Source organism: Aeoliella straminimaris (assembly GCF_024054565.1).
GTDB classification, from domain to species: Bacteria; Planctomycetota; Planctomycetia; order Pirellulales; family Lacipirellulaceae; genus Aeoliella; species Aeoliella straminimaris.
On sequence record NZ_JAMXLR010000016.1, the window covers coordinates 1 to 42,225 of the forward strand.

Here is a 42,225-nt window from a genome sequence, read left to right on the forward strand (position 1 = left end):
ACTACAGATAGGCATAGCGGCAAATTGTACGTGAATCTCGGCAACCTAGCCGCCATCGACGCTACACGCCCGTGCGGCACGCACTAGGTGTTCAGTGTTGCAGGCGGTAAGAGTTCGTTACGTTAGAAACGTTCGGCTACTGCGCGATTCGTAGTGCCTGGTCCCGTGTCTTTGTCGCCGTGCATCGTCATTTGTCGAGCAGGCCAGTTTCAATTGAATCATTCGCTATGCAACTACTATCGATCAACGTGGGCTGGCCACAACTCGTGCAGTACCAAGGTCGAACCATCACCACGGCTATCTTCAAGCTGCCCGTCGAGGGCCAGGTGGAGGTAACCGAGATGGGGTTGGCTGGCGACGAGCAGGCCGACAAGTCGGTGCACGGCGGCGTGGATAAGGCCGTGTATGCGTACGACACCCAGGACTACCAGTGGTGGCAACAGGAACTCGACGGTCGCGAATTGGCGCCAGGTGAGTTTGGCGAGAATCTAACCGTCCAGGGCCTGCCCAGCGATCAGGTTTGCATTGGCGATCGTTACCGGATTGGCACGGTGCTGCTCGAAGTGACCCAGCCACGCCAGCCGTGCGCCAAGCTGGGCGTTCGCATGCAGATGCCGAGCATCGTCAAGCAGTTTCATCAAGCCGGTCGGCCAGGATTCTACCTCCGCGTGCTGGAGTCGGGCACGCTAACGGCGGGGGATTCCATCGAACGGGTCGAGCGGCCGGAGCACACGCTCTCCATCCCCGAGATCTACCGACTACGCTTCCATTCCTCCGCCAGCACCGCAGAGGTCACTCGCGCCGCCAACTTGACCCGCTTGTCCGAATCGTGGCGCGATGACTTTTGCAACCTTCTCGAGTCGCGGTAGAATAGATTCCGTTAAGGCGGTGACTAACATGCTTACAGTTGACGAAGCACTCCAGCTGGTGGGGCAGCACGCGGCACAACTTGCTCCGATCCGCATCCGCTTGCGCGACGCGCTGGGGCTGGTGCTCGCCGACGAAGTCACCAGCGACGTCGACTCGCCGCCCTACAACAAGGCGATGATGGATGGCTTTGCCGTCGTCGCCAGCGATCGCTCGCCCACGCGGACCATCATCGAGAGCATCATGGCCGGCGATGTCCCGCGTCGCCCTATCCGCCCGGGAACCACCGCCAGGGTGATGACCGGTGCCCCGCTGCCCGACGGCGCAACGGCCGTGGTGCCGGTGGAGCAGACCGAACTGGTGGACGACCGGACGGTGCGTCTGGAGTGGATCGATCCACCACCAGGCAAGCACATCATGCCGCAGGGCTTGTCGATGTCGTCCGGTCAGTGCATCGCGGCGGCTGGCAGGCGGATCGATTCGATCACCATGGCCGTACTGGCGGAAGCCGGCGCAGCGGTGCTGAGCGTCGTGCCGAGGCCCACCGTGTCGGTGCTGACCACGGGCAACGAACTGGTATCGGTCGACGAACGCCCGGCTGCCGGCCAGATTCGCAATTCCAACGGTCCGCTGCTCACCAGCGCCCTGTGCGAAGGCGACTACGCACCCAGCGTGCTGCCCTCGGGACGCGACGAACTGGACGAACTAGTCGAACTGGCCCAGCAAGGTTTGGAGGCCGACGTGCTGCTGGTTACCGGTGGCGTATCGGCCGGCGTGAAAGATCTGGTGCCCGCAGCCCTGGCCCAAGCGGGGGTGCAGCAAGTCTTCCACAAAGTGGCCTTGAAACCGGGCAAGCCGCTCTGGTTTGGCATCGTGCCGCGCGAACATGGACCGCCCCGGCTGGTGTTCGGGTTGCCTGGCAATCCGGTGAGCGGGTTCGTTTGTTTCCACCTGTTCGTGATTCCGGCACTGGCGGTACTGGCTGGTCGGGCCGATTCGGTGGTGCTGCGGCTCTCGAAGGGTACCTCTATGGGCGAGTTCGCCTACGGCGGCGGCCGCGAGATGTTTCGCCCTGCCTACGTCGATGCCCAGCAGCGGGTGGAGATATTTCCCTGGCATGGATCGGCCGATCTGGCGGGCATGGTGCGGGCCAATTGCCTGGTGCGATTGTCCGAAACTGGCGTCGAGTTGGCCGCTGGCGATCGCCTGGAGTATGTCCGGCTGCCGGGGATTAACCCTGGAAAATAAGACCTAAATGCCAGGAAGCACGGCACCTCGGCACCGTAGCGGCGCCCGCAAAATAGTTGACAAACAGGGCCTCCGTTAGTGATTATAGAGGGAACCCAGCTCCGCGGATCTCGCTGCGCATCGGACGCAGCCCCTTGTCGCAACCGATTGCGTCACGAAGAGGGAATCTGCAGCGGGCCAACGGAACAGAATCGCCAACCAGATTGGTTATCGTTTCAGCATTGTCAACCTCGCCCCGCGGGCCCACAGGCGAACGGCAATGCGGCGGCCGACGGAACCGTTCGTCGGCGTAAGCGACATCATACGTATTCGGCACCATTGGGGCGAAGTAAGAGAAAAAGGCACCTTTCATGACTCCTTCCGCGATCGTCTCCTCCCGCCCCAAGCTTGGGTGGGCTCGCTTCTACTTCGCACCGCTGCTGTTGGCCTGCTTGCTGCCGGCCGTCAATGTATTGGCCGATGTCGACCTGACGGGCGATTTCTATCCCTACGACAGCATCTTTACGGCTACCGACTTTAGCGAATCGGTCGATGCGGCCTTGTTCGGTACGGTGCTCGGCAACGAGGGCATCCAGGAATGGTTGCTGTTTCAGTACTTCGGCTTTGAGACTCCACCCGGGCCAGACTCCCAATTCCAGCACACTTTTGAAGAAGGCGACAACAACAAGGTCAACATCGAGATCGGCAGGTACGGTGTCGGCTCCATGGCGATGAACGGCGGCAGCATGCTGCGGTACGGCCATTTGATCATCGGCGGTTCGGTCGACGACATCGACGTCGACGATCCGGACGACTTCGGTCCCAGCACGGGCGTCGGCACTGTCACCATCTCGGGCTTTGGCACCGTGTTCAACAGCAACCCGGCCGAGGACCTGATTCCCGCCGCGCTGCGCGGCTTGGTCGATCCAACGCCACGTCCCGAAAGCGATGAAGGATACGACGTTTACGTCGGTCTGAGCGGCAGTGGCACACTCTATGTGTACGACGGTGGGCGGATGGAGATTGAAGACGGACTGTATGTCGGCCAGGGCCCCGAGAGCAATGGGTACGTGCTGGTAAGTGGCGTGGGATCGGTAATCGATCAGGCCGGTCTTTCTCCCACGGGTAGCAGCGGTGACGACCCGGATCCGAACCCCATGATCGTCGGTGCGCTAGGTAGCGGTGCGGTGCGAGTGGAGGATGGCGGATTGCTTCGCGCCGGCTCGGGCATCGGTATTGGATCGTTGGGCATTGCCCGACTCGGCGACCAGGACAGCGATGAAGACAGCCCCTTCGAGGACGAACCGCGCGTGGCTGCGGCTAGTGTGGAGATCGATGGAACCGGATCGCGGATCATAGCATCCGGTGGCGCGACGGTCGCCATTTTCTACGAGAACATGAGAGACTACGACAACAGCGTAACGTCGAATTCCTATTTGTCGATCTCGAATAGTGGCTCTATGGATGTCAATCGCATTGTCGATTCCGACGGAGATGCGGACGACGAAGCCGATTTCATTGTCGGGCATTCGGGCGTTGTCACGCTCGATTATGGAACCATCAACGTCTCCGATCGCATCCTGAACGATGGCATTCTGGGGGGCACCGGGCAGATCAACGGGGGCGCCTTCCGCAATCGCCGCGTGGGTACGGTTCGCGTAAGAGAGGACGAACTGCTGCGAATCTCCGCCTTGGGCGATGAACTGCAAAACGATGAGAACGGCTCCTACTTCATGGCCAACGATGGCGAGATCGACGTCCTCGGTGGCGAGATCGTCTTCGAGCGAATTGCAGTAGGCGTGAACGATCCGTTCTTCAATCGTATCGACGTGGGGACCGACCAGTTGCCGCCCAGGCCGGCCGTGATTCACGGTCAAGACGCCGTGATGCGATTCCGCTCCGGATTGGTCAATGCAGCTCAGTTGGCCTTCACCGCTGGCGACAACGTGCTGGAGGGCGACGTAATCAACGAGCTGACCGGCAACATTGTGCTGTCGGGCGGTGCCAACGCGGTGTTTGAAGACAATCTGGATAATCTTGGCGATATCGAACTTGGTCCCGATGGCACTAACGTATCGATGACCGTGTTGGGCGACTTCACGGGTTTCACCGGATCGACTTTGAGCCTGGGCCTGGGCTCGGGACCCAACGGTATTGCACTCAGCACGGTGACCGTGGCGGGCGATATCACACTGGGCGGCGAGTTGAACGTCGACCTCAGCAGCACGGGCGTGGCCCCGTTGGTACCGATGCCGGGCGACGAATTCGAAATCATGTCCGGTACCGGCCTGCTGAATGGTGTGTTCTCGGTGCTCTCGTTGCCGACGCTCATCGATCCGACCTGGAGCTGGGGCCTCGACTACAGCAATTCGGACGTCACCCTCGTGGTGCTCGATATCATGACGCTCGGGGGCGACTTCAACGGCGATGGCATCGTCGATGAAGCCGACCTGGCAGTCTGGCAGCAGAACTTCGGCATTCTCATGGGCGCCACGGGTGCTCAAGGCGATGCCGATGGCGATGGCGATGTTGACGCCGACGATTACTTCATCTGGTACAGCCAGGTCGGTGGTGCACCTTCGGCGCCGATCGCTTCGATCACGACAGGCCAGTTTGTGGGCCAGGTGCCCGAGCCCAGCACCGTGTGCCTGATGCTCGCCGCCGTAGCTGGCGGTTGGTGCTTGCGTCGCCGCCGCAAGTAGTCAACGTTCGCCTCTGGCGTTACGTCGGTGTTACGTTCTCTGCGCTGGTGGTCCAGGAGCATCTCGTGGCCAGATGCCAGTGGCCAGTCTGCGCCATCAAGTTGCCACGATTGGTTGTTTTCGGTCGCCAGCACTGCTTGCGCCAGGCGCGGAATTTGACGATTGTGGCGATTTCTCTTGGTATTCCTGTTGCAAGGCTTGCGCAGTAGTCGATAAGGCGCACAATCGCGGAAAGTAGCGACACACAGGTCACGCCGCGCTACGTAGCCAAACATTGTCGACGCCGGCCCCGGGAAGGGTGCTTAAGGTCGGCGTGACACGCGTTCAGGAGGAACACCCAATGCGTCTTTTCGGCCATTCCATTCGCATCGAGCAGATTGCTCGCGGTTGTCGCTTAGCCCTGGTGGGCGGCGCTATTTGCCTGGTTCCGACCAGCCTGTCGTACGCCGCGGACGACATCGCCTCGTCGGTTGTGAAGGGCAACTCGCGGGAAAGTTCGGTGGTGATTGCCAAGAGTAAGCTCGAACCGACCGAAATGGTGGAGGAGCAAGCCGACGGGCTGCAGCCCATCTCCACCGTATCGGACAACGAACCACAATTGGCGGATCCCGAGCAGCAGTTTGGCCCGCCGACCAAGAACGCCGCACTGGGCGCCGCCGACAAGGTGCCCGTAAAGATTGCCTCGAACACCACCGAGGTGGACGACGCACCCCCAACTGCTGGTCCGCAGCCGCCGCAGCCGGCCGTGTTCCACGGAATCCAGCCGGGGGTTTCGACCAAGAAGCAGTTGATTGATTCCTGGGGAACCCCCGACGAAGTCGGCCCCACGGAGACCGGCCAGTTGATGACCTTCCACATGGACAGCTTCCGGGGCGTAGAGGTGTTGGTGGAAGATGGCCTGGTGACGCTGATGAAGATCAGCCTCCACGCGTCGGCCTCGCCCGAACAACTTGCCGAGAAGGTGGCCGCCGATCCGGCCGAAGCGGTAAAAGTGATCAGCGACGAGACGGGCCACGTGGCCGCCTATGCCTATCCAGAACGCGGCATCGTGATGGTGGTCGACGAGTCGGACGATATCACTCCTCAACAGGCCGAGCGTGTGTCGGAAATGCTGCTGCAGCCGCTCGACGCCGAAACATTCTGCCTGCGTGCCGAACAGCGGACCTTGGGCGACCTGACGCTTCGCATCGCCGATCTGAAGCAGGCCGTGACACTCGCCCCGCGGGAATCGCATGCCCACTGGATGTTGTCGCGGGCATTGTCCGACGCCGGGCTGGCCGAAGAGGCCGAGGCCGAGGCCCAGCGGGCGGTGGATCTCGAACCGGAAAACATGGCTTATCGTCAACAATGGGGTAAGACGCTCGCAGCCGTTGGCGACTTTGACAACGCCGTGATTATCACTCGCGAAGTGTTGGATGCCGAGAACGTGGCCACACTGCCTCGTGCGGCCGCACTGCACGAAATGGGCCTGCTGGCCTCGCTGGGCGATGCCGAAATTGCCGGCAAGGCGATTGGCTTCCACAACATGGCCATCGCCGAAGCGGACAAACTGGCAACCAGCGACGTCGCCAGCGAACGCCGCGAGGCCAAGCGTCTGTTGGTCAACGCCCACCTGGCCATTGCCGTTGATATTTCGCATCGCGACTACGAAGACAACATGGACAACGTGGCCCAATGGGTTACCCGTGCTTCGGCGCTCGCCGAAGAGTTGATCGAGAACGACGGCGGCGATCTGGGGTTGCGAATTACCGTGGCGGAACGTTCGCTGGCGGCACTGGCCAACTTCAAGCCGTCCAATAATCCCGAGCCGCTGGTTCAGGAAATCGAGGACTCGCTGCGTGAGATCAAGTCGCAGACGGACGATCCCCTGTGGATCAGCCAATTGGAGTGGACGGCCGGTATCGCCTATCAGCACGCCCTGGAAATCGAGCATCATCGCCGCCATCCCAAGCAGGCGCTCGAGTACTCTGAAAAGGCCATCGAATTGATGGCCGACAAAGCGGAAGCACGCCGCGAACTGGCCGAGACGGAGCAGATGGTCGGCAAGCTGTACTTCCACATTGGTGCGGTGCACGCCGTGCATCAGTCGGAGCACAAAGAGGCTGTGAAATGGTACGACCGTGCCTTCCCGCTGATGGCCAGCGAGAAGGCGAAGTCGGAACTGGTGGTGCCCCGGCACGAAGGCGAGGCCCTGGTGAGCATGGCCGTTTCCTACTGGGACCAGAACGACCAGAAGCGGGCTATCAAGCTTACCGAGATGGGCGCCGATCTCATCGAGCAAGCCGTCAGCGGTGGCGTGATCACCAAGGACAACCTGGCGGTGCCTTACGGCAACCTGGCTGCCATGCACAAGCAGTTGGGCAACGCCACCGAAGCTCAGCGGTACGCCAAGCTGGTCGAATCGGTGAAGGGCAAATCCGGCACCGAAGCCAAGGCACCGGCCACTTCGAAGTCGCCAGGCATGGCCCGCAGTCGTAGCCAACAGAACTCGGCCACGGCCTCGCGCCGCAACAACACGGCACCCAGTCGTCAGCCGAGTCGTTCGCGGGTGATGAAGCGTTAGAGCACTCGTGCGGTGGGCGAGCGTCACTGCGGTGGCAATTCGCCACCATCGCGGGTTGCCATGGCTTGCCACACGGCCAGATCGACGTCGTCGCTGACGAACATCACCGAGCCATCGGCCATCAACACGTTCACCCCACCGGAGTGGTTACTGCGGGCAGCTCGCCAACCGTAAGGGCGGAAGCGGGTTTGAGGTGTGCTGTTGAAACCTGCCTCGACACCCATGCAATCGGGCACGGCCGAGTTAGGCAGCAAATAGTGGTTGTACATCGCACAGCGGTATTCGCCGTTCACCCAGGCGAACCCACGCGGGTCGGTGACATTCCACTGCTGCGTCGACGCACAGCGCGACTCGGTGAGATCTTTGCGAGTAATAAACTTGTACTCTAGCTGGGTGTCGTGGTCGGTGGCGCCGTTTCCAGCGGGTTGACCAAGCGTGCTCTCCGATGCCAATGCCGTGTTCGAAAGCCCGTCTTGAATTCGCGCCGGGCGGACGCGCGAGTTCTCGAACGCCAGTCCATCGGTATCGTGGGGAGCTCCGCCACCGATTCCCGATCCCGTGCAAAGCGCGTAATTGGTTGGCGCGAAGTCGGTGTTCTCGGTTTGGCCAATATCGCTAGGGCAAAGGAACTCCGGCACTCGAATGCGGACCGCATCCACGTTCTCGTCACTCACCACCAACTGAGGGGTGTAGAGCGGAACCGTCAAGTCGATTGCATCGTAGGCCGCCGTGTTTTCCATGTAGGGAGAAACATGAGCGAGCCCGCTCCAGCGATAGAAAGTCCACGGAGCGGCCGGCACCGCAGGATACTCCTGGGCCGTGGTGCCGGGTGGGAAGTACCCGAGAGCGCTTACGTGATTCTGGGAGGCGATTCCCAGTTGTCGCAGGTTGTTCTTGCACTGCGTGTTTCTCGCCGATCCCCGCGCGGCCTGAATGGCTGGCAGCAACAGCGCAACCAGGATGCCGATGATGGCTATCACCACCAGCAATTCGACCAGCGTAAAGCCGGTCGCATCCAGTTCACGTTTGGAGCGAACATACCTCATGCAGTTGCTTCTGTTGCGGTGGTGATTAACAGCAGCCCCGTTGGCGATACCAGCAAGCGGTGCCCAGCAGGGCCAGTCCGGCAACCCAGATGGCCGCAGGCTCAGGCACGTTGGCAACCAGCGAGGCGTTATCCGGCAGCAAGCCCGTGGATCCCAAGGTGTTACGCCAAATCGTGTAGTCGGCGATGTCGACCAGGCCATTGCCGTTGCCATCTGCACCACTGGTCGGAATAACCTCGCTACCGAAGTCGTCTTTCCACTTCAGGTAGTCGGCGTTGTCGACGGTGCCGTCGCCGTTGAAGTCGCCCGGCAGCAGATCGGGCACCACGATCACGGCACTCGCCGCCTGGATTCCGTCGACAAACGTCGCGGGCGGACTCGCCATGAAATCGAAGCTGAGCACCTGGCCCGAGGTCGCACCGCCAAACCCGAGCGTGGCCAACAAGATTGCATCGCCAGCGCGATTGAACGTCATGTTCGACGGCGAACTTATCGACTCCATGGCTGCTGGGGGAGCGGTGCCGAACACGCTGGGGTTGGTGCCATCGGGATCGTATTTCACGATGGTGCCGCCATCGGCGTTGGATACATAAATCGCGCCGCTATCGTCCACCAGGATACCTGCCGGACCGATGGCTCCATTCGGGCCGGTGGTGATGAAAGGAGCGATCGAGTCGTTCTCCACATCGACCTTGAAGATGGTTCCCAGATCGTAATCCGCAATTAGTAGATCGCCTGCCGTGTCGAAGGCCATGCCAGTCAGCCGGCCGAACTCGACGGTGGCGGATTCCAGCAGTGTATCGGTGGGGGCTCCGGTATCGGGATCGAAGATGCGCACGCCCGGCTTGCCACCTTCGCCAGATACGTCGTCCCCATCGATCACGTAAAGCATCGAGTCAGGCCCGATGGTGAGTGCAGGGAATCCAAACTGAGGTTGTTCCGTCTGGGTGGTGGCAAATACTCCGGCCGGCAGCGGTGCCGAGGGGTGTGGCAGCGGTGCACTCGTGGCGGCGTCGAACTGCAGTACCAGGCCCGAACTGTCGGCTACGAACAGTCGACCGTCGGAAGTGGTGGCCATGCTCGAAGGGAACAGGGGAACCGCAAAGTCACCCAGGGGAATGGAGACGGCCGGAACATCACCAACCGGCAGCGGGGTGCCCGTCCATTCGTCGTAGCGTTTAATGCCACTGGGTTGAAAGGTGACGGGGTCGACAGAACTGACCAGAATATCTCCCCGCACCTCCAGTGCAGCAGACAACAGGAACAGAAAACCAAACGTCCAGCAGGCAATTCGAATCATGATGCAGAAACTTCTCGACGGAGGGAATGGTGCAATGCAGGTGAGTTGGTCAAATCGCGCACTCGCGATGGCTGGTGGCCGGAAAGGAAGACGCCTGTTTCGCCTGCGGCCACCGGAGGTAGGGCCTCCTATGATAACGGAATTAGGACCTCTAACGCCACTATCGATCCTATGTCGACTGAACCCCGCGGGGTGGCGATCAGACCGGCAGTCGCAAATGTTCCTGCTCCAGGCCCTGGGCAACGAACTCCACGGCGCGGGGGGCCATGGCGTGAAAATAGTCCCAACTGTGTCCCCCTGCTGAAGTTACGATATCGCACTCGTGCGGAATGCCAAGTGACATCAGCTTCATTTGCAGCCGATCGGCCCCTTCGTGCCAATGGTCGATCGGGTCGGTGCAAAAAAACTGGTGACGGGGCCAGTTCAGGGGATGCACGTGCAGTGTGGCCGTATCTTGCCGGGCGTCCTCGGGGTCGCGGTACAACCGCCGCAGGGCAGCGGCGATTTCGGGTTGCGCAGGTGGTTGCTCAAGCCACAGGTGGAAGTCGATGGCGGGTGAAATGGCGGCCGCCACCGGAAATTTAGCGGGATGCTTGTAAGCGAGACGCAACGCCGCCTGGCCCCCCATGCTGATGCCCAGCAGGCCGATGCGAGGAGGCTCGATGCCCCACCGCGTCCGGATCTCGTGCACGACGTCGTGCACGACGAAGTGCTCGGCCGTGCGGTCCGCATCGAATACGTCCGAGGAGCGGTCGCTCCACCAGCTCTCGCCGGTGTGCGGAGCGACGACCCGCAAGCCTCTTGCGGCTAGTTCGGCTGTGAACACGGGGTCGTCGGCCAGATCTTCGCAACCGGCTGCGTGCAAGTAGATTGCGGCCAAACCGTGGGGATGGGGCCGCTCCGGCTCGAAGACGCTGACCCGATGTCCGGTGATTTCCACCGAGGACCACGCGCCAGCGGCGGAAGTTTTTTGTACCATGCTTATCTCTCCGATCGCCCTTAAGCTTTCTGTCTCACAATGTCTCAGCGTATTCTGCACGTCATTCAGTCGCTCGAGCGATACACGCCAGCGGACGAACTGCTCACCTTGTTGCCGACGCTCGCGGCGCTCGAATGCCAGCAGTCGGTGTTGGTGCTCGGACGCGGTGGTGCGCTGGCCGGAGCGTTTGCCGAGGCGGGAGTAGAACTTAGATGCCTCGAGCAGCGGTGGACGTTCGATCCCAGCATCATCGGCCAGCTGGTTATGCATGTGCGTCGCACCAGTCCCGAAGTGGTCCACACATGGGACCGACTTTCGCGGCGGTACGTCTCAGCGGCGGCGGCCAGTTCGCGGGGCTGGCGATTCGTGGCTAACTGGAGCTCGATGGAGCCTGCCCGGTTGCGTATCGGCATGCCGATGTTCTTCCCACGCACGCCCGATCGCTGGTTGGTGGAAAGCGAGTCGGTCCGCGAATCGCTTTCCAGACAACTGACTGATAGCGCGATCGCCGTGGTTCCTCCGGCGGCAGCGCCGGCCACATCGGATGCGACTCGCCGGGGCGAGTTGCTTGCCGAGTTCGGGTTGCCGGACGATGCACTGCTGATTGGTACGGCAGGGCAGTTGGTCGTGCCGCTGGGCATCAAGGAATTGATTTGGGCGGTCGACATGGTGCGGGTGCTGCATCCTAATATTCGGTTGCTCATCGCTGGAGACGGACCTCAGCGAGACCATCTACAGCACTTTGCCGCCACGGCCGCGGTACCCGAGAATATCTGCTTTCTCGGCGACACCGATCGGTGGTGCGACATCGTGCCGCACCTGGATGTTTACTGGCAAGGCACCGAAGTGCAAGCCATCTCGCCCACGGCGCTGCTCACCGCCATGTCGGCGGGCGTGCCGGTGGTGGCCAGCGACACGCCGCAACATCGTGAGTGGATCGAAGACAACCAGAACGGCTTTCTGGTGGGCTACGATGCTCGGGCCGATCGTACGCGGATCACCGACCAGTTGCTGGTCGACGCCGAGCTGCGGCAAACCATCGGCGAGGCAGCACGGCAACACTTCCACGAGCACTACATGCCGGCGGCCCGTGCGGAACAATTGGCCGACATCTATCGCCAAGCGAAGCTTTAGAGCGTCAAGGCTCCTGCGCCGCAGTAGTCGGGATTGCCGAACGTCTTGAGCTCGTGCCCGAAGCCGGCCGCCAGCGACATCAGCAGGCGGTTGTGGGCAACGCCGCCGAGCTTCAGCGAGCGGCCCATCTCCAGGTCGAGTCCTCCGCCCAGCATCACGAACGGCGTGTTCTCGTGCGTATGGCTGCTACCTTTGCCCAGTTCGTTGGTCCACACAATGGTAGTGTTGTCGAGCATGGTGCCTTCGCCGCCCGGTTCGGGGGTCTCGTCCAATCGTTGGGCCAGGTGGGCGATCTGCTCGCAGTACCAGCGATTGATTTTGGTCAGCTTGTCCATCGCTTCGGTGTTGCTGTCGGGCTCGTGCGACAGGCTGTGGTGCGGCTCATCGATGCCCATCCACGTCATTCGCGCCTGGCCCACCGAGTTCGTGATCTGGAAGGTGGCCACCCGCGAGAAGTCGTTCAGGAAACTGTGCACCATCAGTTCGATCTGCATGCGGGTCAGCTCGGGCATGTTTTCGTTCTTCCGCTCGATGTCGGGCGGCAGCTCCGGCTCGGCGTGATCGGGCGCCCGTTGGTCTTCGGCTTGTAGCGACCGCTCGAACTCGCGGACAAACGTTTCTTGTTGTTCCAGCAGTCCGCGATCTTCGGCACTCACCAGGTTGCGAACCTTGGCCAAATCTTCTTCCAGGTCGTCCAGAATGCTGGTCATGTTCTCGCGATCCTTCATTTCGCCGTACAGCTTGGCGAACATCTGATAGGGATCGTCGATCGGGGCAATCGGCTTGTTGGGGCCGCCGTACACCAGGCGGGTCCAGGTGTCGGCCCGCTCGGGCACCATCACGCCGAATTCCAGCGAGCCAAACCGCGTGCGGGTGGCCTCCTGGGACTGCAGATAGTTTTTGATCTCCTGATCGATCGACAAACCGCTGGCCCAACCGGCCGGCGTATCGCCACCCCCCTGGACGTTGCCGGGAAACAGCTCGATACCGGTCAACAGGCAGCCCATTCCGCGCATGTGCAGATCGCCGTCGCCGCGAACCGAGTTGTTCACGCCATGTAGCAACAACATGCGGTCCTTTAGCGGTTCGAGTGGCGTAAGGCTCTCTTTCAGCGTGAACTCGCTTCCCTCTTCGTCCGACCAGAACGTGGGGGGCACAACACCGTTGGGCGTGAACACAATCACCAGGCGCTGTTTACGAGCGCTGGAGTTGGAGAAAGCGAGGCTGGGGCGATTCATCAAGAACGGCGCCACCGCGGCGCTGAGGCCCATGGCACGAAGGAAATCGCGGCGCGTGTTGTGTCGACCCATATTGGCGTCCTTGGTAGGGATAAGGGGGAATATTGGCTTACTTGCTGGATTGCGAAGCGAGGTCGTCGTCGCGACCCACGCGGCTGGAAACCACGGCTACTTCGACGGCCAGTTGCCGAATGGAGTATTTACTCTCGACGAACGATTCATGCAACCGTTTGGCCACGGCAGGTCCGTATGCTTCGAGCGATTGTTGCACCAGGTAGCGGAACATCTGCTCGGTGAAGGCCTGGCTCACTTCGTCGCTGTCGGCCAGAAACTCGGCCAGCTCCCGCGCGCCGCTGAGGCTCACGGCCGGACCTTGCTGGGGCTGGTACTCGCCGCGATCGTCGATTGGCTTGTCCTGCTCGGTGTCGCGCAATCGCCCCACTGCGTCGAACCGCTCGAGCGTAAAGCCCAGCGGATTGATCAAGTGGTGGCACGTCATGCAGGCCGGCGGCTGCGTTTGCAGGGTGACCCGCTCACGCGTGGTCAGGTCGGGATGCAGGTCGGGCGACAGCGGGGCAATGGCCTCCGGTGGCGGCTTGAGTGCATGGCCCATCACGCCCCGAACCAGGAACACCCCCCGGTGAATGGGCGAGGTAACGTCCGAGTGGGCGAACTTGCTCATCACGTACGGATGGGTAATCACGCCAGCCCGCTCTCCATCGTCGAGCCGGGCCTTCGCAAAGTCGGCGGGGGGCTCGCCACCCAGGCCATAGAACTGGGCCAGCCGTTGATTGAGGAACACTTCGTCGGTCAAGAACAGTCGCCGATAGTCGGAGTCGTCGGACCACACCACTTCGTCGAGCAGCAGGTCGAGCGACGTTCGCAAGTCGGCCACCGTGTGGGCGTCGAACTGCGGATACCGCTCGGAGTTTTTATGCAAGTCGACCACCGAGTCGACCTGCAGCCAGGTGAACAAGAATTGTCGCAGCTTGCGCCGCGCGCGCGGATCGGCCAGCATTCGACTGGCCTGATCGCGGAGAGCATCGTCGCTCGACAAGCGGTCCTCGGCCGCGGCGGAACGCAGCTCCTCGTCGGGAAGCGAATCCCACAGCGACAGGGCCAGCCGCGCGGCCGTGTTTTGAGGTTCGTCGCCACCCGAGGCTTCGCGAAATAGAAAGCGTGGCGAGGTGAGTGTCATCAACAGCGCCCGACGGGTGGCCATTTCTTCGTCGTCCAGTTGCTCGAAGTGTTGGTCGACGTAGCGCTGCCGAAGCTCCTCATTCAGCGGACGACGGAAAGCCCGCTCGGCGAACTTGTGACAGAACTGCTGCAACTTTTCGTGGCGTTGTTCGTCCTTGTCGTTGGTGCCCGCCAGTCGGTTCAGGCGATCGCAAACGTAGGTGGCAGTTTCGATGGCTGCGGCCGTGGTGGCATCGAACCACGATTGCGACACGGCCGTACCGCGTTCCCAGCCGTAGCTGCGATCGTCGGGCGGAAAGTGCGTGGTGCAGGCGTAGGCCGGCGGAGCTTCGAATGGCGCCAGGCAGCGGGTGGGGATAACCTGCACGGCCCCCATCGGGGGAGCCCACATGAGTTGGATGGAGGCTTCGGAGACCTTTTTGTATTTCTCGTGCAGCTTCTCATCGCTCACACCTTGCGTACCGCGCGAGAATTCGAGCTTTAGCGGATAGGCACGCCCGCCAAGTAGATACACCTTCGCGCGGTACTCGTCGTCGTCGCCACTCTTCACCCATCGGTCGATGACGGCGGTTTCGTTGTCGTTTACCCACAACCGGCAGGCATGTTCGGTGCGGACGATGAACTCGTGCCAACCCGTTTCGGTGGGAAGCACAACGCCTTTCCAACGCATCGAATAGCGAAACGGATCTTCGATTTCCGGCACGGGGACTTCGGTGCCAAATTGGAAATCGATCGTGGCGTCGGTACGTGTTAAGGCGGCCTTGTCTCGTCCCTTGGGATTGCGGTCTCCGTAGTATTCGGCACTCAGCCCGCGCTCGTCGCCGATACTTGCTTGCCACAAAAAGCTGCCTACCAGGTCGGCGGTTACCTGGCGATACTGGTTCACCGTGAGCCGCGCCAGTTCGATGGCCGGTGGTTCCAACCGCGCGCGAGCAATCGCCGAGTAGAACGAGTCGTGAACGTAGCGGGCGATGTTCTGCGCCTCATCGCGAGTGAGCGACTCGGGGTTGTCTGCGGGCATCGTGAGCCGGATTTGCTCGGCCAGTTGATCGACAGACAAATCGCCTGCCAGCGGAGAGGGGTAATCTTCGGTACCCGCGCCTTGCTGGCCGTGGCAGCGAACACACTGTTGGGCGTACAGTTGCTCACCGGCCTCGTTGGCCAGGCACGGTGCTCCGGTGACGAGAAGGCCGACCGCTGTAGCCCAGAATAGATGCTTGAGTCGCGATTGCATGGTGGGAACCTTCGGAAGTGGTGTCGCCGAAAGTTGAGGTGAGGAAGGACCCGTTATTGTGCCGTATTTGGCCGACGGAAGCAAACTTTGGCAGTTCGAGGGTCGAACAGAACTTCCGGGTAGAGAAGGTTTATTCGCCATTCTCGGGCCATTCGCCCCGGTTTGGCGGCATTGCGCGGCTCGAAACTTCGCCTGTCAGTAAGGATAATGGACCCGATTGCCCACAAGGACTCGCGGTTGAACCTACCTGTCAACAATGTCGACTTGCCCACCACGCGGCTGGCTGTTAATGCGCCGTGGCTGGTAAAGCTGCGCTGGGTAGCGGTGGTGGGGCAACTAGCCACTATTCTGTTTGTGCAGTTTGGGCTCGATGTCCCGTTGCCGCTGGTGCCGCTGGTCGCAGCGCTTGCCGTGACGGCTGCCACTAACGCCGCGCTCGACCGGTGGGTGCGGCAGGCGGTACGTCAGCGAGTGGTTACGCCTCGCAAGGCATCGGGCGTGATCGCCGCGGTGATGTTGCTCGACCTGGTGGCGCTGACGGTCATGCTGTACGTGACGGGCGGGCCGACCAATCCGTTTGTGGTGTTCTATGTCGTGAACTTGGCGCTGGCTGGCGTATTGCTCGAGCCGCACCTGGCCTGGGTCCTGATGCTGGTGGCCTGCGCCGGCATGACACTGTTGTTCTGGCATCGTTGGCCGGTGGAGGTGTTGAGCGATCCGGCGCGGCTGACCAGCATGGCGTCGCAGCAGCAGCTGCCCTTGGCGGCGATGGGCGAGTTGGTCGCCCTGGTGGCCGGCACCGGCGTGATCGTGGCGTTCATCACCCGCGTGACGAGCGAACTTCGCGCCAGCCAGCGCGCCCAGCAACGGGCCGAGGAGCGCCGCGCCCGTAGCGAGAAGCTCGAAGCGTTAGGCACGCTGGCCGCTGGCGCCGCGCACGAGCTGGCCACTCCGCTGTCGACCATTGCCGTGGTGGTGAACGAAGTGCAGCGAGAGCTGGCCGCGCACGATTTGCCGGAACACATTGCGGCCGACCTGGAACTGGTGCGGCGCGAGTTGGCGCGCTGCCGAACCATCCTCGACCGCATGTCGTTCGACGCCGGGCAGTCGATCGGCGAGGCGCTCGAGCGCATCACCACGGGCGATCTAGTGGAACTGGTGATCGAAGACATGTCGGCGGCCGATCGCGTGCATGTTGAGGCCGATGAGGCCGCATCCCAACGGTTGGTGCAGGTGCCACCGGTGGCCGTGGCTCAAGCGATTCGCGGGTTGGTGCAGAATGGTCTGGATGCGTCGACCGACGTGGTGGTCATTAACGTTACCGGCCAACCGGCCAAGATGCAGCTTGCCATCGTCGACCGCGGCACGGGGATGCCACCCGAGGTGCTGGCCCGAGCGGGCGATCCGTTCTTCACCACCAAGCAGCCAGGGCAGGGGATGGGACTCGGTCTATTCTTAGCGCGGAGCGTTGTCGAGCGACTAGGTGGCTCGCTGGACATTCAGTCAGCCGCAGGCGAGGGAACCACCGCGGTGGTCGAATTGCCCACAAGCGATTAGAGTAAAGGTAAGAGACAACCGCCGATGAAAGGCCTGATTGCCTAAGCCTTCCTGCTTCCCGTACAGGCACCTTTCGGCCGGCGAATCGCAGGCGGAGAACTGTAGACTATGCCCACGCTATTTCTGGTTGACGACGACGAGATGCTCCGCGAACGGATGGGGCGGGCTCTGACGTCGCGCGACTACGACGTCGTCGAGGCGGGCACCTACGAAGAGGCCGTGGAGCATCTGGATACGCTGCGGCCCGATCGGGCGGTGCTCGATCTGAAGATGCCGGGTGGGTCGGGCCTGTTACTGCTGAAGCTGCTCCGCGAGCGCTCGCCCGAGACCAAGGTCGTGATGCTCACCGGTTACGGTAGTATTGCCAACGCCGTCGACGCGATGCGCGAGGGAGCGGTGGGGTACATCGCCAAGCCGGCCGACGCCGATCAGGTGCTGGCTGCCTTCGACGCCCAACCGGCGCTGTACGCCGAGACCACCTCACAGGACTTCCAGCCACCTTCGCTGGCCGAAGCGGAGTGGAATCACATCCAGCAGGTGCTGGCCGATTGCGATGGCAACCTCAGCCAGGCCTCTAACCTGCTGGGCATTCCCCGCCGCACGCTGCAGCGAAAGCTCAAAAAGTTGGCTCCCTAGCTGCCTGAGCTTTCAGTCAACCTCTTTGGTTTCGATGTTCACCGACAGGATGCCGACCGTGGTCTCACGATTCCGGGGGGTCATAAAGATGCGTACGCGGCGCGTCTTCAGCTGTTTGGCCGGGTGGACCGTGTTGTACAGATCGGGCAACGAGCTGTACTCGTCGGTGTTATAAATTTTGACCTTCTGCCACCGGCTTCCACGGGGCACGGCCAGGTACCAACTGCCAGGCAGTTGCACGCCGCCGCCATCGTCGTAGAAGTAGACGCCCAGGCTGTTGAGCGTTTGCTTCTTGCCCAGGTCGATCTCCACCCACTGCGTTTCGCCCAATTGCTGCCAACTGGTCCAGCGGCGGATGGACGTGTCGGACGACGACTTGGGGGTATGCTTCATCCGCACGGCGTCGACCGCATCCATGTCCCAGGTGTGAGAGGCCGATGCGCCAGCGAACTTCAGATTCTCCGGCGCCGACTCGTCGACCTTGGCCAGGCCCTCGGTGGTCGGAATCCAGGTGATCATTGAGCCACGATCGCGGTTCGACCAGGCGAAGTAGGGAATGAGCGTGAGTTGCGTGTCCTGTGCGCCGTCGATTCGCTTCTCACGAACTGGCAGCACGATGTCGGTCAGTCCGGCGAGCGGACCACGATTGATCGTTTCGACGCGGGCCTCCTGCAACTCCTCGGGCGTGGGCGTACGCTCGAAGTACAGCCGTTGTACGGCGCCGCCGTTGTCGATCTGCTCGGCCGAGTACAGCAACGGCCCTCGCGAAACAGCGATGCGGTCGTGGTTGGCTTCCACTTGCGGAGTGCAGAGGTTCGCATGCACCGGCATTGGCAGCTTCAGCAGCACCTTGTCGCCCGGTTGCCAGGTCCGTTTGATCACAGCAAATCCGCGAACCATATCAACCCGAACGGGCTTGCCGTTCACTTGGATCTGCCAGGCGCCCGACGGCGCGAGGTAGTGGTACAGTTCGCCGGGCACGAACTTCTCGCCCGCCCAAGTGGGGATGCGTAGCGCCAGTTCAAATTCGGCCGGTTCGTCGGGCGAGACCTTGATGGCGATCTCTCCATCGTACGGATAGCGTGTCTGTTGGGTGAGTTGGATCTTTCGATCGCCCAGCGACAGATCGCCCTGGTTGCTGCCGTATAGCAGGCAATAGACGCGATGGTGGTTCGTGGCGTACATGTAGCCGGCCACTTGAGGGATGAGCCGCGCCAGGTTCGAAGGGCAGCAAGCCGTGCCGAACCACCCCGAGCGAGGCGCGTGGCCGGCTTCGGCTTCCAATGGGTTGGGGTAGAAGAAGCTGGTGCCATCGATGCCGATACCTGCCAGGCAATTGTTGTAGAGGGCTACCTCGGCCACATCCACGTACTGGGCGTCGCCATGCTTGAGGAACATCCGCAGGTTGAACAACACGTTGCCCACCGCTGCGCAAGTTTCCAGGTAGGTCTCCATGTTCGGCAGTTGGTACTCGGGGCCAAAACCCTCGATGTGCGGAACCGCACCCAGCCCACCTGACAGGTGCATTTTAGTGTCGATAATGCTGTGCCAAATGCTGTCGAGCGCCGGGCCGTAGTCGTCGGTGCCCATCAGGCTGTCGACTTCGGCCATCGCGGCGTACAGATAGCACGCCCGCACGGCGTGACCGACGGCCTCGGTTTGCTGGTCCACCGGCAGATGTTGCTGGGCATACTGCGGCGAATTCACCCCTTGGCCGTCCGGAACAAACGAACGGCCGCGGATGTCTAAAAACCGCTTGGCCATCTCCAAGTACTGTTTCTTGCCGGTGTACAGGTACAGTTTCACCAAGCCGAGTTCGATCTCTTCGTGCCCAGGGGCCTGATTCACCGGCTTTCCGGCGTTGTAGTTGGGGTCTCCCTCGAAGAACACACGTTCCACGTGCTGGGCGTTCTTTTCGGCCACGTCCAGCAGCTTGGTTTTTCCCGTGGCTTGGGCGTAGGCCACGGCCGCCTCGTACAGGTGACCCATGTTGTACAGTTCGTGGCTGTGGATCACGTAGCTGTACGGACGGGGGCCCATTTCGCCCTCGTTAATCGAGTGGGTGATGTGGGCGACGTACAAGTAGCCGTCGTCCTGCTGAGCCCGGGCGATGATGTCGATGATGCGGTCCATGATCGCCTCGACGCCCGGATTCGGCTCCGCCTGAATCATCAGCGCCGCGCCTTCCATCACCTTGTACAGGTCCGAGGTTCGGAAGCGGTGCGGAGGTGGGGTAGGGCCCTGACTGCCGTGCTCCAGGTAGTTTGCGCAGAGCCGCAGGCTTTCCAGGGCGCCCTCGGTGTTGCTGAACGCATGGGGCAACGTTCGCTCCACCAATTGGCGAGTTCGCGGCGCCCAGATCTGGTCCATCATGTCGACCTGATGAAACGGCACCATACGGATCGCCTGATTGGCCGCCGCAGGGTCCGCTTCGCCCCGCGCAGAGACGCAAGAAATGATCGGGGTGAGCAGGGCCACCCAATACACAGCCATTCGATTGGAATTCAAAACCGCCATAGAACTTCAGTCTAGAGAGGAGCAGTCGCTAAAAGCATCAGCCTAGTATTTGCTATCCCGTGGGTGGGCCAAAATTCGACGAAAAAACGGAGGACTCGGAGCGATTCGGCTCAAGTGGAGGCGAACCGCGCGGGGCACCGAAGCTGACCTGACGGTTTGCACCATTTCCAGGAACCCCCCCCATGTGGGTGTGACGATTTACCGCTTCGTCACAATCCGATGTAGGTAGTTATGTTAGTGGGCTACTACCGAGCTTTTTCGCACAGCCCCCGCTTGGCCAAATGCGCCGTTTCGGGTTAACTGTGTGCAGTTTTTCATGTTGCGCCACGCGGCGGCAGTGGGATGAGACACGCCTGCGGCCCGCTGACGGGGTTAGTCCGGGAATTTCTCTGCGCTGGAAGCAGGTCTGTGGATCGATTCTATTTTCCTAGTTGGGTCAATCGCTTTGTCGTGTTGCTGGGCTTAGGCGCCGGTGCCGCGGTGACGTATGGCGTGGTGGCCTACACCTACGGCACACTCCCTTCGACTCTGAACATCGGCTACTCGCCCGAGCAGCCGGTGCCATTCAGTCATCAACTCCATGCCGGCGAGTTGAAGATGGACTGTCGCTACTGTCACACTACTGTGGACAAGTCCAGCTTCGCGGCCGTTCCCCCCACGGCAACCTGCATCAATTGCCACAGTGGTGCGAATGCCAACGGTACCACCGAGTACACGGCCATCCATGCCACGAGCCTGAAGCTGCTGCCGATACGCGAAAGCTACCGCACCGGTAAGCCCGTCGAATGGCAGAAGATCCATGATCTGGCCGACTACGTCTACTTCAATCACGCGGCCCACGTGAATCGAGGTGTCAGCTGCGTGGAGTGCCACGGCCGCGTCGACCGCATGCCGCAGGTGTGGCAGGACAAGTCGCTGGCGATGAGCTTCTGCCTCGACTGCCATCGCAATCCTGTCCCGCGTCTGCGGCCACAGAGCGAAATCACCAATCTGGCGTGGACCGGCCAGCCGAATCCCGACGACCCGGAGAGCATGAAGAAACATGCCCTCGAGATGGAAAAGGAATACGGCAAGATTCACGCCAGCACGAACTGCTCTACCTGCCACCGTTAATCGCAAGGGTTTTTGGGCCGGGTGGCGAGTTGTTGCTCGCGGCCGAGTCTAGAAAACAGACCTTACTGACTATGACCGAAACGAAGATTCCCAAATACTGGCGCAGCTTGGAGCAGCTCGAGAATTCCGAGGAGTTCCAGGAGTTCATGCACCGTGAGTTCCCTGTGGCTGCCTCTGAGTTTCCCGCCGGCGTATCGCGTCGTCGTTGGCTGCAATTGATGGGCGCGTCGTTTGCCCTGGCCAGCGTGGCTGGCTGCCGGTGGAAGACCGAGAAGATCGCCCCCTTGGTGGAACGTCCCGAAGAGTACATCCCGGGCAACACGCAGAAGTACGCCACCACCATCGAACTGGCCGGCGCCCCGCGGCACTTGCTGGTCACTTGCTACGATGGCCGTCCGATCAAGGTCGAAGGCAACCCCGACCATCCCGGTAGCCTCGGCGCCACGGATAGTTTCTCGCAGGCCACGACGCTATCGCTGTACGATCCCGATCGTTCGAGCACCGTCCGCCAGCGGCTGGCTTCTGACGTGTCGGCCAAGAATTGGGAAGACTTCGAAACGTACTTCGAGGGGCAGCTCACCAAGCTCCGCTCGGGGCAGGGCGCCGGCTTGGCCGTGTTGGTGGAGCCCAGCAGCTCGCTGACGATGGCGGCCACCGTCAAGAAGCTGGCCGACGCCATGCCGCAGGCCAAGCTGTACGAGTACGCTCCGCTGGATCGCACCACCGAACGGGCGGGCGCCGAGCAAGCCTTTGGCTCCAAGGTGCGGACGCACTACAAGCTGGCCGATGCCAAGGTGATCGCTTCGTTCGAGTCGGACCTGCTGTGCGGCCACCCCAACGCGACCCGCTACGCCCGCGATTGGGCCGCCACCCGCGAATTGGGCGACGACCCCGCGCATCCCACCATGGGCCGCACGTATGCCGTGGAGAGCCAGTTCAGCGTGATTGGCGCCGCGGCCGATCACCGCGCGGCGATCAAGAGCAGCGACATCGGTGCGGCGCTGGCCGAGGTTCGCGACATGGTTCGCCAGCGACTCGACGGCACCCCGCCCGAAGAACTCCCCGAGTTCGCCGAGCGGCAGAAGTTCGTCGAAAAGATCGAGCAGGCCGAACACCCCCGCCAGGCGCTCGAGGACGAGAAGGCTCCGCCGGTCACTGCCAAGCAGGTGCTGTGGGCACTGGCCGACGATCTGGCCGCCCATCAGGGCGAAAGCGTCGTGGCGGTTGGTCCCCGCCAGCCCGCTGAGGTTCACGCCCTGGCGTACGAGCTCAACTCGATGCTGGGTAACCTCGGCAAGACAGTCGTGTTCACCGACGAGCCGGAAGAGGAAGTCGAGAAGGGCACCATCAGCGACCTGTCCGCCGCACTCGACGCCGGCGAGGTCGAGACGCTGGTCATCATCGGTGGCAACCCCGTGTACGACGCGCCGGCCGACCTGGGGCTTGGTAAGAAGATCGATGGCCTGGTCGAAACCATTCGCCTGGGTTACTACGAGGACGAGACCTCCGAGCTTTGCCAGTGGCACGTGCCGATGTGTCACCCCTTTGAAACGTGGGGCGACTCGGTCAGCTACGAAGGCATGCCGAGTGTCTCGCAGCCGCTGATCGAGCCGATTTACGAATCGCTCTCGCCGCTGCAGATGATTGGCAAGCTGGCCGGCATCGCCACGGGGCAGCCGCAAGTGCTGGTTCGCGAAGCAATGTCGACGGTTGCCGCCTCGGGGCTGAGCGACGACGCCTGGGACAAGCTGCTGCACGACGGATTTGTCGATTCCAGCGTGCTGACGGTGGCCAATCCCTCGGTTGTCGAGGGGCTCGACGTCAAGCCGCCGCAAAAGACCGATGCCAAGCTGATGGAGGTCGTGTTCACGTCCTCGGCCAGCGTGTACGACGGTCGTTTTGCCAACAACGGCTGGCTGCAGGAGACGCCCGACTTCATCACCAAGGTCACCTGGGACAACGTAGCGATCGTCAGTCCGCACACCGCCCAGAAGTTGCGGGTGAAGCAGGGCGATGTGCTCGCCATCAGCATCGGCGAGGAAACCATCGAACTGCCGGTGTACATGCTGCCGGGGCAGGCCAACGGCTCGATCGGCGTTCAACTGGGTTACGGCCGGACGGCCGCCGGTGCCGTAGGCGGTCAGAAGGTCGAAGGCCTGTCGATTCCGCGATTCCGCCGCTGGTGGAGCCCGATGGGCGAGCCCGAGTCGATCGTGGTCGGCACCAATGTTTACCCGGCCCGCACCACCGACGCCATGCACGTGGCGCAGTTGGAGAAGGAACCGCAGCCCGCCGGCAAGACTTACAAACTGGCCACCACGCAGGATCACTTCGCCATCGACAAGGTGGGGCTGGAGATCATCAATGGCCGCATCGGCGACCTGGTTCGCGAGACATCGGTCGAGGGCTACTCGGAAATGCCCGACTTTGCCGCGCATGTCGTGCATGAGGTAAAGACCGACCCGCTGTTCCCCGACCGTACCTGGGGACGTCCGGCCAATGAGGGCGAGATCATCGAGCCCATCAATCCGGTCAAGTCGCCACACGCCTGGGGCATGTCGGTCGACTTGAACAAGTGCATTGGCTGCAATGCCTGTTTGCTCGCCTGTCAGAGCGAAAACAACGTGCCGGTTGTGGGCAAGGAACAGGTGGCCATCGGTCGCGAGATGCACTGGATTCGCATCGACCGGTACTTCCGTGGCATGCCGGATGACTTCAACAGCGAAGACCCCGAAAGCCCACAGGTTGCCACGCAAATGGTGACCTGTCAGCAGTGCGAAAGCGCCCCGTGCGAGGAAGTGTGCCCGGTGGCGGCCACCACGCACACGGACGAAGGCCTCAACGACATGGTCTACAACCGCTGTGTCGGTACGCGTTACTGTGCGAACAACTGCCCTTACAAAGTGCGACGGTTCAACTACTTCCACATGACCGGCTACATGGAGAAGCCGGAGAACCAGTTGATCCAGCTGGTCAACAACCCGGAAGTTACCGTTCGCAGCCGTGGTGTGATGGAAAAGTGCACCTTCTGCACCCAGCGCATCGCCAAGGCACGCACCGATGTTCGCATGACCGGCAAGCCCATTGCCGACGGCGACATCCAGACCGCCTGCCAGCAGGCCTGTGCCACGCGAGCGATCGAGTTTGGCGATCTGCGGGATGAAGAGAGCCGGGTGAGCCTCAATCACAAGGACCCGCGTGCCTATGGCATGCTGGCGGAGTTGGACGTGCGGCCACGCAATAAGTACCTGGCCAAGGTCTCCAATCCGCACCCGATGCTGGCCGGACCGGTCGTATTGCCGGAAGTGCACGGGCACCACGGCGAGGGCGGAGAGCATGCCGAGGGCGGAGAGCACCACGAGGGCGAAGAACACAATGGCAGCGAACACGGCAGCGACAGCAGCGAGCACGCCGCCCGTCGCGATCCGAGGATACTGCCGATTATTGGGTAAGCAGGCAAACGAACAGGTCGGGAGATTGTTTCCCTGGCTGGCTCGCCATGCTTCCCACGTTGCAACACAAAACCGCACGAATAGTTAACCACCACTAATCAACAGTCAAATACAGTCATGGCATCGGGTGATTTAGTAGTGAACGGTGGACCGGTACCGGTTGCCGACCAGCGCGATCCACGGTGGGTGAATCCTCCGTTGGTCGAGAAGAGTCAGACCTACGAGTCGATTTCCGACTCGATCTGCTCGATCAACGAACAGGAAGTTCAGAAGACCCCGGCCGGATGGCTGATGGCGTTTGCCGTCAGTTCGGCCCTGGCCGGTTTTCTGGCCGCGCTGATTGGATACCTCATCTTCACCGGTGTCGGTGTGTGGGGTAACACGAGCCCCATCTTCTGGGCCTTCCCGATCGTGAACTTCGTGTTCTGGGTCGGTATTGGTCACGCCGGTACGCTGATTTCCGCCATTCTGTTCATCTTCCGCCAGGACTGGCGAACCAGCATCAACCGCTTCGCCGAGGCGATGACCATTTTCGCGGTGGTCTGCGCTGGTACGTTCCCGGGTATTCACATCGGCCGGGTGTGGTTCGCGTACTTCCTGTTCCCGATTCCCACGACTCACCTGTACATGTGGCCGAACTTCCGCAGCCCGCTGTTGTGGGACGTGTTTGCGGTGGGCACGTACGCCTCGGTGTCGCTGGTGTTCTGGTATATGGGCATGATTCCCGACCTCGCCACGCTTCGCGATCGGGCCAAGGGCACCATTCGCCAGATGGCCTACGGCATCGCTTCGCTGGGCTGGACGGGCAGTGCCTCGCAGTGGCGGGTGTACGAGAAGGCTTACGTCCTGCTGTCGGCCCTGGCCGCCCCGCTGGTGCTTTCGGTGCATACCATCGTTAGTTTCGACTTCGCCGTGAGCCAGCTGCCTGGTTGGCACACCACGATCTTCCCGCCGTACTTCGTCGCGGGTGCGGTGTTCAGCGGTTTTGCGATGGTCATCACGCTCATCGTGCCGTGCCGCAAATGGTACGGGCTGGAGCACGTGGTGACCATGCAGCACCTGGAAAACATCTGCAAGATTCTGCTGGCCACCGGCACGATGGTCGGCCTGGCGTACACCACCGAGTTCTTCCTCGCCTGGTACGGAGCCGTACCGGGCGAGCAGGACGCGTTCATCAACCGGATGTTCGGTCTGCAGTGGCCCGCCTACTACATCATGTTTACCTGCAACGCGATTATTCCGCAGTTGTTCTGGATCAAGAAGTTCCGCACCTCGACGGTGTTGATGTTTATCATTTCGATCTTCGTGAACATCGGTATGTGGTTCGAACGTTACGTGATTGTGGTTACCACGCTCGAGCGACCGGCCCTGCCAAGTAGCTGGAATGCATTTAGCCCCACGTGGGTCGACTTTGGCATGTTGATCGGCAGCTTCGGCTTGTTCTTCACGCTGTTCCTGCTGTTCCTGCGGTTCCTGCCCATCGTGGCCATGTCCGAAGTCAAGGGCGTCATGGCCCACGAGAAGGCCCACCACCCTGACCATGCCGACCACTAGCGATTCGTAAGGCTCTCCTATAAACGACTATGTCTGATCACCAACCCAAACCCGAACCGACGCCGTACGAGCCCCAGGTGATTGGTGTGCTCGCCGAGTTCTCCGGCCCCGAGGAGCTGGTGGCCGGCGCGCGTGCCATTCGCGAGAAGGGCTATCGCCGGGTCGAGGCGTTCTCGCCGTTTCCGATTCATGGAATCGACGAAGCACTGGCCGCCCCCAAGCCCATCCTGCCCTGGGTGGTGCTCGGAGCGGGCCTGACCGGCTGTGCCGTGGCCGTGCTGATCCAGTGGTATATGAACGCGTACGAAGCGCCGATCCCGTTCAGTGGTTACGACTACAACATCAGCGGCAAGCCTTCCTGGAGTTTGCCGGCCAATATTCCGGTGACGTTCGAATTGATCATCCTGTTCAGCGCGTTTACCGCGTTCTTGGGCATGATCGCGTTCAACCAGTTGCCGAAGCTTTCCAACCCGCTGCTCCGCAACGAGCGGTTCCTCAGAGCCACCGATAACAAGTTCTTCCTGTTAGTCGAGGCCGACGATCCCCAGTTCGCTACCGATTCGCTCACCGGAGCGTTCCAATCGATTGGCGCCGGACACGTCGAGCCAGTTTACGACCAGCCCACCAAACCTTTGCCGGGCGTGTTCCTGCTCGTGGGTGGCGTGCTGGCCGTGGCGGCTTTGGTGCCGCTGGGTTTGATCGCCATGTCGCGCGACACCACGAGCACGACGCCGCGTCTGTCGATCTGGTGGGACATGGACTACCAGCCGAAGTACAAGGCACAGACCACCATCGAAACAAGCCTGTTCCCTGATGGTCGCTCGATGCGACTACCGGTCGAAGGCACCGTGGCGCGAGGCGGATTGCGGGACAATCCCGCCCTGTACTTGGGCTACATCCCCAAGGGCGAAGAGACCTTCGAGACTTCCTTCCGCTTGCAGGAAGAGGGTGCAGGGGATCAGCCGCCAGAGAGCACTGAGGAGTCGACGGCCGAGGAGAGTTCCTCCGAAGAGACGCCAGCCGAGGAGACAACCGCCGAGAGCTCCGACGAGTCCACTCCGGAGGATACCTCGACGGAAGATGCCGAGGCGAGCACCGATGACGCCGCTGAGGATAGCACCGACGAGTCCGCCACCGACGCCGCGCCGGCGGCCGAGACTCCCGCGGCGTCGCAGCCCGACTGGGTGACCGAGTTCCCCATTCCCGTCAACATGGACACCATGAAGCGGGGCCAGCAACGGTACAACATCTACTGTTCCGTGTGTCATGGTCGGGCCGGCGATGGCGACGGCCTGGTTCATCAACGGGCGCTGGAGCTCAATCAACTGACCACCTGGAGTCCTCCCACCTCGATTCACCAGGGCGAGATTCCAAACTACCCCGTGGGCCGGTTGTACGACACGATTACCAACGGCAATGCGGCCGGATTCCTCGAGAACGGGGGCATCAAGCGAGGTCGCATGGCTGGCTACAAGGCACAGATTTCCGTCGAGGATCGGTGGGCGATCGTCCTGTACGTGAAGGCTCTGCAGAAGACCCGCAACGCCTCGCCGGACGACCTGACCGAAGCCGAACTGAATTCACTGAAGAAGTAAATAACCCGCCGAGGACGCCCAGGGCGCCGAGGCGAGATACCTGACCACAATCTGACGCCCCCGGCGTCCTTGGCGGTTTCATCGCGAAGTACTATGGCACACACGACTTCATTAGATAGCTGGATTAACGACACCTCCGAGCGGCGGCGGGCCAGCCCCGACCTGAAATCGTCGGTAGGCATCCTGTCCCTGGTGGGTATCGCCCTGGTGGTGGGTATCTTCTTCTTCTGCAGAAGCAGCGCGAATACCGAAGCGCAACCCATGTTCTGGCGAGCCTACCTGATTGCCTGCTGCTATGTCAGCAGCCTGTCGCTGGGGGCGCTGTTCTTCGTGATCGTCCAGTACCTGGCGGCCGCCAGGTGGGGCGTGGTGCTTCGCCGGTTGGCCGAGATCATCTCCATGGGCATCGGCTTCTGCGGCCTGTTGTTCGCCGTGATTTGGTTTGGTTCCATCCTGGCTGGCAGCGGCGACCTGTACCCCTGGGCCGGTTCCGGAGGTCCCATGTCGCTGGATCGCCTGCCCGAGCCCAAGCAAATCTGGCTCAACCCGCCATTCTTCATCGGCCGGCAGGTGTTTTACTTTGTCGTCTGGTTCTTCCTGGCCCGGATGTTTTACAGCCGCTCGGTGGCGCAGGATCGGGCTACCGATAACGACACCGTGGCGCCGCTGTTGTGGCATAGCGGTTGGTCGATGTTCGTGTTTGCCATGACCATCAACTTTGCCGCGATGGACTGGATGATGACGCTCAACCCCACGTGGTTCAGCACCATCTTCGGTGTCTACTTCTTCGCTGGCAGTGCCGTGGGCATCTTCGCCTTGTTGGGTGTGCTTATCACCCGACTGCAGGCCCGCGACATTTTGACGCATACCATTACGGTCGAGCATCGCCATGATATTGGTAAGCTGCTGTTCGGCTTCGTGTTCTTCTGGGGCTACATCGCGTTCAGCCAGTTCCTGCTGATCTGGTATGCCTCGATCCCCGAAGAAGTGCAGTGGTACGCCGTGCGGCACATCGAGCCCACCAACACGGGCATCGGCTGGGCCACCGGCTTGTTGTTCCTGTTCCACCTGATCATCCCGTTCCTGGGTCTGTTGTCGCGCGTGGTGCGTCGCAACAAGACGGCCTTGACCTTCTGGGGCGTGTACATGCTGGTGATGCACTGGTTCGACCTGTACTACATCATCGCGCCCGATGCCGAACTGAACGAATGGAATTACGACTTTGCGACCATTGCCACGTACGCCGGAGTGATGGTGGGCGTCGGCTGCCTGTACGTTGCGGTGCTGCTGTACATTGCGGCCGGCAACTGGCTGGTCCCGGTACGCGACCCCCGCCTGGCGGCATCGCTATCGTTCGAGAACCACTAAGTTCCTCCCTCAACCTTCACCCTCCTTCAACTGGCCCGTTCAGCTATGTCCGAAGCAACTCCCGACGGAATGGTTCCTGTCGATACCAAGCACGGCGACGACGTCGACATTCGGGCGATCGTGGTCTGGGGCCTGGTGAGCGTGCTGATCACCGTGGCCACGATTGCCGGGCTGCACGCGGTTTACAACACCGTGGCGGCCGAGCAGCGAGTGACCAAGGACTTCGACGCCAAGTTTACCGAGTCGGACAGCAAAATCTCCGCTCAGCTGAATGCCCTCGACAACTTGGAGTGGGTAGACAACGAGGGCAAAACCGTTGCCGTGCCGATCGAGAAGGCGATGCAGATTACCGTCAAGGAGTTTGCCCAGAAGTAGCCGCCATTCGCCACGCGATGGCCGTCCCCCTACAATCTCTTGGAGTTCGAACACACCAAGCTGTTAGGAGTTTTCCCCATGTTTTGCCCAACCCGCTCTATCCGACGACTGATTCGGCCGCTCCTCGTGCTGGCTCTGCTGTCGGTCGGGGTGCGCGGTGAGGCGAAAATCATCACCGACGGACCGGAGGAGATGATTGGCGTGGGGGTCGAGGAGAAGGTCGGCACGCAGATCCCGCTCGATCTGAAATTTCGCGACCAGAACGGACTGCCGCTGACTTTGGGCAAGGTGTTCGACGGCGAACGCCCCGTGCTGCTGACGCTCAACTACTCCAACTGTCCCATGCTGTGCGGCCGGCAGCTGAACGATCTGGTGGCCGTGCTCAGCGACGAAGAAATGAAGTGGAACGCGGGCGACCAGTTCGAGGTGGTCAGCGTCAGCATCGATCCCAACGAACAGCCCCAGCGGGCCAAGCTCACGCACCAGCGCTACACCAACCAGTATGGTCGGCCCGGTACATCCGATGGCTGGAGTTTCCTGGTGGGCGATGGCAAGAACATCGAGGCGTTAGCCGACACCGTGGGCTTTCGGTACAAGTACATCCCCGACACCGGCGAGTATGCCCACGCCGCGGCCTTGATTGTGGTCACGCCCGACGGCGTGGTATCGCGTTACCTGGACGGACTGGGCAACGATCCGCAAACCGTTCGCATGAGCCTGGTCGAGGCGAGCGAAGGCAAGGTCGGCTCGGCCCTGGATCGGGTGTGGCTCACTTGTTTCGTGTACGACCATACCAAGGGCCGCTACGCTCCCCAGGCAGTGCGGATCATGCAGTTGGGTGGTGGGGTCACCGTGGTGATCCTGGGCCTGGCGCTGATGCCTTACTGGCTGATGCGTCGTCACCGCCACGCCTCCGTTGAACCAGCGATATCCAACCACGAGGACTCCGAGGACGCGACCCCGCAGTAGCTCGAGACCCTCCGTTGTCTTCGTGCCTTAGTGGTTAGCAGGACTTACCAGAAATGATTGGCAGTCAGTTGTTTTCCGATAGCATGCATTTACCGACGTTACCGCTCGCGGGCTTTTGGTTTGGCGATTCTGCCACAGCCACGGCCGAGAACGTTGACAAAGTGTTCGGCATCATCACGTGGATCTGCATCGCGTTCTTCGTGCTGGTCGTCGGGATGATGATTGTCTTCATTGTCAAATATCGCGCTCGCCCGGGGCACGTCGAACAGCCCTCGCCATCGCACAACAACGCCTTGGAGATCATCTGGTCGGTGATTCCCATTCTGTTGGTGGCGCTCATCTTCTTCCTGGGCTTCAATGGCTTCATGGACATGCGGACGCCACCGGCCGACTCCTACGACATTCAAGTGATCGCCTCGAAGTGGAACTTCACGTTCCAGTACCCCAATGGGGCCTCGAGTCCGGTATTGCACGTTCCGCCCGATCGCCCGGTGCGGTTGGTGCAGCAGTCGGCCGACGTGATTCACAGCCTGTTCATCCCGGCATTCCGCATCAAGCAGGACTGCGTGCCGGGCCGGTACACCTATCAGTGGTTCACGGCCCACACGCCGGGCGAGTACGACCTGTTCTGTGCCGAGTACTGTGGTCTGGACCACTCGAACATGAACAGCTACGTGAAGGTGCACGAGAGCGAGGCCGCCTTCCAGGAAGCCCTGGCCGAGCTGAGCAAGCCGCCCGTTTGGGGGCCCGATTGGGGCGAAAAACTGTGGCGTGAGAAGGGCTGCAAGACATGCCACTCGAACGATGGCTCGGCTATCGTTGGCGGTGGACCTACCTGGAAGGACCTGTGGGACAAAGAAGAGACCATGGCCGATGGTTCGAAGGTAACGGTCGACCATGACTACATCCTCGAATCGATCCGCAAGCCTCAGGCCAAGATCGTCGGCGGTTACCAGGGCGTGAACATGACCGCCTATCCCGAGTCGCTGGTGAAGCCGGCGGAAGTCGACGCCATTATCGCCTACATCCAGTACTTGTCAGATGCATACGACGGGCCCACCAAGGAAGAGGCCGAAGCGGCAGCCGCTGCCGCCGAGGAAGGCGGAGAGGCCACGGACGGCGGCGGATCGGAAGCTGCAGCGGATGATCAGCCAGCCGCTGATGAAGCAAGCGAGAGTTCAGAGTCAACCGATGAGGAGCCCGCGGCTCCTGAAGCAGGAGAAGAAGAATGATTGCCACGCCTGCACAAATCGAACAGGGTACCAGCCACGACGAAAAGAACTATCTGAACGTCAGCAGCGGCTTTGCGTCGTGGGCTTTTACGCTCGACCATAAACGCATCGGCATCATGTACCTGGTAGGTATTGCGGTGTCGCTGCTGTTGGGCGGTATCTTCGCGCTGTTGGTGCGATTGCATCTGTGGTATCCCGCCGGCGGGATGTTCGATGCGAAGACCTACAACGAGATCTTTACGCTCCATGGCGCCATCATGGTGTTCCTGTTCATCATCCCCAGCGTCCCCGCGTCGCTGGGCAACTTCTTCCTGCCCATCATGCTGGGGGCCAAAGACGTTGCCTTCCCGAGGATGAACCTGGCCAGCTTCTACCTGTGGGTGATCGGCGCTATTTTCTTCGTCAGCGCGATGCTCATCTCGGGCCTCGATACCGGGTGGACGTTCTACACGCCCTACAGTGTCGAAACCAGCACGGCCCCCGTGGTCTGCGCTACGATGGGCGTGTTCATCCTGGGCTTCAGCTCCATCTTTACGGGCCTCAACTTTGTGGTGACCGTCAACACGATGCGACCGCCCGGAATGACCTGGTTCCGGATGCCGCTGTTCCTGTGGTCGCTGTACGCCACGGGCATCATCCAGTTGTTGGCCACGCCGGTGCTGGGCATCACGGTGCTGCTGCTGGGGCTCGAAGCCACGCTGCACATCGGCATTTTCGATCCCAAGTACAATGGCGACCCGGTGCTGTTCCAGCACTTCTTCTGGTTCTATTCGCACCCGGCCGTGTACATCATGATTCTGCCGGCGATGGGCGTGGTGAGCGAACTGCTGCCGGTGTACTGCCGCAAGCACATCTTCGGTTACAAGTTCATCGCGCTCTCGAGCGTGGCGATCGCCTTGCTGGGCTTCCTGGTCTGGGGGCACCACATGTTCGTCAGTAGCCAAAGCGCCCTGACGGCCGTCATCTTCAGCGGTCTCACGTTTAGCGTCGCCATCCCATCGGGCATCAAAGTGTTCAACTGGTTGGCCACCATGTACAAGGGTAACTTGTACCTCACCACGGGCATGTGCTACGTGCTGAGTTTCTTGTTCCTGTTCACGATCGGCGGCCTCACCGGTTTGCACCTCGGTTCGCTGGCTACCGACGTCGCCCTGCACGACACCTACTTCGTGGTGGCTCACTTCCACTACGTGATGATGGGTGGTTCGTTGATTGCCTTTATCGCGGCCCTGTTCCACTGGTGGCCCAAAATGTTCGGCAAGATGTACAACGAAACCTGGGGGCGGATTTCGGCCCTGCTGGTGTTCGTGGGCTTCAACCTGACGTTCTTCCCACAGTTCCTGCTCGGTTCGCTCGGCATGCCCCGTCGTTATGCTTCGTACGAAGGTCGCGAAGGCTTCCCCGTGAGCGAGACCATGCTGCAGCAGTTCACGGCCCTGCACCGGGTTTCGACCACCGGAGCGATGATTCTGGGCGTTGGGCTGTTTATCGCCGCCGGCACGCTGATCGCCGCGCTGTACTACGGCCGCCGCGCCCCGCGTAACCCGTGGGGTGGTGCGACGTTGGAGTGGACCTGCCAGTCGCCACCGATTCACCACAACTTCCATGAGACGCCAACCGTGGGCGATCCGTATATTTACGCCAATCTGGAGTGGGACCCCGACCTGGAGGGCTACAAGCCCTTGCCACCAGCGAGCCCAACTCCGGCCCACGAACAAGAACCAGTAGGATAGGCAATGACGAATGCCGAATGACCAACGTCCAACTGTGGCATTGGTCATTGGGAATTCGACATTGGTCATTTACCCTTCCGCTTAAACAGCCACACGACTTTCAATCGCCCATGTCTGCTTCTGCACACGCCGACGATCACAGCCATCATCGGTTCCAGGCCCATCACTTCGAAACCGGCGAGCAGCAGTTTCAGGCTGGCAAGCTCGGGATGTGGTTGTTCCTGTCGACCGAAGTGTTGTTCTTCAGCGGCATGTTCTGCGCCTACGCCGCGTACCGCGCCGCGCATCCCCAGATCTTCGAGGACGCCGCGAAGTTCCTCAAGCCGGAATTGGGGGCCGCCAACACGATCGTCCTGCTGCTGAGCAGTTTGACGGTCGCCTGGAGCGTGCGGTGCGTGCAGTTGAACGATAAGAAGGGGCTACTAGCCAACCTGATCATCACGCTGGCTTGTGCCGGAATCTTCATGGGCGTGAAGACCGTGGAGTACTCCATCAAGTTCACCGAAGGGCTTTTCTGGCGGGGTGGCTACACCTACGTCGAAGGATCGCACCCCGATCTCGGGCCGACCCACGAGCGATTGATGTACACGGGCCTGGTGATGCTGGGCATCGGCGTGCTGTTGGGCGTGATCGGCATCGTACTGGGGGCCAATTCCGTGGGCCGCCGCTGGGCCTTTTATGCCCTGGCCGCCACGGTCATCGGGGCCGGCGTCGGTTGCCTGGCGGGTAACGCCTACACTCAGGGCGCAGAGGGCGATGAGCACCACGCCGAGGCCGCCGCGCATGCCGATCATGAGCATGAGCACGGCGAGGAAGCCGCTCATGGCGAGGAAGAGGCCGAAGGCGAGGGCAACGTGGCTGTCGAGGACCAAGAAGCGGTCGAAGAACTCGAGGGTACCGACCGCGTCGATGGCCTCGAGCACCCCGAGACCGCCGAACAGGCCATCGAGCAAGTGCAGTCGCCCGGCGAAATCCAAGCGGAGGAAGCCTCGGCCGATGTGGTGCTGACCAAAGAGAAACTGGTTTATGCCAGCGAAGGGCCCAAATTCCCTGGGGTCTTTTTCAGTATTTACTACGCCATGACTGGCGTTCATGCCATTCACATCCTGGCGGGTATCGGGGTGTTTGTGTGGATCGTCAGCCGCGCCGCCCGCGATCACTTCGAACCTCACTACTACGGTCCCGTCGAGTACACCGGCCTGTACTGGCACTTGGTCGACTTGATTTGGATTTTCCTGTTCCCGCTGTTGTATTTGATCCAATAACCAACGAGCTGCGAGGCGGTAAGCCTGCGGGGTAGAAGACCAGCTTCATCCGTGGTCGACCCCGGGCAACAAACCCCTAGCAATCAACGCCAAACGCCTGACCTATGTCTGAAAACCACTCGCATTACGTTACTCCGCTGCCAGTCCTGTTGGGCACGTTCTTGGCTCTGGTCGGCCTGACGGTGCTGACCGTGTATCAGGCGACGCAGGACCACGTCGACTTCGGCCGTTTCGAAGTGGGGCTCACCCTGCTGATTGCGGCCGTCAAGGCGATTCTCGTGGCGGTGATCTTCATGCAACTGGCTCACGACAAGCCGATGAACAGCATTATCCTGGTGTCGTCCATCCTGTTCGTGGCGCTGTTTCTCTCCATCACCCTCATGGACCGGGCGGAATACAAGCCGCAGGTCGACGACTACGTGATCCAGCATCCGAAAACGGCGGACAGCTTATAGCTGGTTTCTACGTACAGGGGATAAAGTTCGCACGCTTTGTAACAGTTCTCCAGTCGGGCGTATGAGAGGGTGAAGCAGGCAGTTACGACCTGCGAGACCCTCAACCCACTCTGGCAAGGAGACAAAGCGATGAACACTCTACGTAGCTCGAAGGCATTGGCAGTTTTTGGCGTGTTGGCCGTGGCCCTGGCGGTCACCCTGGTGGCAGCCCCATCGGCCGACGCCGGTTGTCATGGTTACCGATACCACCACGCCACGTATCGCGTGCCGATCGTGAAGCACTACGTGGCCCCCGTGAAGGTGGTGACCCCGGTCTACACGCCAACTTACGTAGCACCCACCTGGTACACCCCCACCTACATTGCTCCCAACTACGTCGCCCCCACCTTCAACTACGGTTACGGTTGGTAAGCCACGCAGAAAGTCGAAACAGATAGCCGACCTTCGCCTACGGGCGGGGTCGGCTCTTTTTATGCGCTCTTGCGACTGTTTGCTTGGTAGCCGAATTGGCTGAAATTCGGACGTAGTTGGCAGGATTTCGAGTTGTTGGGAACCGGACCACCAGGGCAAGGGCGAATAACCGGTCATTCCGATGGCGAATCAGTCAGTGGAACTTGTCACCGGTCGGTTGCATCGAACCGGTGGGCGTTCTCCTTGTCTTGGCTCGTGCGGAGGTTCTCGATGAAGTCCCAGTTCAGTTTGCGTCGGACGTTGTTGCTGTTACTCGTGGTGCTGGCCGTGTTGCTACCCGGCTTGTGGGGCGCGGGCCTGTTGCCGCTGCCGTCGCGAGGTGTGCCACAGAACTCCCTGTTGGTCATTACTCCGTACCGGGCGCATGGCACCTGGGTGTTCGACGACGCCCGCGTGGGGCTGGTGCAGGAGCCCTTCGTGGCAGGCATTCCCGAGATGATTGACGTGCTGGTGGCCGACATTCCCCAGGCGGATCAGGGATTTCGCATGACGTTCTCGGCCCAGGAATTTCCCGGCTACGACAAACGGCTCACCTGGAACCGCCGTGAAGGCGACGGCAACTGGTACACGCTGGACGACCCACCGATGGAAGGCTGGATCTGCCCAGCCCTGCTGAAGTACTACGACGACCCGCCCCAGCAGTTGTACGTGAGGGCGGATCCATTGCCGGGGGAGTGAATCCCTGGTTGCTGCAGCGATGTCATGCAACACATGGTTTCGTGTGATTTTGCCAGGGGCGAACCGCGGGTATAAAGGGTATCAGTTCAAATGACCTGTACTCGATGCGTTGTCCCTCGATGCTCACCACCTTCCTGCTGGCACTGGTACTAGTTGGCGCTGTCGCGATTACCTTGATCGCTTGGGCAGCCCTGTTTGGTTTGGGGTTGCGCTGGGCCAAGGCGCGGCAGTGGACCTGGCGACGCCTCGCGGTCATTTCAGTAGTCGTAAACGTCGTTGCGATCGCGTACCAAATCGGTGTGGTGTGGGTCTTTGCCCATCGGCCGCAGCAAGAGTTGGCCGTGGTGTTGCTGGCGACGGTTGGTTACTTGCTGCTGAACATTGGGATCATCTCATGGAGTTTTCGAATTTCGGCACTCCGCGCTATCCAGGCCTGGCTTCCCACTCTCCTGTCCGGCTTGCCGGTGGTGTTGTTCTCTTTCTTGGTGGTCCGCCCGCTGCTGTTCGAACCGTACGTGATTCCGACCAATAGCATGATGCCGACCTTGTTGGGATGGCACGGCCGCGATGTCTGTGCAACCTGCGGCGGGACCTGTTACTTCATCCCGCCGCCGGAGGACGTCCGTTACTCCGTTCCATTGCCCATGATCTGCGACCAGTTTCACGTCACAGAGCAGCAGCCACAGTCGCTCAAGACCTATCTGCCCACGCGTATCGTGGCAGCCCGATTCCTGCGGCCGCGTCGTTGGGATTTGTTGGTGTTCGAGTCGCCCGCAGATCCACAGCAGCTATACGTGAAACGCGTGGTCGGTCTGCCCGGCGAGACGGTCGTTATCGAAAACGGCAAGGTGACCATCGATGGCGAAGTCGTCGAAGTGCCCGAGCACCTTCAGGGGCTTCAGTACGTCACCGAAGTGCCGTGGGGACCAGACATGATGCCGATATCCGCCGGCTCGGCCGAAACGCCCGCCAAACTCGCCGCCGACGAGTACTTCATGCTGGGCGATTTCAGCGTTGCGGCCTTCGATTCGCGATTGTGGGAGCAGGGGGCCGAAGGCCATCCGCCCTATGCCGTGCCGCGTTCGCATGTCCGCGGTGTGGTGTCGCACATTGTTTGGCCGCCGGAGCGATTCCGGGTGCTGCGATAGTTGGCCAGGCGTGCTTACTTGGCGCCGTACTCTTCTAGCAGCCCTTGGAACTTCGACCAGAATGCGCTCTGCTCTTCGTACTGCTGGCGGCTGATCTTGGGCTTTATGAACTCCAGGTGGTCCAGCATGTCCTGGGTGGCCTGCACGTACGAGTAGCCTGGCTTGGCCCGGGGATTACGCCACTCGGGATCGCCGGGCTCGTAGTGGTGCGAGTAAGCACCGTTTTCGTCCAGTACGATGTTGCTGAGCAGCGTGGGGGCGACCATGCGAAACTCGTGCGTCATCCGCTCGCCGAAGGTCATGCCGACCGTGGCTTCTTCCCAGGCCTGCACCACTTCCAGCGGTGTGTTGCTGTCGGGGAATCGCAAGCCATTGGCCGCGCCGGATTGCGTGATGCCATCGTGGTTGAGGTCAACCTGCGCGGCGGGGGGCAGCAGGAGATTCAGCGCCCCTTCTTCGGTAAGCGATGCGACTCCGATGGGATCAGCCAGGTGGTGCACCTTCTGCACCACTTCGAGTTGGTTTTCGTCGAGCGATTGCAGGAAGTCTTTCGGTGCGGCGTAGCCACCCGACTCGTGCGCCTGGACCAACAGCTCTCCGTAGTCCTGGCGAAGTTGCTGTGCATTTTCGGTCTGAGCGTACCGCCCGGTGCGCTCGGTCGTGAACCAGTGGTTCCAGGCGGCCGTGATGGTTTCGCTGAGCGGTGCGTTTTCTTTCACTTCCTGAGCCGAGGCATAGCCTGCCCGCCCAACCGCTTCGAGTACGTCGCTGAACACTGCCTGGACGTGGTGATCGTGATTCGAAGGCACCGTGGGCGCGAGCAGCGAACCGCCCGTCGACGAAGATTCGATCCGCATTGCCCCCACTCCCTGGCTGAACTACAGAACTTCATCGATTCTATCGGCACATCGCACACCGCGGCGTGAGCAAACTCTCGCCGTCTCCACGGCGTCGCGTACTGATAGCAGTTCGTCCGGATGGTGCTCGCCCCCATGCTGTGGCGCTGGCGTCGAACCTGGATCGGTTGCCCGTCCACGTCGACCACGCCCGGCACCTGCTGAGCCGGCAAAAGAAAACATCGGCCGCCGTGTAACAGTTCTCGGGGCAGCCGTATGAGAGGGTGAAGCAGGCAATGGTGGCCTGCAGAACAAAAACCCTCTCTAGCATGGAGAAAGCGATGAAATCTCTACGTAAGTCGAAAGTTCTGGCAATCTGTGGCGTGTTGGCAGTGGCCCTGGCGGTCACGGTGGTTTCGGCTCCCTCGGCCGAGGCTGGCTGTCACGGTTTTGGTTACGGCTATGCCTCGTACCACGCTCCCGTGCACACGCACTACGTAGCGCCTGTGAAGGTGAACTACGTGGCGCCGATCTATAGCCCGACGTACTTTGCCCCCAGTTGCTACGGCGGCGGTTGCTACGCTCCCTCGTTCCACTACGGATACGGTTGGTGAGCCTCCCACGAGATCGTCTGGCGTTGCGAAAAAGCCGACCTTTGCCTTCGGGCCGAGGTCGGCTTTTTTCGTGCGCGATGGCCTCACGCCCAGACGGCGAGGGGAAACTTCGGATGTCTGGATCGTTTGCCTGGACTGGACACCTGCTTGAGGCAGCGGTTGCGCTGACGGACAGGCGCAACATGTCTCCGTTCAGCGTGGGAAGCGGCCCTCGAAATGCACCGCTTCGGACCGAAGAACTGCGCGACTCCGCGTGATCGATTGCCTCGCGCCGAAATTTTGTTTGTCGGAACTGTAACAGTTCTCCGAGCGGCCGTAAGAGAGGGTGAAGCAGGCGATTGTGACCTGCGAAACAATAACCGTCTCTAGCATGGAGAAAAGCGATGAAGTCTTTACGTAAGTCGAAAGTGTTGGCTGTGTGTGGCGTGTTGGCAGTGGCCCTGGCGGTCACGCTGGTTTCGGCCCCGTCGGCCGATGCGGGCTGTGGTGGTTTTGGTTACGGCTATGCCTCGTACCACGCTCCCGTGCACACGCACTACGTGGCGCCAGTTTACCCGTCCTACCACTACGTGGCCCCCACTTACTACCCGCAAGTGTGCACCCCGAACTATTGGGGACACGGTTGCCACTACCCTTGGTAGTGAGAGAAGCCAACGCGGTTGAGGCCGTTGCCCACAGCCGCTAAAAACGACGAGGCCCTTGCCGCACAAAAAGAGGCGGCAAGGGCCTTACCTTTGTCTAGCCGGAGCGCCTGACGGTTGGTATTCCAGCTCTCTCTCGTGTTGGTGAACTCAACCCTATGGGCAGTGTCCTGTCCGGCGGTACGGAGGTAATTACCCACCGCACGGACTGCGTACTTGTACACCGGGCACGAAAAATCGCCGTCACGCCAACCGGGGCAGCCAAGCCTACATCGCTTGGCTTTGACTCCTTGTGTCTAAGAAAAAACGGGTCACTTGCAGAGATCGAAGCATTGCGGTCGTGCCTGACTGCTCAGGACGCGACAAAGTCTGCCGCAACAATGCTTCGCAGTTGCCCGTAAGGCGGATCTTCCATCTTGATGGCCTCCTCGTTTCTTTCGAGTAAAAGAAGCATCAATCACCGTTACTATTAAAGTATATCAACACCGTTTCGCAAGGTCAAAAGAATCCAGTGAAAAATCGTATGCCAATCAACGCGGCTTCTCCAACCCTTGCGACAAAACACACTTGCGGCGATGCTGATGCGGAAGCCCAATGCTCTTGTGCGGGCCCTTTCCATCACTCCTTTCTCTAGCCCCACATGTCCCCTATGAAAGTTGCAACCATTACCACTAATCGCGGCGACATTCGCTTGGAGTTGTTCGCCGACAAGGCGCCCAAAACCGTCGCCAATTTCGAAAAGCTGGCAGGCGAAGGATTCTACGACGGACTGAAGTTCCATCGCGTGATCGACGACTTTATGGTCCAAACCGGATGTCCTCAGGGAACCGGCACCGGTGGGCCTGGCTACACCTTCGAAGACGAGTTTCATCCCGAACTGAAGCACTCGGGCCCGGGCGTGTTGAGCATGGCCAATGCCGGTCCCAACACTAACGGTAGCCAGTTCTTTATCACCCACACCGCGACCGATTGGCTCGATGGCAAGCACTCCGTGTTTGGCCAGGTAATCGAGAACACGCAAAGCGTGGTCGACAGCATCCAGCAGGGTGACGTGATGGAAAAAGTCACCATCACCGAGGAATAGCCGCGATGCCCGACAAGTTTGATCCTTACCGCGAACGCCTGGTGATGGAGACCGACACCCAGTGGGACGCTGCCTGCGCAACGCTCGACGATGCGGCGCGGCAACGTGTGTCGCTGGCCGTGCATGAGGATCCGGCCGCGGCCGCAAATCTCGAGTACGTTCGCACCCACACCGGTTTCTGCCGCCGCATTACAGTGATGCCCGACGACTTAAAGCGTTTGGGCGTTTAACTCTCCCCCTTGGAGCAAGTGATAGCAACTTACCTGCATCCCTTGCAGCCACTTCAACCTTGTCCTTTGCTTCGAACCTTCCATGCCAACTCGCACGCTTCGTGTTGATCTCAAAGAACGTGGTTACGACATCGCCATTGGTAGCGGGACGCTCCCGCAGTGCGCTGAGTTCCTGGCCGAGCGGTCGAGCAGTTCGCACGTCGTGCTGATCACCGATTCGAACGTCGACGAACTCTACGCCGACGCCGTGGGCGACTACTTCGTCGAAGCCGGGCTCGAGGTCGAACTGTTGGTGATCGAGGCGGGCGAGGAGAGTAAGAATGCCGACGTGCTGATCGACCTCTGGCAGACGATGCTGGCCGAGGGCGCCGACCGCGGCAGCGTAGTGGCCGCCGTGGGCGGGGGGGTCGTGGGCGACATAGCCGGCTTCGTGGCTGCCACGTTCACCCGCGGTGTGCCGTTCCTGCAAATCCCCACCACGCTCCTGGCACAAGTGGATAGCTCGGTCGGCGGCAAAGTGGGCGTCAATCTCCCCGAGGCCAAGAACATCGTCGGTGCGTTCTGGCAGCCGCTGGGCGTACTGATCGACGTCGATGTGCTCGGCACCCTGCCAGCGGGTGAATTTGCCGCAGGCATGGCGGAAGTCGTGAAGTACGGCGTGATCATGGACGAGCCGTTCTTCGAGTACCTCGAATCCAACGTCGATGCCATCAACGCGCGCGATAGCGAAACGCTGCAGTACGTGGTCGAGCGGTGCTGCCGGCTGAAGGCCGATGTGGTTCAGGAAGACGAGCGAGAAGAAACGGGTCGGCGGGCGATCCTGAATTACGGTCACACGTTTGCCCACGCCTTCGAAGCCGCTACGCAATACGGCAAGTTGTTGCATGGCGAGGCAGTCGCCATGGGCATGGTGTGTGCTTCGCAGTTGGCCGAGCGAATTGGTTTGATCGACGCACAGGCGACACAGCGGCAAATCGAACTGCTGGAAGCCTTATCGCTTCCTACGCGTCCGCTGGAATTCGACAGCGAAGAGATCTATCGCTTGATGTGGCACGACAAGAAAGTTGCCGACGGCAAGCTGCGCTTTGTACTACCAACTCGCTTGGGGGAGGTGAAGCTAACCTCCGCCGTAAAGTCCGGTGACGTCATAGCAATTCTCGAAGGCGATGCCTGATGACGTAAGTCGGTTGCGGCAGTTGGGTTCGATTTGTT

The 42,225-nt window shown here is 61.0% G+C and carries 33 protein-coding genes; 26 read left to right on the forward strand and 7 right to left on the reverse strand.

The genetic code is table 11. The features are described from left to right. The first annotated feature begins 227 nt into the window (after positions 1-227). The 4 genes from NG895_RS03810 to NG895_RS03825 all read left to right on the forward strand — a co-directional run bounded on the left by NG895_RS03810 (position 228) and on the right by NG895_RS03825 (position 7,359). Positions 228-869 carry an MOSC domain-containing protein gene (locus NG895_RS03810; RefSeq protein WP_252851124.1) on the forward strand — a complete coding sequence of 214 codons (642 nt, stop codon included), beginning with the start codon at positions 228-230 and terminating at the stop codon, positions 867-869. Positions 870-897: 28 nt separating this feature from the next. Continuing rightward, positions 898-2,115 (forward strand): molybdopterin molybdotransferase MoeA, encoded by a 1,218-nt coding sequence (locus NG895_RS03815; protein WP_252851125.1) that lies wholly within the window; start codon positions 898-900, stop codon positions 2,113-2,115. Positions 2,116-2,465: 350 nt separating this feature from the next. Then, positions 2,466-4,796, forward strand: a complete 2,331-nt coding sequence (locus tag NG895_RS03820) for a PEP-CTERM sorting domain-containing protein (protein ID WP_252851126.1) — start codon at positions 2,466-2,468, stop codon at positions 4,794-4,796. A gap of 340 nt (positions 4,797-5,136) precedes the next feature. Next, positions 5,137-7,359 (forward strand): tetratricopeptide repeat protein, encoded by a 2,223-nt coding sequence (locus NG895_RS03825; RefSeq protein WP_252851127.1) that lies wholly within the window; start codon positions 5,137-5,139, stop codon positions 7,357-7,359. Positions 7,360-7,382: 23 nt separating this feature from the next. Here NG895_RS03825 and NG895_RS03830 read toward each other — a convergent pair whose 3' ends face one another. The 3 genes from NG895_RS03830 to NG895_RS03845 all read right to left on the reverse strand — a co-directional run bounded on the left by NG895_RS03830 (position 7,383) and on the right by NG895_RS03845 (position 10,684). Beyond that, entirely contained in the window at positions 7,383-8,405 is a 1,023-nt protein-coding gene (locus tag NG895_RS03830) for a DUF1559 domain-containing protein (RefSeq protein WP_261360658.1), read from the reverse strand. Positions 8,406-8,430: 25 nt separating this feature from the next. Then, a complete protein-coding gene (locus tag NG895_RS03840; RefSeq protein WP_252851128.1) occupies positions 8,431-9,705 on the reverse strand; it encodes a hypothetical protein in 1,275 nt (424 codons plus the stop codon). A gap of 199 nt (positions 9,706-9,904) precedes the next feature. Continuing rightward, the gene (locus NG895_RS03845; RefSeq protein WP_252851129.1) at positions 9,905-10,684 is read right to left on the reverse strand and encodes an alpha/beta hydrolase-fold protein; all 780 of its coding nucleotides are present in this window, start codon (positions 10,682-10,684) and stop codon (positions 9,905-9,907) included. Between the two features lie 39 nt (positions 10,685-10,723). Between NG895_RS03845 and NG895_RS03850 the strand changes: the two genes are divergently transcribed. Beyond that, the gene (locus NG895_RS03850) at positions 10,724-11,818 is read left to right on the forward strand and encodes a glycosyltransferase family 4 protein (RefSeq protein WP_252851130.1); all 1,095 of its coding nucleotides are present in this window, start codon (positions 10,724-10,726) and stop codon (positions 11,816-11,818) included. Here NG895_RS03850 and NG895_RS03855 read toward each other — a convergent pair. Further along, positions 11,815-13,128: a DUF1552 domain-containing protein gene (locus NG895_RS03855; RefSeq protein ID WP_252851131.1), complete on the reverse strand. Its 1,314-nt coding sequence runs from the start codon at positions 13,126-13,128 to the stop codon at positions 11,815-11,817. The two genes, NG895_RS03850 and NG895_RS03855, sit on opposite strands and share 4 nt — an antisense overlap. Positions 13,129-13,165: 37 nt before the next feature. After that, positions 13,166-15,490, reverse strand: coding sequence for a DUF1592 domain-containing protein (locus NG895_RS03860; protein ID WP_252851132.1), 2,325 nt, complete (start codon positions 15,488-15,490; stop codon positions 13,166-13,168). A 207-nt stretch (positions 15,491-15,697) separates the two neighbouring features. On the opposite strand from NG895_RS03860, the gene NG895_RS03865 reads away from it, so the two are divergent. Together NG895_RS03865 and NG895_RS03870 are read left to right on the forward strand one after the other, a co-directional pair. Continuing rightward, a complete protein-coding gene (locus NG895_RS03865; RefSeq protein ID WP_252851133.1) occupies positions 15,698-17,047 on the forward strand; it encodes an ATP-binding protein in 1,350 nt (449 codons plus the stop codon). Positions 17,048-17,155: 108 nt separating this feature from the next. After that, positions 17,156-17,683: a response regulator transcription factor gene (locus tag NG895_RS03870; RefSeq protein ID WP_252851134.1), complete on the forward strand. Its 528-nt coding sequence runs from the start codon at positions 17,156-17,158 to the stop codon at positions 17,681-17,683. 12 nt (positions 17,684-17,695) lie between these two features. Here the strand turns inward: NG895_RS03870 and NG895_RS03875 are convergent, their stop codons facing one another. Further along, positions 17,696-20,176, reverse strand: coding sequence for a glycoside hydrolase family 127 protein (locus NG895_RS03875; protein ID WP_252851135.1), 2,481 nt, complete (start codon positions 20,174-20,176; stop codon positions 17,696-17,698). Positions 20,177-20,608: 432 nt separating this feature from the next. On the opposite strand from NG895_RS03875, the gene NG895_RS03880 reads away from it, so the two are divergent. From NG895_RS03880 to lepB, 14 genes are all read left to right on the forward strand, one after another. Further along, positions 20,609-21,313: a cytochrome c3 family protein gene (locus NG895_RS03880; RefSeq protein ID WP_252851136.1), complete on the forward strand. Its 705-nt coding sequence runs from the start codon at positions 20,609-20,611 to the stop codon at positions 21,311-21,313. Between the two features lie 71 nt (positions 21,314-21,384). Beyond that, the gene (locus NG895_RS03885; RefSeq protein ID WP_252851137.1) at positions 21,385-24,765 is read left to right on the forward strand and encodes a TAT-variant-translocated molybdopterin oxidoreductase; all 3,381 of its coding nucleotides are present in this window, start codon (positions 21,385-21,387) and stop codon (positions 24,763-24,765) included. A 117-nt stretch (positions 24,766-24,882) separates the two neighbouring features. Next, the gene (gene nrfD, locus NG895_RS03890) at positions 24,883-26,319 is read left to right on the forward strand and encodes an NrfD/PsrC family molybdoenzyme membrane anchor subunit (protein WP_252851138.1); all 1,437 of its coding nucleotides are present in this window, start codon (positions 24,883-24,885) and stop codon (positions 26,317-26,319) included. A 29-nt stretch (positions 26,320-26,348) separates the two neighbouring features. Further along, on the forward strand, positions 26,349-27,914 hold the full coding sequence (locus NG895_RS03895) for a quinol:electron acceptor oxidoreductase subunit ActD (protein ID WP_252851139.1): 1,566 nt from the start codon (positions 26,349-26,351) through the stop codon (positions 27,912-27,914). A 93-nt stretch (positions 27,915-28,007) separates the two neighbouring features. Then, positions 28,008-29,282, forward strand: coding sequence for a quinol:cytochrome C oxidoreductase (locus NG895_RS03900; protein WP_252851140.1), 1,275 nt, complete (start codon positions 28,008-28,010; stop codon positions 29,280-29,282). A gap of 45 nt (positions 29,283-29,327) precedes the next feature. Further along, positions 29,328-29,657: a hypothetical protein gene (locus NG895_RS03905; RefSeq protein WP_252851141.1), complete on the forward strand. Its 330-nt coding sequence runs from the start codon at positions 29,328-29,330 to the stop codon at positions 29,655-29,657. A 78-nt stretch (positions 29,658-29,735) separates the two neighbouring features. Further along, entirely contained in the window at positions 29,736-30,626 is an 891-nt protein-coding gene (locus NG895_RS03910; protein ID WP_252851142.1) for an SCO family protein, read from the forward strand. A gap of 53 nt (positions 30,627-30,679) precedes the next feature. After that, entirely contained in the window at positions 30,680-31,858 is a 1,179-nt protein-coding gene (gene coxB / locus NG895_RS03915) for a cytochrome c oxidase subunit II (RefSeq protein ID WP_252851143.1), read from the forward strand. After that, complete coding sequence (locus tag NG895_RS03920) at positions 31,855-33,591, forward strand: cytochrome c oxidase subunit I (protein ID WP_252851144.1); 1,737 nt, start codon at positions 31,855-31,857, stop codon at positions 33,589-33,591. Before coxB ends, NG895_RS03920 begins: the two co-directional genes overlap by 4 nt. Before the next feature lie 110 nt (positions 33,592-33,701). Then, positions 33,702-34,856 carry a cytochrome c oxidase subunit 3 gene (locus NG895_RS03925; protein WP_252851145.1) on the forward strand — a complete coding sequence of 385 codons (1,155 nt, stop codon included), beginning with the start codon at positions 33,702-33,704 and terminating at the stop codon, positions 34,854-34,856. Positions 34,857-34,960: 104 nt separating this feature from the next. Beyond that, on the forward strand, positions 34,961-35,311 hold the full coding sequence (locus NG895_RS03930; protein WP_252851146.1) for a cytochrome C oxidase subunit IV family protein: 351 nt from the start codon (positions 34,961-34,963) through the stop codon (positions 35,309-35,311). 129 nt (positions 35,312-35,440) lie between these two features. Continuing rightward, entirely contained in the window at positions 35,441-35,722 is a 282-nt protein-coding gene (locus NG895_RS03935) for a hypothetical protein (RefSeq protein WP_252851147.1), read from the forward strand. Between the two features lie 270 nt (positions 35,723-35,992). Continuing rightward, positions 35,993-36,460 carry a DUF6717 family protein gene (locus NG895_RS03940; protein ID WP_252851148.1) on the forward strand — a complete coding sequence of 156 codons (468 nt, stop codon included), beginning with the start codon at positions 35,993-35,995 and terminating at the stop codon, positions 36,458-36,460. Positions 36,461-36,564: 104 nt separating this feature from the next. Further along, positions 36,565-37,608, forward strand: coding sequence for a signal peptidase I (gene lepB / locus NG895_RS03945; RefSeq protein ID WP_252851149.1), 1,044 nt, complete (start codon positions 36,565-36,567; stop codon positions 37,606-37,608). Positions 37,609-37,622: 14 nt separating this feature from the next. Here lepB and NG895_RS03950 read toward each other — a convergent pair whose 3' ends face one another. Beyond that, entirely contained in the window at positions 37,623-38,465 is an 843-nt protein-coding gene (locus tag NG895_RS03950; RefSeq protein ID WP_252851150.1) for a hypothetical protein, read from the reverse strand. A gap of 320 nt (positions 38,466-38,785) precedes the next feature. Between NG895_RS03950 and NG895_RS03955 the strand changes: the two genes are divergently transcribed. The 5 genes from NG895_RS03955 (at position 38,786) to aroB (ending at position 42,187) form a co-directional block, all read left to right on the forward strand. Beyond that, positions 38,786-39,058: a hypothetical protein gene (locus tag NG895_RS03955; protein WP_252851151.1), complete on the forward strand. Its 273-nt coding sequence runs from the start codon at positions 38,786-38,788 to the stop codon at positions 39,056-39,058. Positions 39,059-39,441: 383 nt separating this feature from the next. Further along, entirely contained in the window at positions 39,442-39,699 is a 258-nt protein-coding gene (locus tag NG895_RS03960) for a hypothetical protein (RefSeq protein ID WP_252851152.1), read from the forward strand. Positions 39,700-40,348: 649 nt separating this feature from the next. Further along, complete coding sequence (locus NG895_RS03965) at positions 40,349-40,783, forward strand: peptidylprolyl isomerase (RefSeq protein ID WP_252851153.1); 435 nt, start codon at positions 40,349-40,351, stop codon at positions 40,781-40,783. Between the two features lie 5 nt (positions 40,784-40,788). Further along, the gene (locus NG895_RS03970) at positions 40,789-41,013 is read left to right on the forward strand and encodes a hypothetical protein (protein WP_252851154.1); all 225 of its coding nucleotides are present in this window, start codon (positions 40,789-40,791) and stop codon (positions 41,011-41,013) included. A gap of 82 nt (positions 41,014-41,095) precedes the next feature. After that, positions 41,096-42,187, forward strand: coding sequence for a 3-dehydroquinate synthase (gene aroB / locus NG895_RS03975; protein WP_252851155.1), 1,092 nt, complete (start codon positions 41,096-41,098; stop codon positions 42,185-42,187). Positions 42,188-42,225: the final 38 nt, after the last annotated feature.

Bases quoted from the DNA above. Each gene is read 5' to 3' on its own strand.
- nrfD (WP_252851138.1), top strand. From the start codon at position 24,883: ATGGCATCGGGTGATTTAGTAGTGAACGGTGGACCGGTACCGGTTGCC.
- NG895_RS03910 (WP_252851142.1), top strand. From the start codon at position 29,736: ATGTTTTGCCCAACCCGCTCTATCCGACGACTGATTCGGCCGCTCCTC.
- NG895_RS03930 (WP_252851146.1), top strand. From the start codon at position 34,961: ATGTCTGAAAACCACTCGCATTACGTTACTCCGCTGCCAGTCCTGTTG.
- NG895_RS03845 (WP_252851129.1), bottom strand. From the start codon at position 10,684: ATGGTACAAAAAACTTCCGCCGCTGGCGCGTGGTCCTCGGTGGAAATC.
- NG895_RS03855 (WP_252851131.1), bottom strand. From the start codon at position 13,128: ATGGGTCGACACAACACGCGCCGCGATTTCCTTCGTGCCATGGGCCTC.
- NG895_RS03960 (WP_252851152.1), top strand. From the start codon at position 39,442: ATGAAGTCTTTACGTAAGTCGAAAGTGTTGGCTGTGTGTGGCGTGTTG.
- NG895_RS03900 (WP_252851140.1), top strand. From the start codon at position 28,008: ATGGCACACACGACTTCATTAGATAGCTGGATTAACGACACCTCCGAG.
- NG895_RS03950 (WP_252851150.1), bottom strand. From the start codon at position 38,465: ATGCGGATCGAATCTTCGTCGACGGGCGGTTCGCTGCTCGCGCCCACG.
- NG895_RS03820 (WP_252851126.1), top strand. From the start codon at position 2,466: ATGACTCCTTCCGCGATCGTCTCCTCCCGCCCCAAGCTTGGGTGGGCT.
- NG895_RS03810 (WP_252851124.1), top strand. From the start codon at position 228: ATGCAACTACTATCGATCAACGTGGGCTGGCCACAACTCGTGCAGTAC.
- NG895_RS03905 (WP_252851141.1), top strand. From the start codon at position 29,328: ATGTCCGAAGCAACTCCCGACGGAATGGTTCCTGTCGATACCAAGCAC.
- NG895_RS03850 (WP_252851130.1), top strand. From the start codon at position 10,724: ATGTCTCAGCGTATTCTGCACGTCATTCAGTCGCTCGAGCGATACACG.
- coxB (WP_252851143.1), top strand. From the start codon at position 30,680: ATGATTGGCAGTCAGTTGTTTTCCGATAGCATGCATTTACCGACGTTA.
- NG895_RS03940 (WP_252851148.1), top strand. From the start codon at position 35,993: ATGAAGTCCCAGTTCAGTTTGCGTCGGACGTTGTTGCTGTTACTCGTG.
- NG895_RS03970 (WP_252851154.1), top strand. From the start codon at position 40,789: ATGCCCGACAAGTTTGATCCTTACCGCGAACGCCTGGTGATGGAGACC.
- NG895_RS03885 (WP_252851137.1), top strand. From the start codon at position 21,385: ATGACCGAAACGAAGATTCCCAAATACTGGCGCAGCTTGGAGCAGCTC.
- NG895_RS03870 (WP_252851134.1), top strand. From the start codon at position 17,156: ATGCCCACGCTATTTCTGGTTGACGACGACGAGATGCTCCGCGAACGG.
- lepB (WP_252851149.1), top strand. From the start codon at position 36,565: ATGCGTTGTCCCTCGATGCTCACCACCTTCCTGCTGGCACTGGTACTA.
- NG895_RS03925 (WP_252851145.1), top strand. From the start codon at position 33,702: ATGTCTGCTTCTGCACACGCCGACGATCACAGCCATCATCGGTTCCAG.
- NG895_RS03860 (WP_252851132.1), bottom strand. From the start codon at position 15,490: ATGCAATCGCGACTCAAGCATCTATTCTGGGCTACAGCGGTCGGCCTT.
- NG895_RS03825 (WP_252851127.1), top strand. From the start codon at position 5,137: ATGCGTCTTTTCGGCCATTCCATTCGCATCGAGCAGATTGCTCGCGGT.
- NG895_RS03955 (WP_252851151.1), top strand. From the start codon at position 38,786: ATGAAATCTCTACGTAAGTCGAAAGTTCTGGCAATCTGTGGCGTGTTG.
- NG895_RS03895 (WP_252851139.1), top strand. From the start codon at position 26,349: ATGTCTGATCACCAACCCAAACCCGAACCGACGCCGTACGAGCCCCAG.
- NG895_RS03815 (WP_252851125.1), top strand. From the start codon at position 898: ATGCTTACAGTTGACGAAGCACTCCAGCTGGTGGGGCAGCACGCGGCA.
- NG895_RS03865 (WP_252851133.1), top strand. From the start codon at position 15,698: ATGGACCCGATTGCCCACAAGGACTCGCGGTTGAACCTACCTGTCAAC.
- NG895_RS03935 (WP_252851147.1), top strand. From the start codon at position 35,441: ATGAACACTCTACGTAGCTCGAAGGCATTGGCAGTTTTTGGCGTGTTG.
- NG895_RS03920 (WP_252851144.1), top strand. From the start codon at position 31,855: ATGATTGCCACGCCTGCACAAATCGAACAGGGTACCAGCCACGACGAA.
- NG895_RS03830 (WP_261360658.1), bottom strand. From the start codon at position 8,405: ATGAGGTATGTTCGCTCCAAACGTGAACTGGATGCGACCGGCTTTACG.
- NG895_RS03875 (WP_252851135.1), bottom strand. From the start codon at position 20,176: ATGGCTGTGTATTGGGTGGCCCTGCTCACCCCGATCATTTCTTGCGTC.
- NG895_RS03840 (WP_252851128.1), bottom strand. From the start codon at position 9,705: ATGATTCGAATTGCCTGCTGGACGTTTGGTTTTCTGTTCCTGTTGTCT.
- NG895_RS03965 (WP_252851153.1), top strand. From the start codon at position 40,349: ATGAAAGTTGCAACCATTACCACTAATCGCGGCGACATTCGCTTGGAG.
- aroB (WP_252851155.1), top strand. From the start codon at position 41,096: ATGCCAACTCGCACGCTTCGTGTTGATCTCAAAGAACGTGGTTACGAC.